At 69.0% G+C, this 55,948-nt stretch carries 51 protein-coding genes (1 of these 51 cut by a window edge); 16 read left to right on the top strand and 35 right to left on the bottom strand.

Annotated features, from left to right (window positions below):
• Window positions 1–1,567, top strand: partial view of an alpha-amylase family protein gene (locus tag KQ304_RS08310; RefSeq protein WP_259736635.1) — the 3' portion only. The gene continues 95 nt to the left of window position 1, outside the view; 1,567 of the gene's 1,662 nt are visible here — the last part of the coding sequence; its start codon lies beyond the left edge, outside the window; the stop codon is at window positions 1,565–1,567.
• Here KQ304_RS08310 and KQ304_RS08305 read toward each other — a convergent pair.
• A complete protein-coding gene (locus tag KQ304_RS08305; protein ID WP_259736634.1) occupies window positions 1,513–3,093 on the bottom strand; it encodes a glycerol-3-phosphate dehydrogenase/oxidase in 1,581 nt (526 codons plus the stop codon). The genes KQ304_RS08310 and KQ304_RS08305 overlap by 55 nt on opposite strands.
• A complete protein-coding gene (locus KQ304_RS08300; protein WP_259736633.1) occupies window positions 3,093–4,631 on the bottom strand; it encodes a glycerol kinase GlpK in 1,539 nt (512 codons plus the stop codon). The genes KQ304_RS08305 and KQ304_RS08300 overlap by 1 nt, the downstream gene beginning before the upstream one ends.
• 55 nt (window positions 4,632–4,686) lie before the next feature.
• Here KQ304_RS08300 and KQ304_RS08295 point away from each other — a divergent pair, with 55 nt between their 5' ends.
• A complete protein-coding gene (locus KQ304_RS08295; protein ID WP_399228855.1) occupies window positions 4,687–6,174 on the top strand; it encodes a glycoside hydrolase family 13 protein in 1,488 nt (495 codons plus the stop codon).
• 8 nt (window positions 6,175–6,182) lie between these two features.
• Window positions 6,183–7,427 carry a glucosylglycerol 3-phosphatase gene (stpA, locus tag KQ304_RS08290; RefSeq protein ID WP_259736632.1) on the top strand — a complete coding sequence of 415 codons (1,245 nt, stop codon included), beginning with the start codon at window positions 6,183–6,185 and terminating at the stop codon, window positions 7,425–7,427.
• On the opposite strand, the gene nadC is transcribed toward stpA, so the two are convergent.
• Both nadC and mnmE read right to left on the bottom strand, forming a co-directional pair.
• Entirely contained in the window at window positions 7,406–8,332 is a 927-nt protein-coding gene (nadC, locus tag KQ304_RS08285; RefSeq protein WP_399228852.1) for a carboxylating nicotinate-nucleotide diphosphorylase, read from the bottom strand. The two genes, stpA and nadC, sit on opposite strands and share 22 nt — an antisense overlap.
• A gap of 22 nt (window positions 8,333–8,354) precedes the next feature.
• Window positions 8,355–9,707 carry a tRNA uridine-5-carboxymethylaminomethyl(34) synthesis GTPase MnmE gene (gene mnmE, locus KQ304_RS08280; RefSeq protein ID WP_259736631.1) on the bottom strand — a complete coding sequence of 451 codons (1,353 nt, stop codon included), beginning with the start codon at window positions 9,705–9,707 and terminating at the stop codon, window positions 8,355–8,357.
• Between mnmE and KQ304_RS08275 the strand changes: the two genes are divergently transcribed.
• A complete protein-coding gene (locus KQ304_RS08275; RefSeq protein WP_259736630.1) occupies window positions 9,688–10,218 on the top strand; it encodes a DUF2062 domain-containing protein in 531 nt (176 codons plus the stop codon). The two genes, mnmE and KQ304_RS08275, sit on opposite strands and share 20 nt — an antisense overlap.
• Here KQ304_RS08275 and KQ304_RS08270 read toward each other — a convergent pair.
• From KQ304_RS08270 to KQ304_RS08260, 3 genes are all read right to left on the bottom strand, one after another.
• Window positions 10,179–10,364, bottom strand: coding sequence for a hypothetical protein (locus KQ304_RS08270; RefSeq protein ID WP_259736629.1), 186 nt, complete (start codon window positions 10,362–10,364; stop codon window positions 10,179–10,181). The genes KQ304_RS08275 and KQ304_RS08270 overlap by 40 nt on opposite strands.
• 168 nt (window positions 10,365–10,532) lie before the next feature.
• A complete protein-coding gene (locus KQ304_RS08265) occupies window positions 10,533–10,691 on the bottom strand; it encodes a hypothetical protein (protein WP_259736628.1) in 159 nt (52 codons plus the stop codon).
• 112 nt (window positions 10,692–10,803) lie between these two features.
• Window positions 10,804–13,149, bottom strand: a complete 2,346-nt coding sequence (locus KQ304_RS08260; RefSeq protein WP_259736627.1) for a bifunctional (p)ppGpp synthetase/guanosine-3',5'-bis(diphosphate) 3'-pyrophosphohydrolase — start codon at window positions 13,147–13,149, stop codon at window positions 10,804–10,806.
• 105 nt (window positions 13,150–13,254) lie between these two features.
• Between KQ304_RS08260 and KQ304_RS08255 the strand changes: the two genes are divergently transcribed.
• Window positions 13,255–14,874, top strand: a complete 1,620-nt coding sequence (locus KQ304_RS08255) for an ABC transporter ATP-binding protein (protein ID WP_259736626.1) — start codon at window positions 13,255–13,257, stop codon at window positions 14,872–14,874.
• 3 nt (window positions 14,875–14,877) lie between these two features.
• On the top strand, window positions 14,878–16,188 hold the full coding sequence (locus KQ304_RS08250; protein WP_259736625.1) for a ClC family H(+)/Cl(-) exchange transporter: 1,311 nt from the start codon (window positions 14,878–14,880) through the stop codon (window positions 16,186–16,188).
• A gap of 5 nt (window positions 16,189–16,193) precedes the next feature.
• Here the strand turns inward: KQ304_RS08250 and KQ304_RS08245 are convergent, their stop codons facing one another.
• From KQ304_RS08245 to KQ304_RS08235, 3 genes are read right to left on the bottom strand one after another with little or no spacing between them, the layout of a single operon-like run.
• Window positions 16,194–17,153: an RluA family pseudouridine synthase gene (locus tag KQ304_RS08245; protein WP_259736624.1), complete on the bottom strand. Its 960-nt coding sequence runs from the start codon at window positions 17,151–17,153 to the stop codon at window positions 16,194–16,196.
• Window positions 17,150–18,061, bottom strand: coding sequence for a ribosome biogenesis GTPase YlqF (ylqF, locus tag KQ304_RS08240; RefSeq protein WP_259736623.1), 912 nt, complete (start codon window positions 18,059–18,061; stop codon window positions 17,150–17,152). Before ylqF ends, KQ304_RS08245 begins: the two co-directional genes overlap by 4 nt.
• Entirely contained in the window at window positions 18,061–18,444 is a 384-nt protein-coding gene (locus KQ304_RS08235; RefSeq protein WP_259736622.1) for a universal stress protein, read from the bottom strand. Before KQ304_RS08235 ends, ylqF begins: the two co-directional genes overlap by 1 nt.
• A 136-nt stretch (window positions 18,445–18,580) precedes the next feature.
• Between KQ304_RS08235 and KQ304_RS08230 the strand changes: the two genes are divergently transcribed.
• Entirely contained in the window at window positions 18,581–19,786 is a 1,206-nt protein-coding gene (locus KQ304_RS08230; protein WP_259736621.1) for a phosphoglycerate kinase, read from the top strand.
• A 21-nt stretch (window positions 19,787–19,807) separates the two neighbouring features.
• Here the strand turns inward: KQ304_RS08230 and KQ304_RS08225 are convergent, their stop codons facing one another.
• Window positions 19,808–20,257 carry a hypothetical protein gene (locus KQ304_RS08225; RefSeq protein ID WP_259736620.1) on the bottom strand — a complete coding sequence of 150 codons (450 nt, stop codon included), beginning with the start codon at window positions 20,255–20,257 and terminating at the stop codon, window positions 19,808–19,810.
• Between the two features lie 72 nt (window positions 20,258–20,329).
• Between KQ304_RS08225 and KQ304_RS08220 the strand changes: the two genes are divergently transcribed.
• The gene (locus tag KQ304_RS08220; protein WP_259736619.1) at window positions 20,330–21,232 is read left to right on the top strand and encodes an NAD(P)-dependent oxidoreductase; all 903 of its coding nucleotides are present in this window, start codon (window positions 20,330–20,332) and stop codon (window positions 21,230–21,232) included.
• Here KQ304_RS08220 and KQ304_RS08215 read toward each other — a convergent pair.
• The gene (locus tag KQ304_RS08215) at window positions 21,222–21,977 is read right to left on the bottom strand and encodes a hypothetical protein (RefSeq protein WP_259736618.1); all 756 of its coding nucleotides are present in this window, start codon (window positions 21,975–21,977) and stop codon (window positions 21,222–21,224) included. The two genes, KQ304_RS08220 and KQ304_RS08215, sit on opposite strands and share 11 nt — an antisense overlap.
• 72 nt (window positions 21,978–22,049) lie before the next feature.
• On the opposite strand from KQ304_RS08215, the gene KQ304_RS08210 reads away from it, so the two are divergent.
• Entirely contained in the window at window positions 22,050–23,129 is a 1,080-nt protein-coding gene (locus KQ304_RS08210) for a UDP-N-acetylglucosamine--N-acetylmuramyl-(pentapeptide) pyrophosphoryl-undecaprenol N-acetylglucosamine transferase (RefSeq protein WP_259736617.1), read from the top strand.
• Here KQ304_RS08210 and cobD read toward each other — a convergent pair.
• On the bottom strand, window positions 23,119–24,225 hold the full coding sequence (gene cobD, locus KQ304_RS08205; protein WP_259736616.1) for a threonine-phosphate decarboxylase CobD: 1,107 nt from the start codon (window positions 24,223–24,225) through the stop codon (window positions 23,119–23,121). The genes KQ304_RS08210 and cobD overlap by 11 nt on opposite strands.
• 186 nt (window positions 24,226–24,411) lie before the next feature.
• Here cobD and KQ304_RS08200 point away from each other — a divergent pair, with 186 nt between their 5' ends.
• Complete coding sequence (locus tag KQ304_RS08200; RefSeq protein ID WP_259736615.1) at window positions 24,412–25,233, top strand: pentapeptide repeat-containing protein; 822 nt, start codon at window positions 24,412–24,414, stop codon at window positions 25,231–25,233.
• A 27-nt stretch (window positions 25,234–25,260) separates the two neighbouring features.
• On the opposite strand, the gene KQ304_RS08195 is transcribed toward KQ304_RS08200, so the two are convergent.
• From KQ304_RS08195 to KQ304_RS08170, 6 genes are all read right to left on the bottom strand, one after another.
• Window positions 25,261–27,351: a type II secretion system protein GspD gene (locus KQ304_RS08195; RefSeq protein ID WP_259736614.1), complete on the bottom strand. Its 2,091-nt coding sequence runs from the start codon at window positions 27,349–27,351 to the stop codon at window positions 25,261–25,263.
• A gap of 145 nt (window positions 27,352–27,496) precedes the next feature.
• Window positions 27,497–28,222 (bottom strand): hypothetical protein, encoded by a 726-nt coding sequence (locus tag KQ304_RS08190; RefSeq protein WP_259736613.1) that lies wholly within the window; start codon window positions 28,220–28,222, stop codon window positions 27,497–27,499.
• Window positions 28,219–28,923 (bottom strand): PilN domain-containing protein, encoded by a 705-nt coding sequence (locus tag KQ304_RS08185; RefSeq protein WP_259736612.1) that lies wholly within the window; start codon window positions 28,921–28,923, stop codon window positions 28,219–28,221. The genes KQ304_RS08190 and KQ304_RS08185 overlap by 4 nt, the downstream gene beginning before the upstream one ends.
• On the bottom strand, window positions 28,920–29,885 hold the full coding sequence (gene pilM, locus KQ304_RS08180; protein ID WP_259736611.1) for a type IV pilus biogenesis protein PilM: 966 nt from the start codon (window positions 29,883–29,885) through the stop codon (window positions 28,920–28,922). The genes KQ304_RS08185 and pilM overlap by 4 nt, the downstream gene beginning before the upstream one ends.
• A gap of 72 nt (window positions 29,886–29,957) precedes the next feature.
• On the bottom strand, window positions 29,958–31,160 hold the full coding sequence (locus KQ304_RS08175) for a quinone-dependent dihydroorotate dehydrogenase (RefSeq protein ID WP_259736610.1): 1,203 nt from the start codon (window positions 31,158–31,160) through the stop codon (window positions 29,958–29,960).
• Window positions 31,157–31,921 (bottom strand): ribonuclease H, encoded by a 765-nt coding sequence (locus KQ304_RS08170; RefSeq protein ID WP_259736609.1) that lies wholly within the window; start codon window positions 31,919–31,921, stop codon window positions 31,157–31,159. The genes KQ304_RS08175 and KQ304_RS08170 overlap by 4 nt, the downstream gene beginning before the upstream one ends.
• Before the next feature lie 77 nt (window positions 31,922–31,998).
• Between KQ304_RS08170 and KQ304_RS08165 the strand changes: the two genes are divergently transcribed.
• Window positions 31,999–32,706, top strand: a complete 708-nt coding sequence (locus KQ304_RS08165) for a DUF3747 domain-containing protein (RefSeq protein WP_259736608.1) — start codon at window positions 31,999–32,001, stop codon at window positions 32,704–32,706.
• 313 nt (window positions 32,707–33,019) lie between these two features.
• Here KQ304_RS08165 and rplL read toward each other — a convergent pair whose 3' ends face one another.
• The 8 genes from rplL to gloA form a co-directional block, all read right to left on the bottom strand.
• On the bottom strand, window positions 33,020–33,403 hold the full coding sequence (rplL, locus tag KQ304_RS08160) for a 50S ribosomal protein L7/L12 (protein ID WP_259736607.1): 384 nt from the start codon (window positions 33,401–33,403) through the stop codon (window positions 33,020–33,022).
• Between the two features lie 66 nt (window positions 33,404–33,469).
• Complete coding sequence (gene rplJ, locus KQ304_RS08155) at window positions 33,470–34,000, bottom strand: 50S ribosomal protein L10 (protein ID WP_259736606.1); 531 nt, start codon at window positions 33,998–34,000, stop codon at window positions 33,470–33,472.
• 286 nt (window positions 34,001–34,286) lie between these two features.
• A complete protein-coding gene (gene rplA, locus KQ304_RS08150; protein WP_259736605.1) occupies window positions 34,287–34,994 on the bottom strand; it encodes a 50S ribosomal protein L1 in 708 nt (235 codons plus the stop codon).
• A 131-nt stretch (window positions 34,995–35,125) separates the two neighbouring features.
• On the bottom strand, window positions 35,126–35,551 hold the full coding sequence (rplK, locus tag KQ304_RS08145) for a 50S ribosomal protein L11 (RefSeq protein WP_259736604.1): 426 nt from the start codon (window positions 35,549–35,551) through the stop codon (window positions 35,126–35,128).
• 123 nt (window positions 35,552–35,674) lie between these two features.
• A complete protein-coding gene (gene nusG, locus KQ304_RS08140; RefSeq protein ID WP_399228864.1) occupies window positions 35,675–36,352 on the bottom strand; it encodes a transcription termination/antitermination protein NusG in 678 nt (225 codons plus the stop codon).
• 60 nt (window positions 36,353–36,412) lie between these two features.
• The gene (gene secE / locus KQ304_RS08135; protein ID WP_259736643.1) at window positions 36,413–36,628 is read right to left on the bottom strand and encodes a preprotein translocase subunit SecE; all 216 of its coding nucleotides are present in this window, start codon (window positions 36,626–36,628) and stop codon (window positions 36,413–36,415) included.
• Between the two features lie 104 nt (window positions 36,629–36,732).
• Window positions 36,733–39,609: an ATP-dependent Clp protease ATP-binding subunit gene (locus KQ304_RS08130; RefSeq protein WP_259736603.1), complete on the bottom strand. Its 2,877-nt coding sequence runs from the start codon at window positions 39,607–39,609 to the stop codon at window positions 36,733–36,735.
• Entirely contained in the window at window positions 39,596–40,000 is a 405-nt protein-coding gene (gene gloA, locus KQ304_RS08125) for a lactoylglutathione lyase (protein ID WP_259736602.1), read from the bottom strand. The genes KQ304_RS08130 and gloA overlap by 14 nt, the downstream gene beginning before the upstream one ends.
• A gap of 139 nt (window positions 40,001–40,139) precedes the next feature.
• Here gloA and eno point away from each other — a divergent pair, with 139 nt between their 5' ends.
• Window positions 40,140–41,435, top strand: coding sequence for a phosphopyruvate hydratase (gene eno, locus KQ304_RS08120; protein ID WP_259736601.1), 1,296 nt, complete (start codon window positions 40,140–40,142; stop codon window positions 41,433–41,435).
• A 63-nt stretch (window positions 41,436–41,498) separates the two neighbouring features.
• Window positions 41,499–41,981, top strand: a complete 483-nt coding sequence (locus KQ304_RS08115) for a hypothetical protein (protein ID WP_259736600.1) — start codon at window positions 41,499–41,501, stop codon at window positions 41,979–41,981.
• A gap of 33 nt (window positions 41,982–42,014) precedes the next feature.
• Here KQ304_RS08115 and KQ304_RS08110 read toward each other — a convergent pair whose 3' ends face one another.
• The 4 genes from KQ304_RS08110 to argJ are packed head-to-tail and all read right to left on the bottom strand — an operon-like array spanning window position 42,015 to window position 45,839.
• A complete protein-coding gene (locus KQ304_RS08110) occupies window positions 42,015–43,688 on the bottom strand; it encodes an AarF/ABC1/UbiB kinase family protein (RefSeq protein WP_259736599.1) in 1,674 nt (557 codons plus the stop codon).
• Window positions 43,688–44,017: a hypothetical protein gene (locus KQ304_RS08105; RefSeq protein ID WP_259736598.1), complete on the bottom strand. Its 330-nt coding sequence runs from the start codon at window positions 44,015–44,017 to the stop codon at window positions 43,688–43,690. The genes KQ304_RS08110 and KQ304_RS08105 overlap by 1 nt, the downstream gene beginning before the upstream one ends.
• 36 nt (window positions 44,018–44,053) lie before the next feature.
• Complete coding sequence (locus KQ304_RS08100; protein ID WP_259736597.1) at window positions 44,054–44,539, bottom strand: hypothetical protein; 486 nt, start codon at window positions 44,537–44,539, stop codon at window positions 44,054–44,056.
• A 49-nt stretch (window positions 44,540–44,588) separates the two neighbouring features.
• The gene (gene argJ / locus KQ304_RS08095) at window positions 44,589–45,839 is read right to left on the bottom strand and encodes a bifunctional glutamate N-acetyltransferase/amino-acid acetyltransferase ArgJ (RefSeq protein WP_259736596.1); all 1,251 of its coding nucleotides are present in this window, start codon (window positions 45,837–45,839) and stop codon (window positions 44,589–44,591) included.
• 93 nt (window positions 45,840–45,932) lie between these two features.
• Between argJ and coaE the strand changes: the two genes are divergently transcribed.
• Window positions 45,933–46,559, top strand: a complete 627-nt coding sequence (coaE, locus tag KQ304_RS08090) for a dephospho-CoA kinase (protein WP_259736595.1) — start codon at window positions 45,933–45,935, stop codon at window positions 46,557–46,559.
• A 294-nt stretch (window positions 46,560–46,853) separates the two neighbouring features.
• Here coaE and gatB read toward each other — a convergent pair whose 3' ends face one another.
• The gene (gene gatB / locus KQ304_RS08085) at window positions 46,854–48,323 is read right to left on the bottom strand and encodes an Asp-tRNA(Asn)/Glu-tRNA(Gln) amidotransferase subunit GatB (RefSeq protein ID WP_259736594.1); all 1,470 of its coding nucleotides are present in this window, start codon (window positions 48,321–48,323) and stop codon (window positions 46,854–46,856) included.
• Window positions 48,324–48,458: 135 nt separating this feature from the next.
• Here gatB and thiO point away from each other — a divergent pair, with 135 nt between their 5' ends.
• A complete protein-coding gene (gene thiO / locus KQ304_RS08080) occupies window positions 48,459–49,592 on the top strand; it encodes a glycine oxidase ThiO (protein ID WP_259736642.1) in 1,134 nt (377 codons plus the stop codon).
• Window positions 49,593–49,793: 201 nt separating this feature from the next.
• Here thiO and ndk read toward each other — a convergent pair whose 3' ends face one another.
• A complete protein-coding gene (gene ndk, locus KQ304_RS08075; protein WP_255109750.1) occupies window positions 49,794–50,252 on the bottom strand; it encodes a nucleoside-diphosphate kinase in 459 nt (152 codons plus the stop codon).
• Window positions 50,253–50,373: 121 nt separating this feature from the next.
• Between ndk and speA the strand changes: the two genes are divergently transcribed.
• Window positions 50,374–52,368, top strand: a complete 1,995-nt coding sequence (gene speA / locus KQ304_RS08070; RefSeq protein WP_259736593.1) for a biosynthetic arginine decarboxylase — start codon at window positions 50,374–50,376, stop codon at window positions 52,366–52,368.
• 160 nt (window positions 52,369–52,528) lie between these two features.
• Here speA and KQ304_RS08065 read toward each other — a convergent pair whose 3' ends face one another.
• Together KQ304_RS08065 and KQ304_RS08060 are read right to left on the bottom strand one after the other, a co-directional pair.
• Complete coding sequence (locus KQ304_RS08065; RefSeq protein WP_259736592.1) at window positions 52,529–53,812, bottom strand: CHAT domain-containing protein; 1,284 nt, start codon at window positions 53,810–53,812, stop codon at window positions 52,529–52,531.
• Window positions 53,809–55,948 (bottom strand): YDG domain-containing protein (locus tag KQ304_RS08060; protein ID WP_259736591.1); only part of this gene is annotated, 2,140 nt, incomplete at its 5' end. The genes KQ304_RS08065 and KQ304_RS08060, both read right to left, overlap by 4 nt.

The raw sequence follows: 55,948 nt of genomic DNA, 5'->3' as shown, positions 1-55,948 counted from the left end.
TCTCAATGGGATCACCAGCCAGCTCCCCTACCTGCAATGGCTGGGAATCGATGCCATCTGGCTGACACCGATCTATCCCTCACCGCTGAGAGATGGCGGCTACGACATCACCGATTTCACCGCGATTCACCCTGATCTCGGTAATCTCGACGATCTGGCCCGCCTGCTGGACCGGGCCCATGAGCACGGCATCAGGGTGCTGCTCGACCTGGTGCTCAACCACACCAGCGTGCTGCATCCCTGGTTTCAGCGGGCCCGCTGGTCGCCCGCCGGCAGCAGCGAGCGAGACTTCTACGTGTGGCGCGACGACGACAGCGGCTATCCGGAGGCCCCGGTGCTGTTCCGTCACTTCGAATCCTCCAACTGGCATTGGGATTCGGTGGCCAATCAGTACTACCTGCACCGCTTTCTGCACCACCAACCCGATCTCAACTACGACAACCCCGCCGTTGTCGAGGCGATGCTGGAGGTGGTCGACTTCTGGGTGGAGCGCGGCGTCGATGGCTTCCGCCTCGATGCGGTGCCCTTCCTGCATGAGCGCGAAGGCACCCGCTGTGAGGGCCTGCCCGAAACCCATGCCTTCCTCAAGCGCGTGCGGGCGCGGGTGGACAGCTCCGGCCGTGACCTGCTGCTGATCGCCGAGGCCATCCAGCCGGTGCAGGAGTCGGCGCCCTACCTGGCGGATGACGAGCTGCATGCCGCCTTCGATTTCGCCCTCACCGCCCAGCTGTTTGCCGCCGTGGCCCAGGGTCGCTGCGACAACCTGCGCGACTGCCTCCAGCACGCCCAGGAGATGGTGCCCGGCTGCCGCTGGGCCCTGCCGCTGCGCAACCACGACGAGCTCTGGCTGGGGGATGGTCACCTGGTGAGCGACGAGGTGGTGCAGGCGGTGATGGCCGGTTTCCCCGAGGCCAGGGAGCACTGGTTGAACTGGGGCATCAACCGCCGCCTGGCTCCCCTGCTCAACGGCGACCCACGGCCGAACACCCTGCTGCACGGATTGCTCTACAGCCTGCCGGGCCTGCCCTGTCTCTATTACGGCGATGAACTGGGCATGGGCGACTGGCCGGGCCTGCGCGACCGGGATGCCAACCGCACGCCGATGGCCTGGACAAGAGAACGCAACGGTGGCTTCTCCACGGCTCCCGACCCCTTGCTGGTGCTGCCGCCGATCACCTCCCCCGGCTACGACTACCGGATGGTGAACGTGGAGGTGCAGCAGCAGCTGTCTGGTTCACTGCTCAACTGGCACCACCGCATGCTCACCAGTCGGCGGCTGCTGCCGGCCCTGCGCCAGGGCACGTTCGAGCTGTTGGAGAGTGCCCATCCCAGCGTTCTCTGTTACGCCCGCCACAGCCCAGGGATGACCGTGGTGGTGGCGGCGAATCTGGCGGCCACCGGCGCCTCCAGCCGCCTCGATCTGGGCCAGTGGCAAGGGAGCCGCATGCGCGACACCCTCTGGGGTTGCGAATTCCCCCCCGCCAGCGACGCCTGGTTCGTGTACCTGCCCGCCTACGGATTCTTCTGGTGGCTGGTGGGCGAGGACCTCAGCGAGGCCAACTCCTGATCCAGCAGGGCCTGCACCACAGGCCTGAGGCGCTCGGCCTCGGCGCTGTCCACGAAGGCCAGGCGGCAACGCCGGGCCAGCAGGTCATCGGCACTGCGGGCCCACTCGTGACGCACGCTGTGGCGCACTTCGGCGGCGGTGAGAGGAATCACCGCACTGAGGGGTTCCAGCTCGGCCGGGCTGGCCGCACAGGCCAGCACCGCCTCCACCTCCAGGCCATGGGCCGCCAGCAGGTGCTCCAGCAGGCCGTGATCACCGCTGGGGAGACGCTCGGGCAGCTCCCGGCGCAGCCGCTCAAGCCCAGCGCTGGTGGCCACGCCGCTCTCCGCCGATCCATGGATCGGCACGGCCGCGGCCTCAGGCGATGGAGCCGGCAGGGGGCTCCCCAGCTGCTGGGCCACGGCCTCCAGTCCATCGAAGGCCATCGGGCGGCAGGTGGTCCACTTGCCGCCCATCACGCTGATCAGCCCGCAGGGAAGGGTTTCCACCTGGTGTTCCCGCACCACCGTGGCGGTGCCGGCTGCGCTGGCGTTGCCATCCTCCAGCAGGAGAGGCCGGCCACCGGCCCAGCGGCTGCTCACCTCCGGCTCCCCATGGGCTGGGAACCAGCGGCGCACATGGTCGAGCAGATAGGCCTCCTCCGCTTCACTGGGCTGCTGTGACTCGCCGGCTGGGCAGGGGGTGTCGGTGGTGCCCACCAGGGTGCGGCCGTGAAAGGGCAGCACGAACAGCACCCGGCCATCGTCGGTGGAGGGAATCAGCAAGCCGGTCCCCCCCGGGCAGAGATCGGCAGCCAGCACCAGATGCACCCCACGGCTCACCTGCAGGCTGGGCGGCAGACCGGGCTGAGCCAGCTGACGGAGGCGATCGGCGCCGATGCCCGTGGCATTGAGCACCACCCGGGCCTCCAGCCGGCGCCGCTCGCCCGTGGCCTGGTCGAAAAGCACGGCGCCGCTGAGCCGATCGCCCCGGTGCAGCAGCTCCACCACCTCGGTGCGCGTCATCACCTGGGCCCCGAGGCGGGCGGCGGTGCGCACGATCAGCAGATTCAGGCGCGCGTCATCGAACTGGCCATCGCCGTAGGCCACGCCCAGCTGACCGGCCTTGAGCTTCGGCAGCAGTTGCTGCACCGCTTCGCGGCACAGCCAGCGGCTGGAGCCGATGCCGCGGCGTCCCGCCAGCAGGTCGTAGACCGCCAGGCCGAGGCCGTAATAGGCCTGCTGCAGCGGGCCGGCACTGGGCAGCAGCAACTCCAGCCGCCGCGCCAGGAACGGCACCGCCTCCAGCCAGTGGCCACGCTCAGCCAGGGCTTCACGCACCAGCTGCAGCTGGCGCCAGTCGAGGCGGCGAAAGGCCAGCTCCAGGTAGCGAACCCCTCCGTGCAGCAATTTGGTGCTGCGGCTGCTGGTGCCGCTGGCGATGTCGCTCGCCTCCACCAGGGCCACGCTCAGGCCCCGTCGTGCCGCCTCCATGGCGATGGTGGCGCCGGTGGCTCCGGCGCCGATCACGAGCAGATCCACGCTCATCAGTTCGCCTCCGTTGCGCCCACACTGGCGGGCTGGCCGTGCCAGTGCAGGCTGCGCTCCACGGCCGAGTGCCAGCGGGCCCGCCAACGCTGCCGCGATGCGGCATCGTTGGCGGGCGAGAAGCGCTGGGGTTCAGGCTCAGCCGCCCGCCGCGACCAGCAGGCCAGATCGGGCAGCACGCCCGCCTGCACACCGGCCAGCAGGGCCACCCCGCGGCTGGTGCTCTCCAGGTCGGCGCGGCGCAGCACCGGCAGCCCCGTGGCATCGGCCTGGGCCTGCAGCAGCAGATCAGACGCCGCCGCTCCGCCATCGGCCGCCAGCTCCAGCAGGGGCTCGCCACGGGCCTCCTCGGCCAGCTCCACCAGGGTGGCCACCGCCAGGGCAATTCCCTCCAGGGCCGCCCTGGCGATCTGGGCCGGTCCGCTGTCGCGGGTGAGGCCGATCAGCAGGCCCCGGGCCTCCGGATCCCAGTGGGGCGTGCCCCAGCCCGTGAAGGCGGGCACCAGCATCACCCCGCCACTGCTGTCGCAACGCGCCGCCAGCTCATTCACCTGCTCGGAGCGCTCGATCAGCCCAAGCCCATCGCGCAACCACTGGATCGCGGTGCCAGCGTTGAACAGGCTGCCCTCCAGGCAGTAGGTGGCCTGGCCGGCGGCATCACTCCAGCCCACCGTGCTCAGCAGGCCCCCGTTGGAGCGGTGGATCGTGGAGCCGGTGTTGATCACCAGGAAGGCGCCGCTGCCGTAGGTGCACTTGCCTTCCCCGGCGGTGAGGCAGCCCTGGCCGAGGGTGGCCGCCTGCTGGTCGCCCAGCATGGCGCTGATCGGCACCCCCGCAAACGGCAAGCCCGCAGCGATGGTGCCGAAGGTGCCCGCACTGGGCAGCAGGTCCGGCAGCGCCGCGGGGGGCACCCCGAGGGCCGCGCACAGTTCGGGGTCCCAGCGCAGCTGCTCCAGGTCCATCAGCAGGGTGCGGCTGGCGTTGCTGCACTCGGTGGCGTGACGACGATCGGCGCTGAGGTTGTGCAGCAGCCAGCTGTCGACCGTGCCGAAGCAGAGCTGACCGGCCGCGGCCGCCGCAGCGACAGCCGGCTGCTCCCGCAGCAACCAGACAATCTTGCTGGCACTGAAATAGGGATCCACCAGCAGGCCCGTGCGGGCCCGGATCAGGGGCTCCAGCCCGGCCAGCTTCCATTCGGCGCAGAGGGCCGCCGTGCGGCCGTCCTGCCAGACGATCGCGGGAGCCAGTGGTTCGCCGCTGTCGCGCCGCCAGAGCACCGTGGTTTCGCGCTGGTTGGCGATGCCGCAGGCCACCACGGCTCGGCGCTGCTCGGGGCTCAGGGCCTCCTCCAGCAGGCGCAGGGCCTCCAGCTGACTGAGCCAGATCGCCTCAGCCGATTGCTCCACCCAGCCATCGGCCGGGTAGCGGCTCTCGAGCACCGCCGAACGGCTCATCAGACGCTGGCCTTCGAGGGTGTAGACGGCGGCGCGGGAACTGGTGGTGCCCTGATCAATGCTCAACAACAGGGGGGAGAGCATGGAGGAACCGCTTTTGCTTGTGCTAGCGCTGGTTGCGGCACGACTGGGGCAAGCGATGGGATTTGCAACGGCCGCGACCCCACCGCCGTCCTCGCTGCCGGCGTCGGCTGCAGCCTTGGCGGCGGCACCGGCCTGGGTGGGGGACGCCGTGGTGTATCAGATCTTTCCCGACCGCTTCCGCCGCAGCGGGCGGGTGGCGGCCCAGGAGGGCCTGGAGCTGATGCCGTGGGGCAGCGATCCGGCCCTGCAGGGGTTCCAGGGGGGTGATCTCCATGGGGTGATTGAGGCCCTGGGCCAGCTGCAGGACCTGGGAATCACCTGCCTGTCGCTGAATCCGGTGTTCGCCTCGGCGGCCAATCACCGCTACCACGCCTACGACTACCTGCAGGTGGATCCGCTGCTGGGGGGCAACGCTGCCCTGGAGGCCCTGATCCAGGCCGTGCACCAGCGCGGCATGCGCCTGATCCTCGATGGCGTCTTCAACCACTGCGGCCGGGGCTTCTGGGCCTTTCACCATCTGCTGGAAAACGGACCGGCCTCGCCCTACCGCCACTGGTTCCATATCGAGCAGTGGCCGCTGCACCCTTACCCAACGCCGGGCCAGAGCTGCGGCTACCACTGCTGGTGGAATGATCCGGCCCTGCCCAAGTTCCGCCACGACCATCCGCCGGTGCGCCGGTACCTGCTGGAGGTGGCGCGCACCTGGATCGCCGCCGGTGCCGACGGCTGGCGACTGGATGTTCCTGATGAGGTGCCGGACGACTTCTGGGACGCATTCCGCCGGACCGTGCGCGCTGAGAACCCGGAGGCCTGGATCGTGGGCGAGATCTGGGGCGATGCCCGGCCCTGGCTCGAGAGCGGGCGATTCGACGGGGTGATGAACTACCCGTTGGCCTGGAGCGTCCTTGGCTACTTCGGCGCCGCCAGCGTGCCTGCCCAGCTGAAGCTGCCGGCCCTGCAGGAGCCTCCCTATCAGCCCCTGGACCGGGGGGGCTTCGAGCAGCGCATCGCTGCGGGCCTCGCTCGCCACAGCCCAGCGGTGAACCGCAGCATGCTCAACCTGCTCGACGGCCACGACACCCCCAGGGCCCTGCACGTGCTCGGCGGTGATGGGGCGGCCCTGCGGCTCTGCCAGCTGTTTCTCTTTCTGCTGCCCGGGGCCCCGTGCGTGTACTACGGCACCGAGATGGGCCTGGCTGGGGGGCCGGAGCCGGGCTGCCGCGAGGCCTACCCCTGGCACCTCCCCGGCGGTGAGCTGGCCGGCTGGCTGAGGGAGCTGGCGGCCCTGCGCCGGCGCCTGCCGGCCCTGCGCTCAGACGCCCTGAGCTTTGCCCTCAGCCCCCACGACGACCTGGTGCTGCTCCATCGCGGCGAGGGCGACGAACGGGTCTGGGTGGCGATCAACCGCGGTGATGCTCCCCTGCCCCTGACGCCCCCATCGCCAGACCTGCCCCTGCTGTGGAAGAGCGCGGCGGCGGCGGATGGAACAACAACGGTCCTGGCCGGACGCTCGGCGCTGATCCTGGGGGACCCCACCCCATGAGCGCCCCGATGAAGCCACCAGCCCGCAGCCGCCTCAGCCCCGCGGAACTGCTGGAGGAGCTCAGTGCTGGCCGCCCATGGCTGCTGGTGCAAGACCTCGATGGGGTCTGCATGGAGCTGGTGCGCGACCCGCGACAGCGCCGGCTGGACCCCGACTACCTGCGGGCCGCCCGACAGCTGGAGGGTGGCTTCGCCGTGCTCACCAATGGCGAGCACGAGGGCAGCCGCGGCGTCAACCGGCTGGTGGAGCAGGCCTTAGCCGGCAGCGCCGACCCAGCCGCCGAGGGGCTGTACCTGCCCGGACTGGGGGCCGGCGGTGTGCAGCTCCAGAGCCGCCACGGCCAGCTCACGCACCCGGGGGTGAGCGAGGCGGAGCTGGCCTTCCTGGCCGCCGCGCCGGCGTGGCTTCACGCCGCCCTGGCGCAGCGGCTGCCGGCCCTGCTGCCGGCGGCAGCGCCGGAGCAGCGCAACGGCCTGATCGAGATGACCGTGCTCGATAACCCCCTCTCCCCCAGCCTCAATCTCAACCCGCTGATGGCGGCGGTGGGAGATGAGCCGGCCCGGCGGCGGGATCTGCAGGCCCTGGCCCTGGAGCTGTTGCGGGCCCTGCTGAAGCAAGCGGCCTCAGCCGGGCTGGGGAAATCGTTCTTTCTGCACCTGGCCCCCAATCTGGGCAGCGAGGGTGGGCAGGAACGGCTCAAGCCGGCGGATCAGAGCAGCAGCGGCAGCACGGATTTTCAGCTGATGCTGCGCGGCGCCCTCAAGGAGGTGGGGCTGCTGGTGCTGATCAATCACTGGATCCAGCGCCGCACGGGCACGGCACCGCTGGGCCTGGAATTCCATGGGCGCGACGTCCCCCATGACCACGCCAGCCTGCTGGAGCTGTGCACCAGCTGCATTGATCCCGCCCTGATGCCACGGCTGGTGGGGGTGGGCGACACGATCACCTCCCAGCCGGCGGGGGCCGGCGGCGGCTGGCTGCGCGGCGGCAGCGACCGGGGCTTCCTCACCCTGCTGCAGGAGCTGGGGGGCGCCTTCGGCACCGCGAACCGTGTGCTGCTGGTGGACAGCAGCGGCGGCGAAGTGGATCGGCCCTCCATGGCCGATGGCCGCCTGGAGGGCCTCACCGACCCGGAGGATCCCCTCTGGATCGACACCACCATGGCCGGCGGACCGGGGCAATACATCCGCTGGTTCCGCGACCTGGCGGCACGCCAGCAGGGGGAGGCCGATCAGGCCAGGACCGGCTCGTAGCGCATGCTCAGATCCAGCCAGGGGCTGCGGGTGATTGCGGCACTGCTGGAGATCAGATCGATGCCGGTGGCGGCATAGGCCCGCAGCTGAGCGGGATCCACCCCGGAGGCCTCCAGCACCACGGCGGAGCCCCGCCCGAGGGCCTGACGGCGCAAGTGCGGCACCAGCTCCAGCAGGGCCTCGGGGGAGAAGCCATCCAGCAACACCCCGTCGGCGCCGGCCTCCACCGCCTGGGAGGCCTCGGTGGCGCTTTCTGCTTCCACGATCACCCGCGCCGGCCAGGGAGCAACGGACCGGACCGCCGCGACCGCACGCCCCACTCCCCCGGCCCAGGCCAGGTGGTTCTCCTTGAGCATGGCGGCGTCATCGAGGCCGCAGCGATGGTTGATGCCGCCGCCGCAGCGCACCGCATATTTCTCCAACAGGCGCAACCCGGGGGTGGTCTTGCGGGTGTCGGCCAGGGCCACCCCGCTGCCACTCAGCTCCGCCACCAGCGCCGCTGTGGCGGTGGCGATGCCGGAGAGGCGCATGGCCAGATTGAGGGCCGTGCGCTCCCCGGCCACCAGGGCCGTCGCCGGACCGGCCAGCTCCAGCAGCCGTTGATCGGGCTGCATCGGCTCCCCATCGGCCACCAACAGCCGCACCTGCACCGAAGCATCCAGCAGGCAAAACAGCGGCTCCACCAGCAGACCACCGCAGAAGATCCCGCCACGCCGGGCCGTCCAGCTGGCCCGGCCCGGCCGGCCCAGCAGCGCCGCTGCGCTGAGGTCGCCGCGGCCGATGTCCTCCGTCAGCCAGGAGCGCAGCAGGGGCTCCAGCTGGGGCTGGCTCAGCAGAGAGGCGGCGGCGACGGCACTCGCGGGGATGGCCAACGGCAGCACGGGCGAGCGGTCTTGGCCCCCCATCCTGACCGCCAGGGCGGCCGGCTCACTTGCCGATGCAGAAACGGGAGAAGACCCGATCGAGCACCGCCTCGTTCACCTCCTCGCCGGTGATCTCACCGAGGCTGCGGGCAGCCTGGCGCAGGTCGATGGTCCAGAAATCCCAGGGCAGCCCAGCGGCCGCCGCCTCCAGGGAGCCGGCCAGGCTCGTGGCCGCCACCGCCGCCAGGTCCCGCTGGCGGGCGTTCAGCGCCACCTCCAGCCCCGGAGCGAGGCTGTGGCCGCAGCGGGCGAGCAGAGCGACCGCCAGCTCCTCAAGGCCATGGCCCGCCAGGGCACTGATCACCACCTCCACCTGGGCGGGGGTGTCGCCGGCGGCCCGGTCGGCCTTGTTGCCCACCACCAGCGACGGCACCGCAGCGGGCAGCTGGGCACAGAGTTCGCTGTCAGCGGCGGTCCAGCCCTCACTCAGGTCCACCAGCAGCAGCACCGCATCGGCGGCGGCCAGGGCCTGGCGGCTGCGCTCGATGCCCAGCCGCTCCACCGGGTCGTCGGTGGCGCGAATGCCGGCGGTGTCCAGCAGGGTGAGGGGCACCCCCTGCAGCACCAGTTCGCTCTCCAGCAGATCGCGGGTGGTGCCCGGCAGCTCGGTCACGATCGCCCGCTCCCGGCGGCTGAGGGCATTGAGCAGACTGGATTTGCCCACATTGGGGCGACCGATGATCGCCACCTTCAGGCCATCGCGCAGCAGCTGGCCCACCCCCGCCTCGGCCACCAGGAGCTGCAGCTCCTGGCGCACCGCCTCCAGCTCCGCCACCAGGGCCTGGGGATCAAGGGGCGGCAGGTCCTCTTCGAAGTCAACCCGGGCCTCCAGCTCCGCCAGTTGATCCAGCAGGCGCTCGCGCAGGGCGCTGATCCGCCGCTGCAGGCCACCGTCAAGGCCCGCCAGCGCCAGCTGGGCCGCCCGCCGGCTTCTGGCAGTGATCAGCTCGCTGATCGCCTCGGCGCGGGTGAGATCAAGGCGGCCATTGAGGAAGGCCCGCTGACTGAATTCCCCCGGCCGTGCCCGACGGGCCCCGCTGGCCAACACCAGCTCCAGCACCCGGGCCACCGCGATCAGGCCGCCGTGGCAGTGCAGCTCCAGCACGTCCTCGCGGGTGAAGCTGCGGGGTGCCTTCATCAGCAGCAGCAGGGCCTCATCCAGCCGCTCCCCACTGGCGGGATCGCGCACATGGCCGTAAAGCACCCGATGGCTGTCCCAGGCCTGAGCGCCGGGGGCATCGAAGAGCTGACGGCCGATGGCCTCCGCCTGGGGTCCAGAGATTCTTACGATCGCCACACTTCCCTCTCCGGGCGCCAGCGCCGTGGCAATCGCAGCAATGGTGTCGTCCGAGTCCAAGCAGCCCGACGGTCAGGGTCCCCGCCAGTCTGGGTGGCGGCGCTGGTGGGCCGCTGCCAGCGGCAGGTTCCGGCTCTGGATCCGCTGGCTGTGGGAGCAGGAGGGAAGCCACGGTCAGCGGGCCCGCGGCCTAGCGGCCGGCGTGTTCTGTGGCTGCTTCCCCTTCTTCGGGCTGCAGACCCTGCTGGGGGTGGCACTGGCCAGCCTGGTGAAGGGCAACCACCTGCTGGCCGCCGCCGGCACCTGGATCAGCAATCCCCTCACCTACGTGCCGCTCTACTGGTTCAACTACCAGCTGGGCTGCTGGCTGCTGGGCCCCGGCCACGGCTGGCCCAGCCTGGCGGTGCTGCAGCAGGAGGGGTTCTGGGAGCTGGGCTGGTCGTTCTCCAGTCGGCTGTTGCTGGGTTCAACGATCGTCGGGGCCAGCAGCTCAGCCCTGCTGGGATTGATCTACTGGCGCTGGCTGGAACATCAGCCGCCGAAGCCCGGGCAGAGCATCAAATCGATATGACCGCCGCTGGGCTGACGCCACTCGCGGAATTCCGCGGCGAGGGCCTTGTGTTCCCTGCGCTTCTGGCCCGCATCAAGGGCCTGAAGCCGTTGATGCACCAGATCGAGGGTGTCGTCAATCAGTTGAGCGGCTTGTTCGGAGGTCATGGCCACACATGCCAACGGGACATCGGTGAAGTGATTCAGACAGATTCCACCGGAGGAAGCTGTAGCGCCGAGCACCCGGATCCAGCGCTATGGCTGGATCCGCACCAGTCCAGCCAGTCATGCAGAGGCTGCCAGTCGTCGCGCTCATCGATGGCCGCCCAGATCCGCTCAATGCAGGAACGCACCGGCGGCTCGGGCAGGGTCCAGCGCCGCAGGGTGGTGGCGATCGTGGCCTGCCGCCTCCACCACATCCCAGTAGCCGGGACCCAGACCCTCCAGCGACGGCTCGAACGGCAGGGCCAGCAGCGGATTCGAAAGCTGGTGCAACACCCGGAACCCCTTGGTGGCGCGCAGGCTAGAAACAGGGCGCGGCGTCCAGGTCGGTCCTCGGGGTGCCGGGGCAGTGCACCGGTGCGTTCAGGCCGTTCCGCCGCGAGGCCTAACCGATGCCGGTGCGGCAGAGGTCGAGCACATCGGCCATCGAGCGGATCTGATCCATGGTGGTGGTCAGCTGGCTGGCGCTGGTGAGCTCCACCTTGAGGTCGATGCGGGCGGGCTTGCCGTAGGCCGTGCGCACCCGCGCATCACTGACGTTGATGCGGCTGTCGGAGAGGCGCATGAGGATGTCCTTGAGCACGCCGACCCGGTCGAGCACCTCGATGCGGATCTGCACCGGATAACGACGGCGCTGCTGGTCGGCCGCCGGGTTCCAGCGCACCGGCAGGCGGCGCTCCACCGGCACGGCGGCCGCATTGCTGCAGTCCTGGCGGTGAATGGTGATGCCGTGGTTGCCGAGAGCCACGCTGCCCACGATCGCCTCACCGGGCAGCGGGCAGCAGCAGCCCCCCAGGCGATACTCCAGTCCTTCGAGCCCCAGGATCGGGCTGCCACCGGCCTCGCCAGCCGGCGGTGGCGGCAGCAGCGCCTGGTCGGAAACGCTGCGGGCCAGGTCTTCGTTGCTGAGCACCGGAGCGGCCGCCTCGGTGCTGAGACGCACCTCCTCGCGCAGACGATTGACCACCTGCTGCAGGGTGACGCCGCCGAAGCCGAGGGCCGCCAAAAGATCCTCTGTGGCCACCAGGTTGCAGCGCCGGGCCACCTTGGCGATGGCCTCGCCATTGAGCAGAGCATCGAATCCTTCGCGCCCCAGCTCCCGCTCAAGCATGGCGGTGCCGCGCTGAATGTTCTCCTGACGGTGGCTGCGCTTGTACCACTGCCGGATGCGATTGCGGGCGGTGGGGGTGGCCACGAAGTTGAGCCAATCAAGGCTCGGATGGGCTGATTTCGCGGTGATGATCTGCACGAAATCGCCGTTGCGCAGGGGCGTGGCCAGGGGGCAGAGGCGGTCGTTGATGCGCACGCCCTGGCAGTGATTGCCCACCTCCGAGTGGATGCGGAAGGCAAAATCCACGGCGGTGGATCCCTTGCGCAACCCCAGCACATCTCCCTGGGGCGTGAACACAAAAACCTCCTCATCGAAGAGGTCTTCCTTGATCGAGGCGAGGTAGTCACTGCTGTCCTCACCACCATCATCCTGCTGCCAATCGACCAGCTGACGCAGCCAGTTGAAGCGATCGGCGGCACCGGCGGAGGCGGGGGAGCCCCCCTCCTTGTACTTCCAGTGGGCGGCGATGCCGTACTCCGCCACCTGGTGCATCTCGGTGGTGCGGATCTGCACCTCGATCGGCCGATGACGGCCGATCACCGCTGTGTGCAACGACTGGTAGCCGTTGGGCTTGGGCAGGCCGATGTAGTCCTTGAAGCGGCCAGGGATGGGGCGGAAGGTGTCGTGAACCACCGCCAAGGCGCGATAACAACCCTCGAAGTTGGGCGTCAGGATGCGCAGGGCCGCCACATCGAAGATCTCGTGGAAGGCCTTCTGCTGCATCTGCATCTTGCTCCAGATGCCATAGAGATGCTTCGGCCGGCCGCTCACCTCACAGTCGTGCAGACCAGCGCCCTGAAGCCGTTGCATCAGCAGCGCCACCGTGGCGGCCAGCCGCTCCTCGCGGTCGCTGCGCTTGCTGGCCACCTGCTGCTTGATCTCGCCGTAGGCCTCGGGCTCGAGGATCTTGAAGGCGAGGTCTTCAAGTTCCCACTTGAAGCGGCCGATGCCGAGCCGATTGGCGAGGGGGGCATAGATCTCGCGGGTTTCACGGGCGATCCGCTGCTGCTTCTCAGGCTTGAGGGCCCCGAGGGTGCGCATGTTGTGCAGCCGGTCGGCCAGCTTCACCAGCACCACGCGGATGTCGCTGGCCATGGCCAGGAACATCCGCCGCAGGTTCTCCGCCTGGGCTTCGGTGTGGTTGGTGAAGTGAATCCCCCCCAGCTTGGTGACCCCCTCCACCAGCGCCCGCACCTCGGCGCCGAAATGCACCTCCAGCTCCTCAGCGCTGACATCGGTGTCCTCGACCACGTCGTGGAGGAAACCGGCGGCGATCACCCCGGCGCTGGCGCCGATGTCACGCAGCAGATCAGCAACCGCGATCGGATGAATGATGTACGGCTCGCCGGTGGCCCTCACCTGGCCGTCGTGGAGCTGGAAGGCGAAATCAAAGGCGGCCGCCAGCAGGGCTTCGGGGTCGGTGGGGCAGCTGTCGCCGGCGCCGGGGGGCACGTGGCTGATGCAGATCCTGAGCCACTCAGGCAGCTTCACCCCGTAGTCGTCGGGGCAGCGGATCGGCCGACGCCCCAGGGCCTGGGCCTGGGGCGTGTCAACCACCAACACGGTGTCCAGGCTCTCGCCCGCAACGTTGTCCCTGATTCCAACGGCGGTATCGAGCATCACCGGACGTCTCTGCTCCCATCGTATGCAGATCACGCAACAAAACCACGGCTTCAGCGGCAGCAGCCCCATGCTGGGTCTGCACGTTCTGATCTGCCGCGTCCCATGGCCGACACGCGTGCCTCCCAGCCGGTGCTGGAGATCAGCGACCTGGTCGTGAGCTATCCCGGGGCCAGTGGAGCCCCCACGCTGGATGGCCTCAATCTGCGCCTCGGCCCCGGTGACACTCTCGCCCTGGTGGGACCCTCCGGTTGCGGCAAGAGCACCGTGGCGCGGGCCGTGTTGCAGTTGCTGCCGCCCGGCAGTCGCTGCAGCGGCGGCCTGCGGCTGGCGGGAGAAGACCCCCGCAGCCTCAAACGTCCGGCCCTGCGCCAGCTGCGGGGGGAGGCCGTGGGGCTGGTGTTCCAGGACCCGATGACACGGCTGAACCCGCTGCTGCGCATCGGTGAGCACCTCAGCGACACCCTCTCGGCCCATCGCCCCAGCTGGAAGCGGGCCCAGGTGCGCCAGCGGGCCCAGCAACTGCTGGCCCGGGTGGGGATCGGCCCTGACCGCTACGGCAGCTATCCCCATGAGTTCAGCGGCGGCATGCGCCAGCGGCTGGCGATCGCCCTGGCCATGGCCCTGGAGCCGGCGCTGGTGATCGCCGACGAACCCACCACCAGCCTGGATGTGGCAGTGGCGGCCCAGGTGATGGCCGAGCTCACCGACCTCTGCCGCGAGAGCGGCAGTGCCCTGCTGCTGATCAGTCACGACCTGGCCATGGCCGGGCGCTGGTGCCAGCGCATCGCCGTTCTCGACCACGGGCAGGTGGTGGAGGAGGCCCCGGCCATCAGCCTGCTGAGCGCTCCGCAGGCACCGCTCAGCCAGCGGCTGGTGGCCGCGGCCCGTGCCCGTGAGGGCAGCCACACCCCGGGCTCCGGCGAAGCGGCGCCCCTGCTGGAACTGGAGGAGCTGCGCTGCTGGCATCCACTGCCCTCACCGCCCTGGCGGCAGCGCTGGCTCAAGGCCGTCGATGGGGTGAGCCTGCGCCTGGGGCCGGGCGAAACCCTCGGGGTGGTGGGTGCCTCGGGCTGCGGCAAGAGCACCCTCTGCCGCGCCCTGATGGGCCTGGCCCCGGTGCGGGGTGGCCGCGTGCGCCTGGAGGGCCGTGACCTGCTGCGGATGGGTGGGGCGGAGCTGGCCCGGGCCCGCCGTCACCTGCAGATGGTGTTTCAGGATCCGCTGGCCTGCCTCAATCCGAGCATGACGGTGGGGGAAGCCGTGGCAGACCCCCTGCTGATCCATGGCCTGGCCAGCCGCTCCGAGGCCCGCGCCAGGGCCCGTGAGGGGCTGGCCACCGTGGGGCTGGAGCCGCCGGAGCTCTACGAAAACCGCCTGCCGCGCCAGCTCTCCGGCGGCCAGCAGCAACGGGTGGCCATCGCCCGCGCCCTGGTGCTGGAGCCGAAGGTGCTGCTCTGCGATGAGAGCGTGAGCATGCTCGACGCCGAAGTGCAGGCGGAGGTGCTGGGCCTGCTGCGGCAGCTGCAGGGCCGCCTGGGCTTGGGGCTGATCTTCGTGACCCACGACCTGGCGGTGGCCAGCGGCTTCTGCCAGCGGCTGATCGTGCTCGATGGGGGCCGGATCGTGGAGGAGGGACCCGCCGGGCCAATGCTCGAGCGTCCCCAGGCCCCGATCACCCGCCAGCTGGTGGAGGCCTGTCCACGGCTGCCGGCAGCCGCCTGAGCCATGGCCGTCGTGCGACCAACCCCAGGGCGCAAGCTCCCGGGCCTGCTGATGCTCTTTCTGCTGGTCAACATGATCGGCATCGGCGTGACCGTGGCGATCTGGGTCTACGGACTGGAGATCCAGGCGGTCAATGCCCTGCGCCTGCAGCTGGCCAGCCACCTGCCCCGCTGGTTCGTGCTGCCGCTGATGGGCGTCCTGGGGGGCGGCATCGCCGGAGCCCTGATCAGCGGCGTGGAGCCCGGAGCCAAGGGGTCGGGGATCGTGCAGGTGATGCTCTGGCTCCAGGGGGTGCCGGTGCCCATGGGCTGGCGGGTGGCGGCGGTGAAGCTGCTGGCCAGTGGCGTGGCGATCGGCGGCGGCATCCCGGTGGGGCCGGAAGGGCCATCGATCCAGATCGGGGCCTCGTTGGCCAAGGAATCCGCCGATCGGCTCTCAGCCAACGACCGTCAGCACCGGGTGGCGGTGGCCATCGGCAGTGGCGCCGGCCTGGCGGCCGTGTTCCACTCCCCCCTCGGAGGCGTGATGTACACGATCGAGGAGTTGCTCAAGCGCTCCGATGTGCGCACCAACGCCATCGCGGCCTTCGCCAGCTTCGCCACCATCGCCTGGACCCGCCTGCTGTCGGCGGCTCCGGTGGGACCGGCCTGGCTGCGGGAACTGCTGCCCGTCATTCCCTATCCCAGCAACGTTGATGAGTTCCGCCTGGTGGATGTGCCGATCCTGCTGCTGCTGGGGGTGCTCGCCGGTGCTCTGGCGGTGCTCTACCAGCGGGGGATCCTGCGGCTGCGCCTGACCCTGCGGCCGCTGAACCTGGAGGCCTGGCAGCTGCTGCCGCTGGTGGGTCTGGTGATCGGCCTGGGCTGGTCGCTCCTGCCCGGCAGCTTCGACAACCCCGACCGCCTCGACCTCAACGCCCTGCTGGGGCTGAGCACCCCGTCCACCGCGCTGCTGGCCCTGGGGGTTCAGGGGATCGGAACGGCCGTTGCCGTGGCAGCGGAGGCTCCGGGCGGCTTCCTGGCGCCGGCCCTAGTGGTGGGCGCCTCCCTGGGCACGCTGGTGCAGCAGGTCTGCCTGCTGCTGTTCTCCTATGCCCCGGCCACGCTGCTGTTCGCCGGCGGCGGCGCCTTCCTGGGGGCCCTCACGCGCACCCCACTGACGGCCATCCTGCTCACCTTCGAGCTGAGCAAGAACTACTCCCTGTTGCTGCCGATCGGCTTTGCGGTGCTCACCGCCATCGCCGTGGCCGACCAGCTCGAGCGTCTCACCCTCTTCGATGTGATGCTCGAAGAAGCCAACCCAGGCTCCCGCTGAGGGAATCAGCTGGCTGGGCTGAAGCGCTGGCGCAGGGCCATGAGCAGGGCATCGAACACCGGCGGCAGCGGTGCCTCGAAGGCCAGCCGCTCGCCGCTGATCGGATGATCGAGGCCCAGGGCCACCGCATGCAGGGCCTGGCCCGGCAGCTCCAGCGGCAACTTGCGGCAGCGGCTGTAGGTGACATCGCCCACGATCGGATGGCCGATGTGGGCGCAGTGGACGCGGATCTGATGGGTGCGGCCGGTGTCGAGGCGGAAGCGCAGCAGCGAGTAGTCGCCGAGGCGCTCGATCAGGGTCCAGTGGGTGCAGGCGAAGCGACCCTTCTCCTCGGCCACCACGGCGTACTTCTTGCGATCGGCGGGATGGCGGCCGATGGCCCCCACGATCGTGCCGCTGGAGGCCGCCGGCGCCCCGTGCACCACCGCCAGATACTCCCTGGAGGCCACCCGCTTCTGGATCTGCACCTGCAGCCGCACCAGGGCCTCCTGGCTCTTGGCGACCACGATGCAGCCGGTGGTGTCCTTGTCGAGGCGGTGGACGATGCCGGGGCGCATCTCACCGCCGATTCCGGGCAGATCGGGGCAGTGGTGCAGCAGGCCGTTCACCAGCGTGCCGTCGCGGTTGCCCGGCGCCGGATGCACCGTGAGGCCGGCCGGCTTGTTGAGCACGATCAGGTGGCCGTCCTCGTAGAGCACATCCAGCGGGATCGGCTGGGGCAGCAGATAGGGCAGCGGCTCAGGTGGCGGCATCCACAGCTGAACTTCGTCGTGGAGGCGCAGGGGAGTTTTGGCCCGGCCGGTGACGCCATTGACGCGCACGTAGCCGGCGTCGATGAACTTCTGGATCCGGGCGCGGCTCTGCTCCGGCCGCTGGGCCACCAGCCAGCGATCGAGCCGCATCGGCAGCGGCTTCGGGTACTGGAGCGTCAGCAGCTCCCCCACGCCTTCAGCGAAGCCCGTCATGCCGGATCAGGGGGCAGCTCGAGGGCGATCGAACCGAGGAACGAGCGGCGGAAATCATCGAGCAGGCGCTGGGCCATGCGGGCGGTGTCGCCGCTGGTGTGGCGGGCGGCGGCGGCCTCCAGCCAGGTCCAGCCGTCCATGGGCGAGGGCACCGGCACGCCGTAGCGCCCCAGCACACCACCCGAGGAGATCCCCGCCGCCGGGTGCTGTGCCAGGGATTCCAGCAGGCGCAGGAAGGCCACCGCCACGGCCTCGCCGTCGTAGGCGGCCTGGCCGATGTCGTCGCAGAGGGCCAGCAGCAGGGCGGCGCGCTGGTCATCGAGCCGTGGCGGCAGCACCCCCGGGGCATCGAGCAGATCCAGCTCCTGGCCCAGGCGCACCCAGCGCAGGGTGCGGGTGACCCCGGCGCGGCGGGCGCTGTCCACCACCTTCTGGCGCACGAGGCGGTTGATCAGGGCCGATTTGCCCACGTTGGGGAAGCCGAGCATCAGGGCACGCACCGGCCGCGGCCGCATGCCCCGGCCCGCCCGGCGGGAGTTGAGTTGCCCCCCGGCGCGGATCGCCGCCTCCTGCAGCTGCTTCACGCCCGTGCCCACCTTGGCGTCGCACCACCAGGGGGTCTCACCGCGCTCGCGCAGCCAGTGGTCCCAGGCCTGGCGCGCCGCTTCGTTGATCATGTCGCGACGGTTGATCACCAGCAGGCGCGGCTTGGTCTTCATCCAGCGCTGCAGGCGGGGGTGACCGGTGGCCCGGGGGATGCGGGCATCGCGCACCTCGATCACCAGATCCACCTTGGCCAGCTGGGTGAACAGCTGCCGCTCCGCCTTGGCGATGTGCCCCGGATACCACTGAATGGCCGGGGCCGACTGACTCAGGCCCTCACCGGCGGGCGTGGCGATCCCCTCCATCAAGGCACCACCAGCACGGGGCAGGGGGCCAGCTGAATCACCCGCGAGGCGGTGCTGGGCTGATCGGCCTCCAGCGAAAGGCCGCGGGTGCCCATCACGATCAGGTCGGCATTGATCTCATCGGCCACATCACCGATCACAAAGGCGGGTTGCCCCTCCCGCTCGATCACCTCACAGGCCACACCGGCCTGCTCGAAATGGCTGCGGGCCTGGTCCAGCAGTCGTGCCACGGCGGCGGCATCGTGCATGGCCCCCTCCTCGGCCTCCACCACGGAGAGCACCACCAGACGGCTGCCGTGCTGCAGGGCCAGCTTCAGGGCCACGGCCGCCGTGTCCATGGTCTGGCGGCTCTGGTCGATCGGAAACAGAACGGTGTTGAACATGGGTTCGCCATCCAATGGTCGCCATCGCGGCGCGGGGTTGCACAGAATGCGCTGCCCTGCTTGTCCTAGCGCCCTCCAGGGCCTGGAGCTGAAGGCTGCGGGTTAATCTCGCCCATCCTCGATCTCCCCAGACCCCATGGCGAAGCGATCCCTGACCAGCCTGTCCGCTGCCGATCTGCAGGGCAAGCGAGTTCTGGTGCGGGTCGACTTCAACGTACCTCTTGATGACAGCGGCGCCATCAGCGACGACACCCGCATCCGCGCGGCCCTGCCCACCATCAACGACCTCAGCGCCAAGGGCTCCAGGGTGATCCTTGCCGCCCACTTCGGCCGGCCCAAGGGCGAAGTGAATGAGGCGATGCGCCTCACCCCGGTGGCGGCACGCCTGGGCGAACTGCTGGGCAAGCCGGTGCCGAAAACCGACAGCTGCATCGGCCCCGACGCCGAGGCCAAGGTGGCGGCCATGGCCGACGGTGACGTGCTGCTGCTGGAGAACGTGCGCTTCTTCGCCGAGGAGGAAAAGAACGACACTGAATTCGCCAGGACGCTGGCAGCGCTGGCCGAGGTGTATGTGAACGATGCCTTCGGCGCCGCCCACCGGGCCCATGCCTCCACCGAAGGCGTGACCGAATACCTCAAGCCCAGCGTGGCCGGTCACCTGATGGAGAAGGAACTGCAGTATCTGCAGGGCGCCATCGATGAGCCCAAGCGCCCCTTGGCGGCGATCGTGGGCGGCTCCAAGGTGAGCAGCAAGATCGGCGTGCTCGAGTCGCTGATCGACAAGTGCGACAAGGTGCTGATCGGCGGCGGCATGATCTTCACCTTCTACAAGGCCCGCGGCCTGTCGGTGGGCAAGAGCCTGGTGGAGGAAGACAAGCTCGAGCTGGCCAGAGAGCTGGAGGCCAAGGCCAAGGCCAAGGGCGTTGAACTGCTGCTGCCCAGCGATGTGGTGCTGGCCGATGCCTTCTCCCCCGATGCCAAAACCCTCACCACCTCGGTGAATGTGATCCCCGATGGCTGGATGGGCCTCGACATCGGCCCGGATTCGCTCAAGGCCTTCCAGGCCGCCCTGGCCGACTGCAAGACGGTGATCTGGAACGGGCCGATGGGCGTGTTCGAGTTCGACAAGTTCGCCGCCGGCACCAACGGCGTGGCCCACACCCTGGCCGAGCTGAGCGGCAAGGGCTGCTGCACGATCATCGGCGGCGGTGATTCGGTGGCGGCCGTGGAGAAGGTGGGCGTGGCCGGCCAGATGAGCCACATCTCCACTGGCGGTGGCGCCAGCCTGGAGCTGCTGGAGGGCAAGGTGCTCCCCGGCGTCGCCGCCCTCGACGACGCCTGAAGCCGCTCAGCCTCAACTCACTCAGATCTGATCGGCCGGGTCCGACCAGTCTGCGGACGTCCGGCCCTTCCCACGGGAACCCTCACCCCAGCCACCCCTGGGGGCCGGCAGTCCCAGCCGTTGATGCAGGGCCCGGGCCTCCTCGCGGTTCCGGTTCATCAGCTCGCGCCTGGCCTGGCGTTCCGTCTGGCGGCAGCTGCTGAGGGCCTTGAGGTCCTTGGCCTCGCCCAGGCAGCGCTCCCCCTTCTGCAGGATGGCGATCTGGTCGCTGTGGGCGCGCATGGAGAGGGTGCGCTGGCCTTGGAACAGCTCGCTTTCCTGCCTGGGGGTGAGCTGGATGCGGGCTGGAGCCGGCCGGGTGCTGGGGGCAGCGCCGGTCTGGGCGTGGCCTGAGCCCACCTGCAGCAGCGTCGCCAGGACGGCGGCAGCGGGGGGCATCAGCAGAAGCTGAGCATCGCGGGCGAAGGACATGTCAGAACTGACTGAGGCCATCACATGCTCCTCTGGTCGGATCACCAGATCACAACTGAACGGGCGGGACTGATGACCAGATCTTTCGTGGCCTTCCTCGGGCTTGGCGCCCTGGGGGCGCCGATGGCTCAGAGGCTGCTGGCGGCTGGGTTCCCACTCACCGTCCACAACCGCAGCCGCAAGGCGGAGGAAGCGCTGGCCGCCGCAGGGGCCGGCAGGGCCGCCACAGCGGCAGCGGCGGCGGCCTCAGCTGAGCTGATCGCCCTCTGTCTGAGCGATGACACCGCTGTTGAGCAGGTGCTCTTGGCGCCGGTTGGGGTGGCCGAAGGAGCGGCCCCAGGCTCGCTGGTGATCGACTTCTCCACCATCGCGGCAGCCACCAGCCGGCGGCTGGCCGCCCGCCTGGGGGAGCTGGGGGTGGGCTATCTCGATGCCCCGGTCACCGGCGGCACCGAGGGAGCACGCGCCGGCACGCTCTCGCTGCTGGTGGGTGGCCCCAGCGATCAGCTGGAGCGGGCCCGTCCCCTGCTGGAGGCGGTGGGCAGCCGGATCAGCCACTTCGGTCCGGTGGGCTCCGGCCAGCAGGTGAAGGCCGTCAACCAGATCCTGGTGGCCGGGAGTTACGCAGCCCTGGCCGAAGGTCTGGCGCTGGCCAGGGCCCTGGGGCTGCCGCTGCAGCAGGTCTGCGGGGCCCTTGAAGGGGGCGCCGCCGGCTCCTGGGCCCTGCAGCACCGCGCCGGCCGGATGATCGAGAACAGCTATCCGCTCGGTTTCCGTCTGGCCTTGCACCGCAAGGATCTGGCCATCGCTCTGGACACCGCCGCCGCCGCAGGCGTGGCCCTGCCGATCAGCGCCAGCGTGGCCGGAATCGAAGATGCGCTGATCGCCGCCGGCCACGGCGATGAAGACGTCTCCGCCCTGGCCCGCTGGTTCAGCCCGGATCAGACCCCAGGCGCAGGCTCGCTCAGGGAGTGAGTGCGGCCTTGTCGGCCACCACCCGCACCCGCTTGGTGGTGCTGACAATGCCTTTGGGGTGCACCAGCAGCACTGCCCAGGTCTGGCTGCCGGGCTTCAGGGGCGCCTGCACCGACTTGAACAGGCCGCCACCGCCGAGGGCCGCCAGCTCCAGATCGGGGGTTTCCAGGGCGCTGATCTGCTCGGGCGTGATGACGGCGATACCCCCGGCAGCCACCGCACCATCGAGCGGTTCATCGAAGATCACATCCACGTCGTAGCGCTGGCCCGTGAGCACCGCATCCGGAATCAGCACGCTCACCGGCAGGTTCACCTCACCGCTGCGCAGGGTGGTGGATTCGCGGATCAACTCCTGACCGCTCAGGCGCGAGCCGTTGGCCGTGAGGGCCAGCACCTGCTCGGCCTCAAGGCTGTAGCGGAAGGACCCCTCCGTGCGGCTGCCGCTCACCTCGATCGCCACGGTGGGGCGGCCATCACGCAGGGGAGCACCGGACTTGACGCTCCAGCGGGCATCGGGGAAGCGATCACGCAGGAGATTGAAGCGGGCCTCCAGGCGGGCGGGATCGAGGCCGGGCCCCGGCTCCACCAGGGCGCCGAGGCTGGAGGACTTGCCGCTGTTGAGGGCGGTCTCGAGGCTCTGGAGCAGGGCCGGGGCCGGTGGAGCAGCCCTGGCCACCGGCAGGCTGGCGACGACCGTGGCCGCCAGCAGGGCCAGGAGGAACGGTTGAAGCGGCGACTGGGGCATCAAGGGCAGCCATGGCGGCCCTTTTAAGTTAGGCGCGCCCAGGTAGCGCGCCGCGCGCATCAGCGAAGCTCCATGTCCAGGCTCCTGATCGCGGCCAGCGGCACCGGCGGGCATCTGTTCCCCGCCCTGGCGGTGGCTGAGGCCCTGCCCGACGGCTGGCAGGTGCAGTGGCTGGGGGTGCCCAACCGCCTCGAGCGCGAGCTGGTGCCCAGCCGCTACCCCCTGCACACCATCCGGGCGGGAGGGCTGCAGGGCAAGGGACTGCGCAAGCTCTGGCAGCTGCTGCGCCTGATCGCCTCCAGCCTGGCGGTGCGTCGGCTGATCCGCCGCGAGGGCATCGACCTGGTGTTCAGCACCGGGGGCTACATCGCCGCACCGGCGATCCTGGCGGCCCGCTGGTGCGGCGTGCCGGTGGTGCTGCATGAGTCCAACGCCATCCCCGGTCGGGTCACGCGCCTGCTCGGTCGCCACTGCAGCCGGGTGGCGGTGGGGCTGCGGGAGGCGGCGGAGCGGCTGCCCCGCTGCCGGCCCCTGGTCACGGGCACGCCGGTGCGCGCCGAGTTTCTGCGGCCAGCCCCCCTGCCCAGCTGGGTGCCCAGCGCCAACGGTCCCCTGGTGCTGGTGATGGGCGGCAGCCAGGGGGCCCTCGGCCTCAACCGGATGCTGCGCCCCCTGGCGGCCAAGCTGGTGGCCGCCGGCTGCCGTGTCGTGCACCTCACCGGCAGCAGCGATCCCGACGCCGGCAGCCTGCGCATCCCCGGCTACATCGAGCGGCCCTTCAGCGACGAGCTGCCCGGCCTGCTGCAGCACGCCCAGCTGGCCATCAGCCGCGCGGGGGCCGGCAGCCTCAGCGAGCTGGCCGTCTGCGGCACAGCCACGATCCTGGTGCCCTTTCCCCAGGCCGCCGACCACCACCAGGACGCCAACGCCGAGGCCGCCGCCGCTGCGGGCGCCGCTGTGATCGTCTGGCAGCACGCCCCGGAGCACCAGGCCCTGGAGCAGGCGGTGTGGCGGCTGCTGGGTCCGCGGCTGCGCGGCGCCAGCCCTGGCCTCGACCCCCTGGAGAGCCTGAGGGCGGGCATGGAACACCTGGCCGTGCGCGCAGCCGATCAGCGCCTGGCGGAGCTGCTGATCGAGCTCGCTAGCGGCTGATCTCCTGATGCAGCGCCCGCAGCAGGCGCCGGTTGTTGCGCCGGTCCTGCAGGGCCACCCGCAGCCAGCACTCCCCCAGGCCTTCAAAGGAGCGGCAGTCGCGCAGCAGCACCCGGTGGCGGCACTCCAGCCGCTCGCGCAGGGCCACCAGGGAGTGGTCTGAGCGCAGCAGCAGAAAGTTGGCGGCAGACGGCAACGGCGTGAGGCCAGGCAACTGCCGCAGCCGCTGCTCCAGCCAGGGGCCCTCCGAGGCCACCCAGCGCTGCACCCGCTCCTGCCAGCGTCGATCGCCCACCACGGCCTCACCGACCGCGGCCGCCAGACCATTCACCGGCCAGGGGTCGCGCCAGGCGGCCCAGCGCCGCAGCCGGGCGGGATCCGCCACGGCATAGCCCAGGCGCAGGCCCGCGATCGCCAGCAGCTTGGTGAGGCTGCGGATCACCACCAGACCGGGGTGACTGGCCACCAGCGGCAGCAGCGACTGACTCTCTCCAGCGGGCACCAGGGGCAGGAAGGCCTCATCGACGATCACCAGCGCGAAACGCTCCAGCAGGGGCTCGAGGGAGGCACGGCTCCAGAGCTGGCCCGTGGGGTTGTGGGGATTGGTGATCCACAGCACCTGAGACGCACCAGGCGGCAGGGAGGGCAGCGGCTGGGGCCAGACCGCCGGGCACGGACGGGGCAGCTCCAGCGGCCAGGAGCTCCAGGCACCACCCCAGCAGGCCAGGGCCCGGGGGTAATCGGCGAAGCCGGGGGTGGGCAGGAGGCTGGTGCCCGCAGCGGCAGCATCGCGGGCCAGCCAGGTGAACAGCTCCGCCGCCCCGTTGCCGGGCAGCACCGCGGCGGGATCGAGCTGATGGTGAGCCGCGATGGCCTGGCGCAGCCGCAGCTGCTGGCGGTCGGGGTAATCCCTCAGGGGCGAGGGCCTCCCGGCTGGGGTGCGCAGCACCGCCTGCAGGCACCGCCGCACGCGGGCGGGCGGGCCGAAGGGCACCAGGGAGGCACTGGCATCGAGCAGATCACCCACTCGGCAGCCCAGGCGCCGGGCCACTGCCTCCAGGTTGCCGCCATGGCGATCGAGGGATCCGGCGTCCATGCCAGTTCCAGCAGGCCCTTCAGCGTGGCGGATTGCGGTTGTTCGCAGACAGGGCGGGAGCCGGGCCTTGCCGCCGACCTGTGCACGCAGGAAAATCAGCCCCCGCGGTGCCTTGAGCTCCGCGATGGAATGGCCGCTCCGGCAGCCCTCCACTGAGTCCACCCTTCCGTCCTCACCCCCTCCGGCATGGCGCCTCCTCAGCGATCCCATCGCCCTCTGCTGCGGGGAGCCCTGCTGCTCACCACCTGCAGCCAGCTGCTGGGCGGCATGGCCCGGGCCGCTGAGGCCAACGATGTGATGCGCCTGCTCGATCAGCGGGCCTGCGCCAGCTGCCAGCTTCAGGACGCCGATCTGGTCCATGCCGACCTGCGCAAGGTGGATCTGAGCAAGGCCCAGCTGCAGCGGACCAACCTCAGCCGCGCCCAGCTGGATGGCGCCAATCTGCAGGGTGCCGACCTCACCTTCACCTCGTTGCTGGGGGCCTCCCTGCGCGGCGCCGACCTGCGCGGAGCCCAGCTGGAGGGCACGGATCTGCGCCAGGCCGATCTCAGCGGCGCCCTTCTTGACGTGGACGGCCTGGCGCGAAGCCACTGGAAAGGGGCCGTGGGGGTGAAACCAAGCGCCAGCAACTACGCCGACCTGCACAATTCCGGCGTGGAGGCGGCACTTCAGGGTCGAGCCAAGGAGGCCGAAACCTATTTCAACCAGGCCATTGCGAAACAACCCAGCTCAGCCCTGAGCTGGCTGGCCCGTGGCATCAGCCGGGCCGAGCAGAACAAGCGCGATCTGGCCGCTGCCGATTTCACCTACGCCGCCGCTCTGTTTGAGCAGCAGGGCAACTCAGCGGTGGCCCGGCAAATTCGCCAAGGCGCCAAAGACCTGAAGAAGAATCCCGAAGCCAGCACAGCCGGGAATGGCTGGGGTGGGCAGTTGATTCAGGCCTCGGCAGCGGTCTTCCAACAGTTGGCACCGCTGGCGATCAAATACTTTGCGCCCCTGGCCTTCTGAGCTGCTGGACGTTGGGCCTGCTGAGCTTCAGGGGCCATACATCAGGCGGCGGGCCTCTGGGCTGGAGGGCTGGTATCCATAGCCAAAACTGCCACCTTGCTCATCATCGATGATGCGTGGAGTCACCAGAATCACCAATTCATTTTTATTGCGAGAGCCGGTTGATTTCCGAAAAAATTGGCCCAAAAGGGGCAGGTCACCCAGAATTGGCCATTTCGACACCACTTGAAAATCCTCATCGGAGATCACGCCGGTGAGGATCAGAGTCTGGCCATCGCGCACGCGCACGCTGCCCGTGTCCAGGCGCCTGAGCCGCAGGATATCGATCTCACCACAGCCAGGCACCATCTGGCGATCCACCACGCCGGAGATGGCCGGTGAGAGGGTGAACGTCACAAAGCCATTGTCGTCGATCTTGGAAACCCGGGCCCCGAAGGTGAGGCCGGCCGTGCTGAAGGTGGGCTCACAACTCACGCCAACATTGGCGGTACTGGTGACGTTGAACTTCGTCACGACCTGCCGGCCCACGGTGACGAAGGACTCATTGGCTCGGGTGCGGCCGATCGTGGCCGGGCTGAGGCCGGAACGTTCAGCTGATGGGCCAGAATCGCCTGACAGACCACCTCCGCCCACATCGGCACCCCCTTGAATGGTTTCAGGGTTTTCGCTGAGAATCAACGTGGGACTGGCCAGCACCTTGGCATTCTCGGATTGAATCTGGGCACTCAGAAAGTCGAAGAATGTATCCCTGGGGTACTGCAGGCCCGGATTGGCGATAGGCGTCGGCGACCCGAGTGCGCCATCCAGCAGATTGCTGCGGTTGAACGCCGCTGCCGTGGGTGGCAGCAGACTGTCAAAGGCCCCCAGCAACCGTCCTCCATCATTGACGATGAAGTTATTGCCATAGCGGAAGGCAAAGCTGTTATCGATTGTGGTGTCGTTCGCCAGAGTGACATCGAGAATCTTCACCGACAAAGCCACCTGGCGCTGACGAAGATCCAGCTGCTTGAGATAGTGCTCTCCGATGGCCACCAACGAGGGCTCACCCACGATCGTGATGGTGCCCAGGCGCGGATCGGTGGTGGCACGCAGGCCCACCAGTGGGCCGCTGGAGGCCCCGAAGGCTTCCACCGTCTGCTGGGTGGAGGTGGTGCTCTGGGAGGTGGCGCTGATGCCGGAGCCTGCTGGCTGCTCCGTGAGGGGCACCCCCTGGGAGACGGCGGTGGTGATCGTGCTGGTCTTGGTGACCTGCGCCCCGAGGTTGGCCAGGTAATCCGCCGCCGAATTGGGGGCCACCTGGTTGAGGCGATACACCTTCGACATCTGCGGACCGATCGTCTTGCCCAGCACATCCGCGCCCACCAGGATCGTGTTGCCCTCCTTGCGGGCCTGCAGCCCGGAGGACAGCAGCACAAAGTTGAACGCCCGCTCGTAGGGCTCGTTCTGGAAGACCACCGTCACCGGCGGCGCGGGGGCCTCGGCAAAGGCAAAGCCATAGCCACCCATCTGGGCCAGAACCATCAGCACATCGCGGGGATTGGCGCCACGGGTGGTGAGGCTGACCGCTGGGCCATAGAGGCTGAGGTAGCCGCGGTTGCGGATCGTCATCGTCCCCACGGCGATGTCGCCCGACGGGGGCGCCACGGCGCGGGGTCTCAGGGGCGGCACAAACGATGGGCTGGGCACCCGTCCCGGCACCTTGAGGTCGATGGTGGCCGACTGATTGATCGGCAGTTGGGGGGCCTCGAAGCGCACCAGCAGATCAAGGCCGTTGCTGCTCACCACCGGCGGGGCCAGCTGGCGCCCCGGCAGCGGCGTCACCCTGAGCTGAAACTCCGTGCCACTGCCATCCAGGCTGATGGAATCCACCCCGGCATCGGGCATCGAGAGCGACTGGGGACCGACCCTGAGGCCACGGACCTGGGCCGTGCGCAAGTCACCGACCCAGACCTGGCCCTGCATCTGCTGACGCAGATCATTGCCGGTTCCTGCGTTCTGGATCACCAGCTCCAGGGCATCGCTCAGGCGGCGAAGTCTGAGCTGCAGCCCGTCCTGGCGCATGGCGGCCTGGGCCAGCGCCGGTGCGGGAGAGACCAGCCAGGGGAGACCGGCGAGCAAGCTGCTGGCAGCCCCCACCCACACTCCAGATCGCAAGCCAAGAGCAGCTGGAGCTGTGCCCATCGACGCCATGAGTCCCCAGCCATGGTATTGAGACTGAACTGAAAAAACCAGAGGGTCCAGGCCGGCGCCGGGCCCTGGACGCTCAGGAGGGCGGGGCGGACGCCGGCGCGGCCCTGGGTTGTCTGGCCTGCCTGGCCCCGCGCCTGGCGGCAGGCTCCTCGCTGTAGAGGGCCAGATTCAGCTTCAGCACCACCTGGGGGATGTGCCGGGCCTGGGCACGGGGGGCTTCGAGATCGAGCTTGAGATCGCTCAGGGCCACCAGCAGGCTGAGACGCTCCAACCGGCGCAGGAAGGCCAGCAGGTTGGGGTAGCGCCCGCGGGCACTCAGCAGCAGGGTCGAGCGGCGCAGACCATCGGCTTCGAGCGGATCCGATGCCGCTGAAGCGGCGGCCTCCTGCTCCTTCGGCTTGGCCCCAGCCGCCGCTGGCGCTCTGCTGGCCTCCAGCGGCTCGACCAGATCGAGCTGAACCCCAGCAGCCGTGGCGTCCCGGTTGAGCTGGGCCAGGAAGGTACTGATCTGGCCGCTGCCGGCGATCAACCTCAGCAAACTGGAGCGCTGGCGGTCCACGGTCTTGAGCTGATCCAGCTGGCGCAGCCGCTGGGCCCGCAGCAACGGCAGACGCTCCTCCATGGCCTGCAGCTGATCACGCTGGAGCTGGTGGCGGCGCCACTGATCCCAGGGCTGGATCACTCCCCCCAGCACCACCAGGCCGGCCACGATCACCGCGAGCGCCAGCGGCAGCCCCAGCAGCAGACCCTGACGCAGCCGCGGAGACCCGGATGGCGAACCCTCCTGAAGGTTGGTCACCTCAGCAGTCCCTCCTGTTGCAGCAGCTCCAGTCGGCGGGCCATACCGGCTGCCCCCAGCTCCTGCAGCAGCTTCAGCTGGGCCGAACTGGCCGCGGGCGCTCGGAAGGCGGCAGTGAGCTCGAACTCCACCAGCCGGCTCTCGGGCCCCTTGCCGGAGGCGTTCTTCTGGCGGATGGCCCGGTTGAGCGTGACGGCGGCTGGATCCAGCAGCGGCGACGCTTTCAGGCTCAGCACCAGGGCATTGATCCGCTCGAACGCGCCCGGATCAGCGCTTTGGCCCTTGAGCTGGAGGTCGTCCTGACCCACCTGCAGCGAGACCAGCTGCAGCCCAGCGGGGGTGCGGCCGGCCAGGTCACTGAGCAGGGCGGAACCCGAACGCACAGCCACCAGCGCGCTCACCAGCTCTGCATTGCCCTTGCTGTTGCGCTCCAGAGTGGCCTGGCCAGCGCTGAGTTCGGCCTCCAGCCTCTCCACCTGATCCCGCCCCGGCGCCAGCCGCGCCAGCTCTTGTTCGAGCAGCCGTCCCTGCAGCTTCAGCAGCGCGGCGGCAGCCACGCTGGCCAGCACGATGGCGACGCCGATGGCCGAACCGATCAGCAGCAGTCGCCGGGGCTCGGGCGGCCTGGGCGGCTCGGCGGGCAGGCCCAGCTCAAGCCGGCGCTCCCTGAGCAGATCAAGCCCGGGCAGGCGCCCACTCATCGGTCCAGCTCCACCTGCATCAGTCCGTACAGAGTGGTGAGGGAGCAACCCGGCCTGGGCTCCTCATCGCCGGATTCAGGGGGCATGGCCAGCCAGCCCATCGCCAGCGGATCGAGGATCTCGAGCCGCCAGCCACGGCCATGGCGGAGGGTTTCGGCCAGCAGAGGCAGGTCGGGGCTGGAGCCGGCCAGCCAGAGGCGAACCCCGCCCACCCCCGGATCCAGCCCGCGCCAGTAGGCCACGCAGCGCTCCAGCTCCTGTTCGACCTGGTGATCGGCCATCGCCCCCCTCCACTGCCGGGCAAATTCGGGCACGCCGTGACGCAGCAACGTGAGCCGCACGGCGTGCGCATCCACCACCAGCAGAGCCTCGAGGAGGCCTGGGTCGGCGCCCTGCAGCACAGGGGTCAGGGCCCGCAGGTCGCACACCTGGGCCGCCTCCAGCCGTTCCAGCTGCACCCCGGCCAGGTCAAGCACCTCAATCCAGCTGAGCACCCACTGGCGTGGAACGCTCACCAGCAGGGAGCAGCAGCTGCCGATGGCCTGCTGGTCAGCCGCCTCCAGGGGCAGGAGGCTGATGTAGGCCTCGGCCAGGGCATAGGGAAGCCCCAGGTCGGGATCGATCAGGCGCAGGGCCTCATCGGCCGACTCGGGCCAGTCGTCGAAGGGCCATTGCAGCACCCGCCAGGCACAGGCGGCGGCGGGCAGCACCGCCACCACACGGGCGCCCACCAGGCCCAGCTCCACCAGCAGATCACCGATCAGATCGCCGAGGGCCATCACCTGCTGGGGCTCACCGGCGGAGCAGGCCCCCTGTGGCAGGGGCACCCGCCTCAGCAGCTCCAGCTGAGGCGGCTGGCCACGCCCCCGGGTGGTCAGCACCGTGACCGCGTCGTCGTCGAACTCCAGCCAGACCCGGCGAGGAAACAGCCGAGCAATGAGGGGCTGAAGCTGGTCCTGCACGCCGGCAAGGATCACACGTCGCGCTCTGAGATCCTTAGGAAGCGTATCGACCCTGGGCCGTTCCTTCAGCCCTCAGCGCCAGGGCAGGCCACTGCCCACCACCTCGCTGAGGTGGCTGCAGCCATGGCGATCGAGCTGATCGCCGAGGCCCTCGAGGATCGCCGGCACCAGACCGGGACCCTGGTAGATCCAACCGGTGTAGAGCTGAATCAGTGAGGCCCCGGCCGTGATCCGCTCCCAGGCGGCCTCGGGGGAATCGATCCCGCCCACGCCGATCAGCGGCAGGGCCGGGCCGGCGGTGGCGCGCAGGCGCCGGATCACCTCCAGGGCGCGGCTCCGCAGGGGGGCGCCGCTGAGGCCACCGGCCTCTTCGGCCAGGGTCCGGCCGGTCTGGGGCAGACGGCGATTCTCCAGCCCCAGACGGTTGACGCTGGTGTTGACCGCGATCACGCCGGCGAGGCCCTCCTCATAGGCCAGGCGGGCAATCGTGTCGATGGCGTCGTCTTCAAGGTCGGGGGCGATCTTGACCAGCAGGGGCGGGCAGGCCGAGAGGCGCCGCAGGCGCTCCACCAGTCGGCGCAGCTGCACGGCGTCCTGCAGGTCGCGCAGGCCGGGGGTGTTGGGTGAACTGACATTGATCACCACATAGTCGGCCAGGGGCGAGAGCAGCTCCAGGGAAGAGGCGTAGTCGTCGGGGGCCAGCTCCAGGGAGGTGATCTTCGACTTGCCGAGATTCAGGCCCAGCACCGCAGGCCGCTGGCCCGGCAGGGGCAGGCGCTGGCGCTCCAGGTTGCGCTTCACGCCCTGGGCGCCGTCGTTGTTGAAACCCATGCGGTTGAGCGCGGCCCGCTCCTTCGCCAGACGAAACAGCCGCGGCCGCGGATTGCCCGGCTGCGGGTGCCAGGTGATCGTGCCCAGCTCAGCAAAGCCGAACCCGAACAGGTGCCAGATCCCCGCCGCCACGGCGTTCTTGTCGAAGCCGGCGGCCAGACCCAGCGGATTGGCGAAGCGGCAGCCGAACAGGGTCTGCTCAAGGCGATGGTCCCGCCGTTGCAACTCGGCGCCGAGGCCCGCCAGGCTGCCGGACACCAGGGGCCAGTCGCGGCGCAGGGAGGCCTGGGCCAGGGCGGCGAGGGTGAGGCTGCTGAGCTGCTCGGCATCGGCCCCCTCATCGCTGGCCAGCAGCGGTCCCACCCAGCGGCGGTAGAGGGCACCTGTACTGGTGGTGCCACCACTGGCGCCTGAGGAGGCCGGCTCGGATCGCTCCAGAATCATGGGGACTCCTGCAGGGCGGGCTCGGTGCGCTCCAGTCGCCAGCGGCCCTCACGGGCCGGACTCACCCGCCAGTCCCGCCAGATCCAGGGGCCCTCTCGCTCCTGCAGTCGGGCCAGGGGCTGCTCCACCAGGCGGGCCAGCTCGACGGCCGTGAGGGCGTAGCCGCCACTGGCGAGGCGATCGGCCACCTCCAGGCGAGTGAGCAGCTCGCCGAGGGCCGCAGGGGCCGGCTGATCGAGCCCGCCACCATCCTCCTCAGAGCGAACAGCTTCAGAACCAGCACTCCGAGGCTGGGCCAGCTCGGGGACGCCGCCGCGGGAGTAGGCCACGGCGATGGCATCACAGCGGTCGTTGTCGGGATCGCCGCTGTGCCCTTTGACATGGGCCAGGCTCAGGCCCGGCAGCCGCGCCCGGTCCAGCTCCTCCCAGAGGTCGCGGTTGAGCACGGGTCCACCGGAGGCGGTGCGCCAGCCCTTGCGCTTCCAACCCGCCATCCACTTGGTGAAGCCATCGATCAGATAGCGGCTGTCGGTGCGCAGGCGCAGATCGGGGTGAAGCGGCAACGTCTTCAGTTCCTCCATCAGGGCCAGGGCGGCGGTGAGCTCCATGCGGTTGTTGGTGGTGGCGGCGGCTGCACCCCCCAGCTCACGCACGCTGCCGTCCTCGAAACGCAGCAGACCACCCCAGCCTCCAGGGCCGGGGTTACCACGGCAGGCGCCATCACAGGCGGCCGCAATGACCCTCGGCCGCTCAGCAGCCACTGGGCAACCCTGCCATTGTTCGGTAGACAGTGGTGCCGTTGACCGTGGTGATGATGTTGGGACGCGTGAAATCCACCATGCAGCGAACCTACCTGGCCCTTGCAGGGGCCGGCCTGGCGCTCACCACGCTCCAGGCCGTCACACCACCTCTGGCGGAGGCCGCCGCGGTGTTCGACAGCCAGCCGGTGGAGGCGTCGCGGTTTGCGGTGCTGGCCAAGCCGGTGGGCTTCGCCGACTGGTCGCTGGTGCTGATCGAGCAGGCGGCCAATGGCCAGCCCTGCTGGCAGGCCCGGCCCGATGGCCTGGTGGACGCCTCCATGAATCGCTTCGCCTCGAAGGGGATCTGCACCAGCTACGCCGGCAGCAACGCCTATTCGATTCGGGTGGCCGGCCAGGACCTGGCCAGCCGCTACCGCCTTCGCCTCAGCCAGGTGGGCAACGAGCTCCAGCTGCAGGCCATGACCCCGTCGGACACCACCCTGCTGCTGCTGGGCCGGGGCCAGGTGAGCCGGCGTGACCCTGAGGGGTTCGTGCCGATCAAGCTCGAGAGCGACTGGCAGCTGAACCGCCGCGTCTTCGGCCAGCAGACCCTCAACCACATCTATTTCGCCGCCAGCACGCCCCTGGAGCAGCTGATCGCCCAGGCCGGTGGTGGCAACGACCAGGCCACGACCGACAGCAACAGCGCGCCGGGCAGCCTGGGACGCGCCCTGGGGGGCGTGGCCAGGGGCGGCGAGCTGCCCAGCGGTCCAATCGCCCTGCAGGTGATCCCCTTCAGGGAGTGACAGTCGACGCAGCGGCCCTGGCCACTGGCACCCCTGAGATTCAGCCCGTACTCTTGGCTTGTGTGAGGAGTGCAGAACGCTCTCCCGGGGTCGAAACGAGGACAGACTCCCGGCATCGTTCCACCTCAAAAGCCTGCCTTCGGCGGGCTTTTTTTTTGGCCGTCAGCCGTCAGCCCGAGGTCGTGCCAACCACCGGCAACCGACTGGGGGACCGTTCCCGGCCATCAAAAAAGCCGGCCCCGAGAGGCCGGCTGCGCTGAACACTGGTTCCAGGCGAGAAGCTGGCGGAGGCCAGAGCCTCCGCCGGGCGCCATCACTTGATGGTGACTTTGCCGCCGACTTCTTCGATCGACTTCTTGAGCGCTTCGGCTTCGTTCTTGGTGATGCCTTCCTTGACGGCCTTGGGGGCCGCCTCGACGAGGGCCTTGGCTTCGCCCAGGCCGAGGCCGGTGGCCTCGCGGACGGCCTTGAGCACCTTGATCTTGGCGGCGGCGTCGAAGCCGTCGAGGATCACATCGAACTCGGTCTGCTCTTCAACGGCCTCGGCGGCAGCGGCGGGAGCCGCGGCCATCATCACGCCGGCGGAAGCGGCGGCGGACACGCCGAAGGCCTCTTCGATCTGCTTGACGAGCTCGGAAGCTTCCAGCAGCGAAAGGGTCTTCAGTGACTCAAGAATGTCGTCAGTTTTGGTGGTCATGGTTGAGATTCAGCAACAGAGATCTGTGAAAAATTGAACCGGCAGAGCCGGTGGATTTCGCTGGGCTCAGCTGGCGTCGCCGCTGTCGGCGTGCTGCTGGAGGGCCCGGGCGAGACCGGAGGGAACTTCGTTGATGCCAACAGCCAGCTTGGTGGCCACCGCATTGATCGCACCAGCGATCTGGGCGATGAGCACCTCCTTGGAGGGCAGCTCGGCAATGGCCTTGATGTCGTTCTGGGAAAGGAGCTTGCCTTCGTAAAGGCCTCCTTTGACTTCCGACTTCTTGGTGTCCTTCTGGAAGGACTGAACGGCCTTGACGGCGCCACCGACATCGCCCTTGATCAGGACGAAGGCGTTGGTGCCGGTGAGCAGGGAATCGAGTTCCGACCAGGCGCTGTTTCCATCAATGGCACGGCGCATCAAGGTGTTCTTGGTCACCTTGCAAATGCCGCTGTTGGCCTGCAGACGGGTCCGCAGATCAGACATCTCCTTGATGGACAGGCCCTTGTAATCAAGGACCAGCGCCATTTCGGCCTCACCGAGGAGCCCCTTGAGCTCTTCGATGATCTGTTGCTTGCTCTCCAGCGTGCGGCCCATGGGTTTGGTACGGAGTTGGGGGAACAAGCCGGGACGCGGCCACTGCTTCCTGAGCCGGTGTGAACCGGTGGGAAGCCCCGAGGCCGCTGAACGGTGATCCGCCCGGAAAATCCGAACCGGAAAAAAGTCGCGTGCACCTCGGCAGGGTTTACGGAACTGTGGCTGCTGGAGCCTCCACCGAAGCGGAGACCCTCAAGCCACAGCACTGACCTGCTGTCTTGGGCCGGGCGCGTGCCCGGTCCATCAGCTTACATGGCAGGCCGCTGGATCATCCAACCATGCTGAATCAACCGTCCAGCTTGATGTCCTGCAGAGCCGTGACATCAACAGCCACCGACGGGCCCATGGTGGAGGTGAGGTAGAGACTGCGCCAGTAACGGCCCTTGGCGCCGCTGGGCTTCTGGCGATCGATGGTTTCCTGCAGAGCCTTGAGGTTCTCGAGCAGATCGTCGATCGAGAAGCTGGCCTTACCGAAGCGCACATGCACGATGCCGGTGCGATCGGCGCGGAATTCCAGCTTGCCCGCCTTGAATTCGTTGATGGCCGCCGCCAGGTCGGTGGCCACGGTGCCGGCCTTCGGGTTCGGCATCAGACCACGGGGACCGAGCACGCGGCCCAGCTTGGCCACCTTCGGCATCATGTCCGGTGTGGCGATCAGCAGGTCGAAGTCCATCTGACCGCCGGAGATGGCTTCCACCAGCTCGTCGTCACCGGCAAGGTCGGCGCCAGCCGCTTTGGCTTCAGCCACCTTCTCGCCCCGGGCGATGACGGCGATGCGAATGGCCTGGCCGGTGCCCTTGGGCAGGGCCACGGTGGTGCGCAGCTGCTGGTCGGTGTACTTGGGATCGATGCCGAGGCGGGCATGGGCCTCGATCGTTTCATCGAACTTGGCGTTGGCGTTGGCCTTCACCAGCGCGAGGGCGTCGAGCGGCGTGTACTCGCGCTCCTCGACAGTCTCGAGCAGGGCGGTGAAGCGCTTGGATTGTCTGGGCATGGGTTTCAGCGGGGTTCAGGCGACAGACGATCGGTGGTTGGGGCTGGGCCCGGGGCCGGCGGCGACTGTCTCCCCCGGATGGGGTGAGGTGGTGGTTGAAGCGGAGATGGCGGAGCTGGGCTCCTGGGCCATCAGTCGCTGATGGCGACGCCCATGTTGCGGGCGGTGCCTTCGATGATGCGCATGGCCGAATCGAGGCTGGAGCAGTTGAGGTCGGGCAGCTTGGTGCTGGCGATCTCCTGGAGCTGGGCACGGCTGATGGCGCCCACACTGCCCTTGGCCGAAGTGGCGGCACCCTTGTCGATTCCAGCGGCCTTGGTGATCAGCACCGAAGCCGGCGGGGTCTTGGTGATGAAGGTGAAGCTGCGGTCTTCGAAGACCGAGATCTCCACCGGAATCACATAGCCGGCCTTCTCCTGGGTGCGGGCGTTGTACTCCTTGCAGAACGCCATGATGTTGACCCCGTGCTGGCCGAGGGCTGGGCCCACCGGCGGTGCGGGGTTGGCTTTGCCGGCATTGAGCGCCAGCTTGATTACGGCAACGACTTTTTTGGCCATCGGCTGGTCTACGGAGGGAAGCGCTGCGGATCGCCTGACCCTTGGGTCGAGGCGTTGGGCGGCGGCGCCGGAACGGTGCCGCCAGGTTGGGCCACCCTCCGCAGGGAGGCGGCCCCGTGGCGATCAGCTTTGCTTGCTGATCTGGGCGAACTCAAGTTCCACCGGGGTTTCCCGGCCGAAGATCGACAGCAGGGCCTTGAGCTTGCTGCGCTCGCCCGAGACCTCGATCACCTCACCCTGGAAGTCCTTGAAGGGACCGGCGGTGACCAGGATCTGATCGCCTTCGGCCAGATCGACCTTGACGACGGGCTTCTTCTCGGCGGCGCGCTTGAAGATCCGGTCGACCTCCTGGCGGCTCAGGGGCCTGGGCTTGATGTGGCCGCGGGCCCGGCCGGTGGAGCGGAGCTCCTCCTGGCCCACGAAGTTGATCACATTCGGGGTGCTCCGCACCGCCATCATCGTGTCTTCATCGAGCATCATCCGCACGAGCACGTAGCCGGGGAAGACCTTTTCTTCGGCAGCCTGGCGGCTGCCGTCTTTCTTGAGCTTCACCGCCGGAGTCTGGGGAATCTCGATCTCAAGGATGCGGCTGTCGACGCCGAGGGTGATGGCGCGCTGCTCGAGGGTGGCCTTCACCTTCTTCTCACAGCTGGAGGCCACCTGCACCGCATACCAGCGGGCCACCATCGCCTTGCCCTCATGTTCGGCGGGGGGCGCATCGAGGGCGAGCACGTCCGCGGTGGCGGCGTCCTCAGGGGCGCCGTCGAGGCTGGCGGCGGTGACGAGATCGGCTTCGGACACGGGGACGGGGGAGTGGGTGCTCAGAACGAACGGGACGGAGAGGGCCAAGGAGCCGCCGCCTCAGGGGAAGACCTGCGACGACGCCCAGCTGTAGAAGCGATCGACTGCCGCGATGGTGGCGGCCGAGAGGCTCACCATCAAAATCACTGCCACCGACTCACTGAAGAGCTGCTGACGGCTGGGCCAGACCACCTTGCGCAGTTCCTCCAGGGTGGAGGAGAAAAACCCACCGACACCAGTTTTCCCGGCAGGCTTGAGACCCTCCTGCTCGGGGATGTCGTTGGGAGTGGTGGTGCGGCTGGGAGAATCCAAGGGCGCGAGCGCACCGGACGGCAAGGCGTACCGGCAAACAAACACCTTAACGGACACCCTTGCGGCGGTTACTCCAGGGGCAGGAAGCGCAGAGCCTCAGCGCCCCCCGGGCCGGCGGGATCGCCGAGGCTCACGCGCACACCGCGGGCTGAGCGGAAGTGATCCTCCAGCAGCTCGGTGGCCAGGGGATTCTCGATGCGGCGGCGCAGCACCCGGCGCAGGGGCCGGGCCCCGAATTCCGGCTCGTAACCCAGCTCCGCCAGACGGCTCACCACCTCTTCATCGATCTCCAGCTCCAGCCGCTGCTCCAGCAGCAGCGCCGCCAGCTCCGCCACCTGCAGGCGCACGATGCGTTGCAGGTCGCTGGGCGCCAGGGGCCGGAAGCGGATCACCTCATCGATGCGGTTGAGGAATTCCGGCCGGAACTGGGCGGAGAGGGCGTGCTCCACCGCCGCCTCCAGGCCGGATTCATCGCCGCTGCGGGCACTTTCGAGGATGGCCCGGCTGGCCAGGTTGCTGGTCATCACCACCACGGTGTGGCGGAAATCGACAGTGCGGCCCTGGGAATCGGTCAGGCGGCCGTCGTCAAGCACCTGCAGCAGCAGGTTGAACACCTCCGGGTGGGCCTTCTCCACCTCATCGAGCAGCAGCACCGCATAGGGGCGGCGGCGCACGGCCTCGGTGAGCTGGCCGCCCTCCTCGTAGCCCACGTAGCCGGGGGGCGCACCCACCAGCCGGGCCACGGCGTTGCGCTCCATGAATTCGCTCATGTCGAGCCGCACCAGGGCGTCCTCCTCATCGAAGAGGGCGGCGGCCAGGGCCTTGGCCAGTTCGGTCTTGCCCACGCCGGTGGGGCCGAGGAAGAGGAAGGAGCCCACGGGCCGGCGCGGATCCTGCATGCCGGCCCGGGCCCGGCGGATCGAGGCGGCCACCGCCGTCACCGCCTCGGGCTGGCCGATCACCCGCTCCGCCAGGCGCAGCTCCAGCTCCAGCAGCTTCTGACGCTCCCCCGCCAGCAGCCGCTGGATCGGAATGCCGGTCCAGCGGGCCACCACATCGGCGATGTCGCCCTCCTCCACCTGCTCCCGCAGCAGCGAGAGACCGCCGCGCTGGTCGTCGAGGAGTTCCTCCTCCAGGTCGGCGCGGCGTTGCTGCACCAGCTGCAGCTGATCCACCTGCAGGCGGGCCGCCTCCTCGAACTCACCATCCCGCTCGGCCTCGGCGATCGCCAGCCGCAGCTCGTCGTCCTGCTGCAGCAGCTCCCGCAGCTCCGCCAGCTGATCACGCTCGGCCTGCCAGCGCCGCTGCAGGTCCTGCAGGTGCTCCAGGGCGGTGCGCCGCTGCTCCTGCAGCGCCACCCGCTCCTCCTGGGGGGCGCCCTCAGCACTGAGCAGGGCCAGCTCGATCCGGCGCAGCTCCAGTTCGGCGGCCTCCACCACCTGGGGCTTGGAGGTCACCTCCATGCGCAGCTGGGCGGCGGCCTCATCGATCAGGTCAATAGCCTTGTCGGGCAGGCAGCGGTCGGCGATGTAGCGCTCGGCCAGCCGCACCGCCGCCTGCAGAGCTCCATCGGTGATGGTGACGCCGTGGTGGAGCTCATAGCGCTCCTTGAGGCCCCGCAGGATCTCGAGGCTCACCTCCTTGCTGGGTTCACGGATCACCACCTGCTGAAAGCGGCGATTGAGGGCGGGGTCCTTCTCCACCGTGCGGCGGTAGTCCTCCGGGGTGGTGGCTCCGATGCAGCGCAGTTCACCCCGGGCCAGGGCCGGCTTGAGGATGCTGCCGGCATCGGCGCTGGAGCGGTCGGTGCTGACCACCGTGTGCAGCTCGTCGATGAACAGCACCACGCCGCCATCGCTGGCGCCGGCGCCACGGCCCTGCTCGGGCTCCTTCACCTCCGCCAGCACGCTGCGCAGGCGTTCCTCGAACTGACCGCGGAACTTGGCGCCGGCGATCAGGGCCCCGAGGTCGAGGGCGATCAGGCGCAGACCTTTGAGGGAATCGGGCACTTCACCGCTGGCGATGCGCTGGGCCAGCCGCTCGGCGATGGCGGTCTTGCCGACGCCCGGCTCACCGATCAGCACCGGATTGTTCTTGCCGCGACGGGAGAGCACCTGGATCAGGCGGCGGATCTCGGTGTCGCGGCCGATCACCGGATCGAGCAGGCCGGAGCGGGCGGCGCCGGTGAGGTCGCGGCCGTACTGCTCCAGGGCGCTGGGCTCGGCGTCCAGGGTCAACTCCAGATCAGCGCCTGGGGCTGGTGTTTCCACGGCCGGGCTGGGGGCCGAGGCCTGGACCACCGGCCGGGGGCGGCGGGGGACGGGGGCGACTGCAGCGGCGGCGGGGCCAGGCAGCGGTGGCGGCGCGGCGGGCTCCCGGGAAGGGCTGTCAATCCAGTCGTCGGCTGGGGCCGGAGGCGCTTCGAAACGGCGAGGGCGGCCGCCCCCCACCGCTGGGACCGAGCTGATGCCTGCAGGGCCGGAGGCGGGAGCGGGCCGCAGCTGGCGCAGCAACTCCGGCTCGCTCAGCCCCTCCTCCGCCAACAGCGCAGCTCCCAGGCGAGGTTCATCGAGCAGGGCCAGCAGCAGATGGGGGATGTCAAGCAGGCGCGAGCCCCAGCTGGAGCGGCGGCGGTCGGCCTCCTCCAGCAGGTCTTCGAGGGCATCGCCGATGTAGAGGTCGTCGCCGGGCGAGGAGGGCTGCTCGGCGCAGAAGCCCTCCAGGCGATCGAGCAGCCGCTCTGGATCGATGGGAAGGGGATCCACCCAGGTTGCGAAGCGCGCATCCTGCAGCAGGGTCTGCAGCAGGTGCTCCACATCCATCTGGCCATGGCGCCAGCGGCGGGCCTGGTCCTGGGAGGCCAGCAGCAGATCCCAGGCGGCCTCACTGAAGCGGTCAGGCTCGCTGGTGAGGCTGCCGGTCGTGGCGGGATCAGGCAGCTGCATCGGGCCTCGTGGACAACTGAATCAGCTCCACCTTGTAGCCGTCGGGATCTTCCACGAAGGCGATCACGGTGCTGCCGTGCTTCATCGGTCCGGGCGGCCGTACCACCCGCCCGCCCTTGCCGGAAATGGCGTCACAGGTGGCCGCAATGTCGTCGACACCAAGGGCAATGTGGCCATAACCGGTGCCGATGTCGTAGGCCGTGGTGTCCCAGTTGTGGGTGAGCTCCAGCACGGCGGTGTCGCTTTCGTCGCCGTAGCCCACGAACGCCAGGGTGAAGCGGCCGGCGGGGTAGTCCTTGCGGCGCAGCAGGCGCATGCCCAGCACCTCGGAGTAGAAGGCCAGGGAGCGCTCCAGATCGCCCACCCGGAGCATGGTGTGAAGCAGGCGCATGGAGTCCGGCGAAGCAGCTGGAGCTGATTCTGGCGACAGGCCCGTGTCGAGCAGCAGGTCTGTCGGTACCGACGGTCACATCAGAGCGCCCCGGGGCGACCCATAGGATCCCCGCAAGCCCTGACCGCCTGCAGTTTCCGTGTTCGACTCCCTCGACCTCGTGATCGATTCCATCGTGGCTCGGGAGGTTCTCGACTCCCGCGGCACCCCCACGGTGGAAGCGGAAGTGCGGCTGGAGGGCGGCGCCCAGGGCCACGCCATCGTGCCCAGCGGCGCCAGCACCGGTGCCCATGAGGCCCATGAGTTGCGCGATGGCGGCAGCCGCTACGCCGGCAAGGGCGTGCTCCAGGCGGTGGCCAACATCGAGGAGAAGATCGCGCCGGTGCTCTGCGGTCTCAGCGCCATCGAGCAGGTGGCGGTGGACACCGCCATGATCGAACTCGATGGCAGCGACAACAAATCGGCCCTGGGGGCCAATGCGGTGCTGGCCGTGAGCCTGGCGGTGGCGCGGGCCGCCGCCGAGGGGGTGGGTCTTCCCCTCTACCGCTACCTGGGCGGGCCGATGGCCACCCTGCTGCCGGTGCCGCTGATGAACGTGATCAACGGCGGAGCCCACGCCGCCAACAACCTGGATTTTCAGGAATTCATGCTGGTGCCCCACGGCGCCCCCAGCTTCCGTGAGGCCCTGCGCATGGGCACCGAGGTGTTCCACACCCTCAAGGGCCTGCTCAGCGCCCAGGGCCTCTCCACCGCCGTGGGCGATGAGGGTGGCTTTGCCCCCAACCTGGAGAGCAACGATGCAGCAGGCGCCCTGCTGGTGGCGGCGATCGAGAAGGCCGGCTACAAGCCCGGCGAGGAGATTTCCCTGGCCCTCGATGTGGCCAGCACCGAGTTCTATGCCGATGGCCGCTATGCCTTCGGCGGCGGCAGCTACAGCTCGGCCGAGATGGTGGATCAGCTCGATGCGCTGGTGAGCCGCTATCCGATCGTCTCGATCGAGGATGGCCTCGCCGAAGACGACTGGGAGGGCTGGGCGCTGATGACCCAGCGCATGGGCAGCCGGCTCCAGCTCGTGGGCGACGACCTGTTCGTGACCAACACCAGCCGCCTGCAGCGGGGGATCGACGCCGGCATCGCCAACTCGATCCTGATCAAGGTGAACCAGATCGGCTCCCTCACCGAAACCCTGCAGGCGATCGACCTGGCCGGCCGCGCCGGCTACACCAGCGTCATCAGCCACCGTAGCGGCGAAACCGAGGACACCACCATCGCCGACCTGGCGGTGGCCACCCGCGCCGGCCAGATCAAGACGGGCTCCCTCAGCCGCAGCGAGCGGGTAGCCAAGTACAACCGGCTGCTGCGCATCGAAGACGAACTGGGCGACCAGGCGCTCTATGCCGGCGCCGAGGGACGGGGACCCCAGGGCAAGGGCTGATCACCCCGCTCTGGCTGGGGGCGAGGAGATCTGCCATCCTCGCCACATTGCTTGGGCCACTTGATGATCGCTTCCACCCCAGCGCGTCTGGGACGCACCCTGGCGGCCCTGACGATCGGCGTACTGGCCGCTGCACCGGCTCTGACCCAGCAGCCCGCCGCCAACTGCACCTTCCTGATGCCCATCGGCGGCTCCGAGCCGGTGGTGAGCAAGCGGATCGGGCGGGGTCGCCTGCTGGGTCGCAACAACTGGAACACCGATTTCATCGTGGACCAGCCCTTCAGCAGCTACCGCTTCTTCTTCACCGCCACCTCCACCGACGAGGCCAGCTATCCGGTGCAGGGATTCATGCGCTTCACCGACGGCAGCAGCCTGCGGCTGTTCAACGAAACGCTGACGCCCCCCCAGGGCACCGGCCGGATGTGGGGGCCCTTTGCCTCGGTGCCGGGCAAGCGCACCAGCCTGATGAACTTCCGGATCGGCTCCTCCAGCCAGCCTGGAGCCCTGGGCTTCAGCTACCGCATCTCCGTGCAGGGCTGCAACTGAAGCCCAACGGCTGAACTCAGCCCGGCCGGGGGCTCAGCCGCCGGCTCCCGGCAATTTCTCCAGGCGCGCATCCCGCCGCTGACGCCCCTGGAGCTTGATCCAGCTCAGACCCACCGGCAGCCCGGCCACCAGCGGGATCGCCGCCAGAGCCGGCTGGCTGCCGGCCCCCAGCACCGCGGCAGCCACGGCGAAAGCGCCCAGCACGATCGCCAGGCTGGTGCTCTGCTGGGCCAGGGCCAGACGGCGCAACAGCCGATCGGTTTCACCCGCGCGGATCTGCACCTGCAGGTCGCCCTGCTCGATGCGCACCAGGCTGTCCTCCAACCGGCGCGGCAGCCCCAGGGCGCGGCTGCCCACCTCAGCGGCCTGGCGGCTCAGTTCACCGAGGAAGTCGTTGGGGCCGTTCCCGCTCGCGGTCATCAGGGGTAGGAGGTAAGGGCGGGCAATGGCCATCAGGCTAAAGCCGGGATCGAGGCTGCGGCCCACCCCCTCGAAGGTGGAGAGGGCCCGCATCACGAAGATCAGCTCGGCAGGCAGGCGAAAGGGCTGGCCATAGACCAGGTCGTAGAGGTCGCCGGAGAGCTTCTCGATCACGTTGGTGGAGAAGGGGGGTGTGAGCGCTTCGGTGAGCATCACCCGCACCAGCCGCCGCACCGGACCGGGGTCCACCTCCCTGGCGATCACCCCCGCCCCCTGCAGCTCCTCCACCAGGCCGGCGGCATCACGGGCCGCCGCGGCCCGCACCATCCGCCCCAGCCGGCTGCGCAGCCGCGGCGAGAGCTGGCCCATCATCCCGAAGTCGTAGTAAATGAGGGCGCCATCGGCGGCCACCGCCAGGTTGCCGGGGTGGGGATCGGCATGGAAGAAGCCGAAGCGCACCAGCTGCTGCAGGTAACTGGCGGCCCCCTTCTCCGCCACCGCCGCCGGGTCGATGCCCGCCGCCACCAGGGCGGTGCGATCGGTGATCTTGATGCCCGGCAGAAAATCGAGGCAGAGCACCCGGCGGGTGCTGAGCTCCCAGATCACCGAGGGGATGCGGATGCCGGCATCGTCGAGGAACTGCTGACGGAAGCGGGCCGCATGTTCGGCCTCCAGGCGGAAATCCAGTTCCCGCAGCAGCACGCGGCGGCATTCCTGGGCAATCGACACCCAGTCGCGGCCCTCCCCCCAGCGGGGGTGGCGCTGCAGCACCGCCGCCACCTGCTGCATCACCTCCAGATCGAGGCGGAACAGGCGCTCCAGGCCGGGGCGCTGGATCTTGAACACCACCTGGCGGCCACTGCGCAGGCTGGCCCGATGCACCTGGGCGAGGCTGGCGGAGCCCAGGGGCCGCTCTTCGAGGTCGACGATCTCAGCGCAGCGCCCGCCCAGCTCCTCCTCCAGCAGGGCCTGCACCACCGTGAAGGGGAAGGAGGGCACCTGATCCTGCAGGTGGGAGAGCTCCTCGACGTAGCCCGCCGGCAGCACGTCGGGGCGAGCGGAGAGCAGCTGGCCCAGCTTGATGAAGGCCGAACCCAGGCCCAGCAGCTCCTGGGTGAGCCAGTGGGCCCGCCGCTGCTGCCGGGCCTCCCGCCGCTCCTGCGTGGGCCCGCCGGGATAGGTCCACTCCTTGCCATCCCACCAGAGACCGCCCAGCAGGCGCAGCACAGTCCACCAGATGCGCAGTGAGCGGGCGAAGCCCCGCCAGCGTTGGCGCCAGGCGCCCATCAGGCCTGGTCCTCAAGTTGGCGGGAGATCGACGCCACCCGGGCGCGCAGATCATCGATCTGATCCTGGGGAGCGGCTGCAGCCCAGGCCGTGGCGGTGGCCGCTGCAGCGCCGGTGCTGGTGTTCGAGCCACCAGCGGTGGATTCGGTTTCGAGCCGCTGGGCCTCCTGTTCCACTTCGCTCCAGAACAGCTCCAGCTCGCGCCTGAGCCGCTCGGGCGCCTCCTGGGCCAGTACGGCCAGGCTGGCCGCCGAATCAGCGAAGCCGCTGCCGAGGCGGGCACTGAGCCGATTCAACGCAGCCTGCAGCAGCGATTGGGGGGCATGCATCGATGGGACCGTCTGCTCTGGCCAAACTGTGGCAGATCAGGGCTGGCGCTCGGGAGGCGGTGGCGGTGAGGGCAGCGGCGGAGAGGGCGCCTCGGGCTCCGGCAGGGGGTCCAAGGGCGGAGCCTCGACGGCGGCTTCGGCCTCAGGGGCGCTGGCCTCCTGCTGTTGCCTGGTCCTTTCGGCCGCCTCGCGCTTGGCCTTCGCCGCTGTCTCCTTCTGCTCTCGTTCCGCCTCGATCCGCTCCAGATCAGCGCGCAGCTCCTGGCGATCGGCGCCGTAGCGCAGGCGCAGGCTCTCGAGCGTGGTGCCGGGAAACGGTTTGACATCAAACGTCTGATCCAGCTTCACCGGCCCGCCGGCCTGCAGCGCCAGCAGGCGGTCGGTGAGGCCGTAGCCCGAACCGAAAGCGAGGCCCGCCACCAGGGGCAGCAACCAGCGGGGCCAGTGCTTGGGGGGTTGGGGCGCCGCCGCCGCCTCGGGGCTGGATCGACGGGATCGGCGCCGGGCTCCGGCCTCGGACATGGGGGGCAGGTGGTGGATGGGATCCCATCCTGCCCGTAGCCGCCAGCGTTCAGGTGGTGTAGTCGGCGTTGATGCGCACGTATTGATCCGAGAGATCGCAGCCCCAGGCCAGGCCCACTCCAGGGCCGTCGCCCACCACCAGACGGATGGCCACGGTGTCGCCCAGCAGCGGATCGAGGTTGAGATAGGCGCCGGCGGCGCGCTCGGCCATGTAGCGCGAAGCGGCCGGGCGATCGAAGGCCAGGGGCTGGCCCGCCGCCATCAGCTGGTGCTCCCCCAGCCAGAGCGCCACCGCTTCAGGGGCGAAGGCCACACCGGCGCGGCCCGCCGCCGCCACGATCCGGCCCCAGTTGGGGTCGCGGCCATGGACGGCGCACTTCACCAGTGAGGAGCTGCAGATGGTGCGAGCGATCGCCCGGGCGCCGGCCCCATCGCTGGCTCCCTCCACCTGCACGGCGATCAGGCAGGTGGCCCCCTCGCCGTCGCGGGCGATCGCTCTGGCCAGGTGCTGCGACACCGCCGTCAGGCCGGCCTCCAGCGCGTCGTAGTGCTCCGGGCTCAGGGGTTCGCCGGCTGCAAAGGCCAGGAGCGTGTCGTTGGTGCTGGTGTCGCCGTCGACCGTGATCGCATTGAAGGAGCGATCCACCGCCCGCTGCACCATCGCCTGCCAGATCTCGGCCGGCACGCCGGCATCGCAGCTGAGGTAGCCGAGCATCGTGGCCATGGTCGGGTGGATCATCCCGGAGCCCTTGGCCATGCCCCCCAGACGGACGCGGCGACCACCCAGATCGGCTTCGAGGGCCACCTGCTTGTCGGTGAGGTCGGTGGTGAGGATGGCGGTGGCGGCAGCGGCGCCCCCCTCGGGGCTGAGGGCCGCCACCAGCGGATTGAGCCCGGCCAGCAGGATCTGCATCGGGATCGGTACGCCGATCACACCGGTGGAGCAGATCAGCACCTCCTCGGCCGCCAGCCCCAGGAGATCGGCGCTGGCCTGGGTGGCCCGCAGACTGTCGATCAGGCCGCGGTCGCCGGTGCAGGCATTGGCCTGGCCGGAATTGGTGAGCACCGCCCGGGCCCGGCCGCCACTGGCCGCCAGGCGCTCGGCGCAGAGATCCACGCAGGCGGCCCGCACGCGATTGGTGGTGAAACTGCCGGCGCAGACGGCGCCTGCCGGAGCCAGCAGCAACGAGAGATCGGGATTGCCGGACGCCTTGAGCCCGGCGGTGATCCCCGCCGCCAGAAAACCGGCCGGGGCGGTGAGACCACCGGGGATCGGATGCCAGAGGGCCGCAAGGGTCACGGGAGGGAGCCAGCTGAATGCATCCTGCCGAGCCGCCGGTCTGGCGGGCAGGATCGGAGCCGGCAGCCAGGCCCGCCGCCGAGGAGCCCAGCCTTGATCCCCCCCCACCAACGTCGCATCGGCCTCACCGGCGGCATCGCCACGGGCAAGAGCCGCGTGGCGGAGCTGCTGGCGGGGCGCCATGGCCTGCCCGTGCTGGATGCCGACCGCTACGCCCGGGAGGCCCTCGCCGCCGACAGCGCTGGAGAGCAGGCCGTGCTGGCGCGCTACGGCCCCCGGGTGCGCGCGGGCTCGGGGGGCATCGATCGCGCCGCCCTCGGGCGGATCGTCTTCAGCGATGCGACCGAGCGGGGCTGGCTGGAGGCCCTGATCCATCCGCTGGTGCGGGCCCGCTTCGCCGCCGACCTGGCTGCACTGGCCGCGGCCCCGGCGGTGGTGCTGATGATCCCCCTGCTGTTCGAAGCGGGGCTGGAGGAACTGTGCAGCGAGGTCTGGCTGGTGGACTGCAGGGAGGACCAGCGGCTGCAACGGCTGATGGCCCGCGACCGGCTGAGCGAGGCCGAGGCCCGCGACCGTGTGGCGGCCCAGTGGCCCCTGGAGCGCAAACGCCCACTGGCCGATCTGGTGATTGAGAACAGCGGCGCGGCCGAAGCCCTGGACCAGCAGCTGTTGTCAGCGTTGCGGCGAGGTGCGCCTGACGAGCCAGAGCGACCTTCTTAGGCTGAATCATCGAGCGTGGGCCTGCATGGATCCTGATTTCGGATCGCCGCAGGCAGGTGGGCCACGGGCGCCCCAACTCCTGATCGTGGCCTGAAGTCGCTGCTGCCGTCAGCTGCGTCAATGGCTGATCGATGAGCAGGCCTCTGAGGAGGGCCGCCGCGCCAGACCCAGCGGCTCAAAGAACAGATCAGCCATGTGGATGAGCGGCTCCGAGTCGTCAACAAACCGGGCGCGCCCCAGCAGGCACCGCCGGGCCGATGACCAGCGGCTGGCCCTGGAGTCCCCACTCCAACCTCAGCCCTTGAGCAGCTCGCTGAGGATGCGGTTGGCCAGCTTCGGGTCAGCCCGGCCGCCGGTGCGCTTCATCAGCTGCCCCACAAAGAAGCCCTGGAGTTTGGTCTTGCCGCCGCGGAAGGCCTCCACTTCGGCCGGATGGGCCGCCAGCAGCTCCTGCACCACTTCGGTGATGGCGGCGGGGTCGCTGATCATGCCCAGGCCCCGCTCGGCCACGATCGCCCTGGCGGAACCGCCCTGCTCCAACAGCTCCGGCAGCAGGTCCTTGGCGATCTTGCCGCTGATGGTGCCGTTGTCGATGAGCTGCACCAGCTCCGCCAGCTGGGCGGGTTGGAGGGGCAGCTCGGTGATCGAGAGCTTGCCCGCATTGAGATGGGCGGCGATGTCACCGGTGACCCAGTTGGCGACCCCCTTGGCTTCGGCTCCGGCGGCCACGGCGGCTTCGAAGTACTCGGCCATGGCGCGCTCATCGGTGAGCACCCGGGCGTCGTAGATCGAGAGGCCCAGATCATCGGCGTAACGGTGGCGCTTGGCCGCCGGCAGCTCGGGGAGTTCCGCGCGCCAGCCCTCCCGCCGCTGGGAGCTCACCTCAATCGGGCCCAGATCGGGCTCGGGGAAGTAGCGATAGTCGCTGCTTCCCTCCTTGCTGCGCATGCTCTTGGTGAGCTGCTTGCTCTCATCCCAGAGGCGTGTTTCCTGCCGGATCAGCTCACCGGCTTCGATCGCCTTGATCTGACGGGCGATCTCATGGTCACAGGCCTTCTGGATCGCCGAGAAGGAGTTCATGTTCTTGATCTCCACCTTCACGCCGAACGGTTCATCCGGCCCGCGCCGCACCGAGATGTTCACATCGCAACGCAGCGATCCCTCCTGCATATTGCCGTCGCTCACACCCAGATAACGCATGATCCGGCGGATCTCCGAGGCGTACTCCGCCGCCTCCCGGCCCGTGCGCAGATCCGGCTTGCTGACGATTTCAGCCAGGGCCACGCCGGCACGGTTGTAATCCACCAGCGAGTGGGTGCTGCCCGCCAGGCGATCGCTGCCGGCATGAACGAGCTTGCCGGCATCTTCTTCCATGTGCAGCCGCTCAATGCCGATCGTCTTGAGGTAGGTGTCCTTGCCCTTCTCGGCCACCTCCACTTCAATCCAACCGTTCTCGGCGATCGGCTGATCGAACTGGGAGATCTGATAGTTCTTGGGCAGATCGGGGTAGAAATACTGCTTGCGGTCGAACTTGCTGTGCTCCGCCACCTGTAGGTTGAGGGCGAGGGCTGCCTTTACCGCGTATTCGAGCACCTTTTCATTCAGCACCGGCAGGGTGCCGGGCAGCCCCAGCACCACCGGATCGATGTGGGTGTTGGGGTCGTCGCCGTAGTTGGTGGAGGCGGCCGTGAAGATCTTGCTGGCAGTGCCCAGCTGCACATGGGTTTCCAGGCCGATCACGGCCTCCCAGCACCCTTCTGCCATCGCCGCACCCATCCCTGACTCCTGTCTTGGGCTGATCCTATGCAGCGGGCCCATGCGGAGGACAGCCACCGCTGGGGCAGGGCCATCGCCACACCTCTGGCGCTTGGATACCTTGAGGCCATGGCACCCCGTGGCATGGATGGAGTCGTGGTGGTCCTGGGGGGCGGCCTGATCGGGCTGACCATCGCCCACCAGCTGGCCCGCCGCGGCCGCAGCGTGCACGTGCTCAGCCGCAGCCGCAGCGAGGCGGCCGGCTTCGTGGCGGCCGGCATGCTCGCCCCCCACGCCGAGGGGCTGGCGGGCCCCCTGCTGGCGCTGGGCCAGCGCAGCCTGGAGCGCATTCCCACCTGGGTGGCGGAAATTGAGGCCGACAGCGGCCTTGCCGCCGGCCTCAGGCCCTGCGGCATCGTGGTGCCCTTCAGCAGCGCAGCTGAACGCGACGCCTACCCCACCGCCCACTTCGGAGAGCCCCTGGATCGTCCAGCCCTGGAGCGGCAGGTGCCAGGGCTGGGGCCCCGCTGGCGCGCCGGCCTGCTGTTCCGCCAGGACGGCCAGATCGACAACCGCCGCCGGCTGATGCGCGCCCTGGAGCGGGCCTGCGTGGCTCTGGGGGTGGTCTTCGAAGAGGGCAGCGAGGTGAGCGAGCTGCTGGTGTGCGGCGGGCGGCTGGAGGGGGTGCGGCGGCGGCGGATCGAGGGCAGCGATGCGGTGCTGCCCTGCGGCGAGGCCGTGCTGACCTGCGGTGCCTGGAGCGCCCAGCTGCTGCCCCAGCTGCCGGTGCGACCGATCAAGGGACAGATGCTCTCGCTGCAGGGGCCGCGCCAGGCCCTGCGGCGGGTGCTGTTCGGCCCCGGCACCTACCTGGTGCCCCGCGACGACGGGCTGCTGGTGGTGGGGGCCACCAGCGAGCCGGAGGCGGGCTTCAGCGCCGGACTGACGCCCCAGGGGCAGCGGCAGCTGCAGGACGGTCTGGCGGCGCTGCTGCCGGAGGCGGCCCACTGGCCGCCGATGGAGCGCTGGTGGGGCTTCCGGCCCGGCACTCCCGACGAAGCGCCCCTGCTGGGCCCATCACCGATCGAGGGGCTGACCCTGGCCACCGGCCACTACCGCAATGGCGTGCTGCTGGCGGCTGTCACGGCGGATCTGCTGCTGCTGCAGGAGCCGCTGGAGCCTGAGCTGGAGCGGCTGCTGGCCGCCTTCCGCTGGGACCGCTTCGGGACCCCTCAGGCCGACCCTTTCAGCTCGCCGTCCGTGACGGCCAGGGTGTAGATCGGAATTGCCCCCAGGCCCTTCACCGGCCGCTCACCCAGGGCTGGGCCATCACCACAGCCACCGTCAGAGCCTGAAGCGCCAGGGCAGGGCCGGCAGGGCTCGGCGCGTCGTCAATGGCGCCAGCAGTGGCGACAGCAGTGGCGACAGCAGGAGGGGTCGGGGGCCATGGCATGTCAGTGACATGGCCCCGCGGGAGACTCAGGGCTCCACGCGCCACACCTGGTCGGCGGGGGTCCACTCGCTCAGTTCGGAGGGCTCGAACCAGAGACCGATCTCGAAGACGGCGGTTTCGGGCGCATCGGAGCCATGGATCACGTTGCGGCCGATGTTCACCGCCAGATCGCCGCGGATCGTGCCGGGCTCGGCCTCCAGGGGCTTGGTGGCGCCGATCAGCTTGCGGGCACTGGCGATCACCCCCTCGCCTTCCCAGACCATCGCCACCACCGGGCCGCTGGTGATGAAGTCGACGAGGCCGGCGAAGAAGGGGCGCTCGCTGTGGACGCCGTAATGGCTCTGGGCCAGCTCACGGCTGGGCACCAGCTGCTTGAGACCCACCAGTTTGAAGCCCTTGCGCTCGAAGCGGCCGAGGATCTCCCCCACCAGCCCCCGCTGCACCCCATCGGGCTTGATGGCGAGGAAAGTGCGTTCAACGGCCATGGACGGAAGGACTGCGGATGAAAACCATCGTCTGCGCTGGGCCTGCCGCTTGGCAAGCCACGGCGGACACCCTCCCTAGATTCCCTGGTGTCGCCTCGCTTCGGGATTCCACCGCTTCGCCATGGTTCTTGCCGATCCCACGGCCCTGGGCGCCGACCCGGCCCGAGGCTCAAAGGCCCCTGAGCCGGCAGGCGATGGCTGGAGCGTGGCCGACAGCAGCCGGCTCTACGGCCTCGACGGCTGGGGAGATCCCTATTTCACACTGAACGCCCGCGGCCACGTGATGGTGCAGCCGCGGGGGGAGCGCGGCGGCTGCCTGGATCTGGTGGAGCTGGTGCAGGGCCTGCAGGGGCGGGATCTGAGCCTGCCGTTGCTGATCCGCTTCGACGACATCCTCGAAGACCGGCTGGAGCGGCTCCATGCCGCCTTTGAGCGGGCCATCGCCCAGTACGACTACGCCGGCCGCTATCAGGGCGTGTTCCCGGTGAAGTGCAACCAGCAGCGCCACGTGGTGGAGCAGCTGGTGGAGAGCGGCCGCCAGTGGCATTTCGGACTGGAGGCCGGCAGCAAAGCCGAGCTGCTGATCGCCCTCTCCTTGGTGGACGATCCCGAAGCCCTGCTGATCTGCAACGGCTACAAGGACCAGCGCTACATCGAAACGGCGATCCTGGCCCGCCGGCTGGGCCGCCAGCCGGTGGTGGTGATCGAGCAACCCGATGAGGTGGGGCGGATCATCAGCGCCAGCCGCGAGCTGGGGGCGGCGCCGCTGATCGGTGTGCGGGCCAAGCTTTCGAGCCGCAGCAGCGGCCGCTGGGGCAGCTCGGTGGGGGAGCGCGCCAAGTTCGGGCTGTCGGTGCCGGATCTACTGGCCACGGTGGAGGCCCTGCGCCAGGCCGATCTGCTCAGCGAACTGCGCCTGCTGCACTTCCATGTGGGCAGCCAGATCAACGACATCGCCGTGCTCAAGGACGCCCTGCAGGAGGCGGGCCAGATCTATGTGCAGCTGGCCGAACTGGGGGCGCCGATGGGCTTTCTCGATGTGGGCGGCGGCCTCGGCATCGACTACGACGGCAGCCGCACCGCCAGCGCCGCCTCCACCAACTACTCCCTGCAGAACTACGCCAACGACGTGGTGGCCACGGTGCGGGAATGCTGCGAGCCCCGCTCGGTGCCGCTGCCCACCCTGGTGAGCGAGAGCGGTCGGGCGATCGCCAGCCACTTCAGCGTGCTGGTCTTTGATGTGCTCGGCACCGGTGGGGTGCAGGGCAAGGAGCCGGCGATCCAGGCGGAGGAGCCGCTGATCGTGCGCAACCTGCGCGACACCCTGGCGGCGATCCAGGCCACGGCCCTCGACAGCCCGGGCCGCGTCGATCACCTGCAGGAGAGCTGGAACGACGCCATCAAGTTCAAGCAGGACGCCCTCTCCGCCTTCCGGCTGGGCTACCTCAGCCTCACCGAGCGGGGAGCGGCCGAGCAGCTCTACTGGGCCTGCTGCCAGGCCATCGCCGCCCAGCTGCAGAGCTGGAGCGCCCCCACCCCCATTCCCGACGACCTCAAGGCGCTGCAGGCCGCCCTGGCGGGCACCTACTACGCCAACCTCTCGATCTTCCGCTCCGCTCCCGACACCTGGGCGATCGATCAGCTCTTTCCGGTGATGCCCATCCACCGGCTCGATGAGCGCCCCAGCCGTCTGGGCAGCTTTGCTGATCTCACCTGCGATTCCGACGGCAAGCTGGCCCGCTTCATCGGCCCCGGCCAGGCCAAGCCCCTGCTGGAGCTGCATGAGCTGCGAGAGGGAGAGCCCTACTGGATCGGCCTGTTCCTCGGCGGCGCCTACCAGGAGGTGATGGGCAACCTGCACAACCTCTTCGGCAGCACCAATGCGGTCCATATCCGTCTGGGGGCCAACGGCCGCTACCGGGTTGATCATGTGGTGAAGGGCAACACCAATGCCGAGGTGCTCGAAGCGATGGAACACAACCCCGATCAGTTGCTTGAGCGCCTGCGGGTGGCCAGCGAGGCGGCCATCGACCGGGGCGACCTGCCGATCCGCGATGCCCAGCGGCTGATGGCCCACCTGGAAGGCAGCCTGCGGCAAACCACCTACCTGCAGTGAAGACGTGAGCCGTGGTGCCGGCATCACTGCCGATGAGCTGGCGGGATTTGGTCAAGATTCAGGTGCAGCGGGAGCGGGATGCGTGAGAATGCTGTATGGGTCATGAGAGCTCACTGAGACTGCCATTCCCCAGCCTGGGGGGAACCTCCCGAATCGACACTCACCAAGGAGTGCCGAGTAATACGATGCCCGCCCAGAAAAACGGGTTCTCTAGGCCACCGTCAATGCGTCGCTGCTGGGCCGTGGTCAGGCCGGAGAGGAGAACATCGCCACCGGATCCGATCACCTGATCGCCCACGAGCCGCATCGTGCCGCTCGCCATGGCCCGGCGGGTGTATTGAAGGGCCTCCGCCTTGGGAATGCCCCGATCCAGGAAGCGGTAGAACTGCACAAACAGCGCTGATGTGGCCACATCGTCGACGTACCAGAGGCTGCCGATCGCGCTGCGGGAAGCGGCCTGAAGTGCCAACCCCGCGAAGCCCAGTTCACTGTCCGCATCACCGAGGGCGGTGCGGCAGGCACTGAGGCTGAACAAATCCAGCTGGGTCTCCCCACGGCGCTGGCGCAGCTCGGCCAGCTGGTCCAGGGACATTGGTCCGATCCCGGAGTAAAGCCGAGCAGCCGCTGGCCCCCCCGGCAGGAATTCGGCGTGGGTGGCCACATGAACCCGATCGATGAGCGGATCACCCGCCTTTTCGAGTAATACCTGGGGAGTGAAGCTCCTGTTGAGGAAGAGCTGGGTCGCTTCGCCCTTGCCCACCTGATTAAGCTCCTGGGGCACCAGCGGCAGAGGGTTCAGGCCTACGAACTCGGAGGCACCTACCGCCAGTAGTTGTGGTTTGGCCTTCTCGGGCAGCACCTCCAGCCTGGTGAGCCCAAGGGCCGGCGTGAGGCCGAGGCCGTAGCGCTCTCCCAGGTAACTCTGGCCATCATGGAGGGCCGCGAAAGGCACCGCCTGCAGGCCCGCATCGGCGGAGATCAGCAGGGTGGTGATCCTCTGTTTTTCGATCTGCTCGACTACCGGCTGGAAGAGAATGGAATGAAGCTGCCGAGCCGGTGAGCCGGGATCGCTTACATCGAGTTGCGATTGACTCGCCGACTGGCCGTAGAGCTTTCGCAGCAGCTCGGTGAAGCGCTTGAGCGACACCTCACTGCGGGAGCCCTGCACCTCCCCATCGGCCGGCACCAAGGTGAGATCGAGGAAAGCATCCGCCTGGGGATTGGCTGTTTTCCCCTTGGCTTCGCTGAAGCCGATGCGCAGAATCGCAGGGTTGTAGAGGGCCGGATCGAAGGGCGAGGCGCCGTTGGCAGCTCGGACCGATACCGGCTGGGAGGGGTTTTGCGGCACCGCATAGGCAACTGGGGGAGCTACGACGAGCCCCAGCAGGAGCGGCAGCGAGGCCGCCAGACAACGGCTCCGCCCATAGCGTGATGGCCGGCTCATGGTTGACCGCCTCGGATCCGCGCGCGCACGGCTTTGATCACCTCCCGCAAGCTCCTCTGCAATTGGGAAGGGGTGGGTACCTCTTGGTCGTTGGTGGGATCGAGCCCCAGTTTCGCCGCGGTTACATCCATTGCCCGTTTCTCGGAAGCGGTGAACTGTTCCTGCACCTGCAGGGGGGTGAGTTGCTGCACAGCCGGATCGAACAACCCCAGACCATTGAACGACAGGCTGAACAACGACCCTTCAGGCCAGCTGCCTGCGAAGGCCTGGGAGGGGTAGAGCTGCTGGGGCGAGGTCAGCAAGCGATCCAGCCCGACATCTTCGGTGAGGGCGACGCTAAAAGGCAAATCCTCGCCGAGATCGTTGAATAAGGGTGATTCGGACCATTCCCAGACAGCACTGGTTGATGGGTCTCCACTCTCGAAGACATCGGCGTAGAGGAAGGCGGATTCCGTGAGCGTGATCGAAAGCTGATCAGAATCCAGTTGCTCCGATTGGGTGAACAGGGGCAAGCCCGGTGCGGTGTAGTCAACGGAGGTGTCGAAAAGGCTGGGCTGAATCGGATCGATCGTTTGCAGGAAGGAGACGATCGGGGGGAGAAAGGAGACGAGGGGGAGAATGGTGGGGCGGGTCGTGCCCGGAGGTACCACAACGACCGGAGGTACCACAACGACCGGAGGTACGGTGTTGCCCACGGCTACCCCATTCTCGAACAATTTGCCCCCAGTGATGCGGGCGTTGTTGAGGATGGAATCACCGAAGAGGTTGAATGTGGCCCCGCCGCCACCTGTCAGGGAGGTGAAGGCATCGAGGCTGAGGCTGGCGGTATTCCTTGAGCCCAACAGGATCGAGCCACCACTGAGCCCGATCACGTTGAAGGTGGAGCCATTGATGGGGATCCTGGCCGCGTCGATGCTGATCGAGCCGCCGATGGCTGGAGGATCGGCGATCAAGCTGGAGTTGCTGATGGTGACGCTGCTAGGCAGGGCCTTGAGGCCGATCTGAATCGAACCGCCATCGCTCGCACCAGAGCTGTCCAACAAGGCGTTGGAGAGGTTGATGCTGCTGCCATCAAGTTGCACCCTGCCACCAACATTGCCGCCGCTGGCATCGACGCGGGCGCCGAGGAGGCTCAGTGGGCCACCGCTGGTCACGGAGATCAGAGCGCCGGGACTGGTGAGCGATGAACCTGTGGTGAGCTGAATGGCGCCGCTGGAGCTGAGGCTGATGGGCCCACCGGCTGAGCTCACAGCACCGATGATGTTGAGGCCTCCAGCGACGCTGAAGAGGTTCACCGGGCCCGTGGCCCCCACACCCTTGAGGCTGAGATCGCCGCTGGTCTGGGTGATGGCGACACTGGAGAAGCCGCTGCCGAGGCTGCCGCCGTTCTCGCTATAGGTGCCGTTGAGCACGAGCGGCCCACTGCCGTTCACCAGCCCTTGGTTGACCAGGGAAGAAGTAGAGAAGCTGCCGCCATTGAGGCTCAAGGTTGCGCCAGTGCCCACGCTGGTTGTACCGCTCACCGCCAGGGAGCCACCGGTGAGATTGAGGCTCTGATCGTTGAATAGGTTCTGCAGGTTGGTGCTGCCGGCGGCGGCGTCGTAGGTGACCGCTCCGGTGCCGACGGGGATCGCCACGACGGCAACGTTGGCGGCGCTGGGGAGGGCATCCCAGTTGGCCGCATCGCTCCAATTGCCCGCCGTGCTTGCACGCCAGGTGGCAAGGGGGCGGATGGCGATGTCGGCGCTGAGGGTGGTTGTGGGACTGTCAAAGTTGTAATTCTCGGCATCGGTACCACTGATCACCAAGCCGGAAACGGCAACAGGCTTGGCAAGGCCCACATTGGGGTCAGAGAAGAGGCCCGAACCACCGCTGGCGGCGACACTGTCCCCGGTTATAAGGCCATTGTAGGCAGCGGAGGCTGTGTTGATCTTCGCCTGAGTCGTGCCGTCGTAGACTTTATTATTAACGGTGAACCCTGAGACGGTCAGATCGAGCCTTTCGATCTCATAGTTGGGCGTTTCTGTTGTAAAACCAGAGAAGGAGTAGTTCGCCGCATCCACTCCTGTTAATGCACCGCTGGCCGATTGGAAGTAAGAGCCAGCAATCAGATTTCCGCTGCTGCTCAGGTCCCCT

It is taken from the genome of Synechococcus sp. CS-1329, from assembly GCF_025128055.1.
Taxonomy (GTDB): Bacteria; Cyanobacteriota; Cyanobacteriia; order PCC-6307; family Cyanobiaceae; genus Regnicoccus_A.
Note: the sequence above shows the minus strand (reverse complement) of the source record. Positions and strands in the feature narration are given on the sequence as shown.

Bases quoted from the DNA above. Each gene is read 5' to 3' on its own strand.
- KQ304_RS08115 (WP_259736600.1), top strand. From the start codon at position 41,499: ATGATCGCTTCCACCCCAGCGCGTCTGGGACGCACCCTGGCGGCCCTG.
- ndk (WP_255109750.1), bottom strand. From the start codon at position 50,252: ATGGCCGTTGAACGCACTTTCCTCGCCATCAAGCCCGATGGGGTGCAG.
- KQ304_RS08130 (WP_259736603.1), bottom strand. From the start codon at position 39,609: ATGCAGCTGCCTGATCCCGCCACGACCGGCAGCCTCACCAGCGAGCCT.
- KQ304_RS08250 (WP_259736625.1), top strand. From the start codon at position 14,878: ATGGCCGTCGTGCGACCAACCCCAGGGCGCAAGCTCCCGGGCCTGCTG.
- KQ304_RS08230 (WP_259736621.1), top strand. From the start codon at position 18,581: ATGGCGAAGCGATCCCTGACCAGCCTGTCCGCTGCCGATCTGCAGGGC.
- KQ304_RS08105 (WP_259736598.1), bottom strand. From the start codon at position 44,017: ATGCATGCCCCCCAATCGCTGCTGCAGGCTGCGTTGAATCGGCTCAGT.
- gloA (WP_259736602.1), bottom strand. From the start codon at position 40,000: ATGCGCCTGCTTCACACCATGCTCCGGGTGGGCGATCTGGAGCGCTCC.
- KQ304_RS08235 (WP_259736622.1), bottom strand. From the start codon at position 18,444: ATGTTCAACACCGTTCTGTTTCCGATCGACCAGAGCCGCCAGACCATG.
- KQ304_RS08220 (WP_259736619.1), top strand. From the start codon at position 20,330: ATGACCAGATCTTTCGTGGCCTTCCTCGGGCTTGGCGCCCTGGGGGCG.
- thiO (WP_259736642.1), top strand. From the start codon at position 48,459: ATGGATGGAGTCGTGGTGGTCCTGGGGGGCGGCCTGATCGGGCTGACC.
- KQ304_RS08245 (WP_259736624.1), bottom strand. From the start codon at position 17,153: ATGACGGGCTTCGCTGAAGGCGTGGGGGAGCTGCTGACGCTCCAGTAC.
- KQ304_RS08200 (WP_259736615.1), top strand. From the start codon at position 24,412: ATGGCGCCTCCTCAGCGATCCCATCGCCCTCTGCTGCGGGGAGCCCTG.
- gatB (WP_259736594.1), bottom strand. From the start codon at position 48,323: ATGGCAGAAGGGTGCTGGGAGGCCGTGATCGGCCTGGAAACCCATGTG.
- KQ304_RS08165 (WP_259736608.1), top strand. From the start codon at position 31,999: ATGCAGCGAACCTACCTGGCCCTTGCAGGGGCCGGCCTGGCGCTCACC.
- nadC (WP_399228852.1), bottom strand. From the start codon at position 8,332: ATGGGGGGCCAAGACCGCTCGCCCGTGCTGCCGTTGGCCATCCCCGCG.
- rplJ (WP_259736606.1), bottom strand. From the start codon at position 34,000: ATGGGCCGCACGCTGGAGAGCAAGCAACAGATCATCGAAGAGCTCAAG.
- KQ304_RS08255 (WP_259736626.1), top strand. From the start codon at position 13,255: ATGGCCGACACGCGTGCCTCCCAGCCGGTGCTGGAGATCAGCGACCTG.
- KQ304_RS08065 (WP_259736592.1), bottom strand. From the start codon at position 53,812: ATGAGCCGGCCATCACGCTATGGGCGGAGCCGTTGTCTGGCGGCCTCG.
- KQ304_RS08215 (WP_259736618.1), bottom strand. From the start codon at position 21,977: ATGCCCCAGTCGCCGCTTCAACCGTTCCTCCTGGCCCTGCTGGCGGCC.
- KQ304_RS08110 (WP_259736599.1), bottom strand. From the start codon at position 43,688: ATGGGCGCCTGGCGCCAACGCTGGCGGGGCTTCGCCCGCTCACTGCGC.
- KQ304_RS08300 (WP_259736633.1), bottom strand. From the start codon at position 4,631: ATGCTCTCCCCCCTGTTGTTGAGCATTGATCAGGGCACCACCAGTTCC.
- KQ304_RS08100 (WP_259736597.1), bottom strand. From the start codon at position 44,539: ATGTCCGAGGCCGGAGCCCGGCGCCGATCCCGTCGATCCAGCCCCGAG.
- rplL (WP_259736607.1), bottom strand. From the start codon at position 33,403: ATGACCACCAAAACTGACGACATTCTTGAGTCACTGAAGACCCTTTCG.
- KQ304_RS08225 (WP_259736620.1), bottom strand. From the start codon at position 20,257: ATGTCCTTCGCCCGCGATGCTCAGCTTCTGCTGATGCCCCCCGCTGCC.
- KQ304_RS08270 (WP_259736629.1), bottom strand. From the start codon at position 10,364: ATGACCTCCGAACAAGCCGCTCAACTGATTGACGACACCCTCGATCTG.
- KQ304_RS08260 (WP_259736627.1), bottom strand. From the start codon at position 13,149: ATGCTCGATACCGCCGTTGGAATCAGGGACAACGTTGCGGGCGAGAGC.
- stpA (WP_259736632.1), top strand. From the start codon at position 6,183: ATGAAGCCACCAGCCCGCAGCCGCCTCAGCCCCGCGGAACTGCTGGAG.
- speA (WP_259736593.1), top strand. From the start codon at position 50,374: ATGGTTCTTGCCGATCCCACGGCCCTGGGCGCCGACCCGGCCCGAGGC.
- rplK (WP_259736604.1), bottom strand. From the start codon at position 35,551: ATGGCCAAAAAAGTCGTTGCCGTAATCAAGCTGGCGCTCAATGCCGGC.
- KQ304_RS08295 (WP_399228855.1), top strand. From the start codon at position 4,687: ATGGGATTTGCAACGGCCGCGACCCCACCGCCGTCCTCGCTGCCGGCG.
- KQ304_RS08305 (WP_259736634.1), bottom strand. From the start codon at position 3,093: ATGAGCGTGGATCTGCTCGTGATCGGCGCCGGAGCCACCGGCGCCACC.
- KQ304_RS08275 (WP_259736630.1), top strand. From the start codon at position 9,688: ATGGTGTCGTCCGAGTCCAAGCAGCCCGACGGTCAGGGTCCCCGCCAG.
- KQ304_RS08175 (WP_259736610.1), bottom strand. From the start codon at position 31,160: ATGATTCTGGAGCGATCCGAGCCGGCCTCCTCAGGCGCCAGTGGTGGC.
- cobD (WP_259736616.1), bottom strand. From the start codon at position 24,225: ATGGACGCCGGATCCCTCGATCGCCATGGCGGCAACCTGGAGGCAGTG.
- ylqF (WP_259736623.1), bottom strand. From the start codon at position 18,061: ATGGAGGGGATCGCCACGCCCGCCGGTGAGGGCCTGAGTCAGTCGGCC.
- rplA (WP_259736605.1), bottom strand. From the start codon at position 34,994: ATGCCCAGACAATCCAAGCGCTTCACCGCCCTGCTCGAGACTGTCGAG.
- KQ304_RS08185 (WP_259736612.1), bottom strand. From the start codon at position 28,923: ATGAGTGGGCGCCTGCCCGGGCTTGATCTGCTCAGGGAGCGCCGGCTT.
- KQ304_RS08210 (WP_259736617.1), top strand. From the start codon at position 22,050: ATGTCCAGGCTCCTGATCGCGGCCAGCGGCACCGGCGGGCATCTGTTC.